This window comes from Pedobacter sp. GW460-11-11-14-TSB4 (genome assembly GCF_059423705.1).
Window position 1 is genome coordinate 1 of the sequence record NZ_JBWKYI010000007.1, and the last position, 57,671, is coordinate 57,671.

Annotated in this window: 37 protein-coding genes, 4 tRNA genes and 1 riboswitch; of the genes, 20 read left to right on the forward strand and 21 right to left on the reverse strand. The window is 40.1% G+C overall.

Annotated elements, in window-relative coordinates; all coding sequences use genetic code 11:
* From AC07YT_RS08900 to thrC, 4 genes are all read left to right on the forward strand, one after another.
* A partial coding sequence (locus AC07YT_RS08900) for a hypothetical protein (RefSeq protein ID WP_494945284.1) occupies positions 1-271 on the forward strand: 271 nt, incomplete at its 5' end.
* A 926-nt stretch (positions 272-1,197) separates the two neighbouring features.
* A complete protein-coding gene (gene thrA / locus AC07YT_RS08905; RefSeq protein WP_086548861.1) occupies positions 1,198-3,651 on the forward strand; it encodes a bifunctional aspartate kinase/homoserine dehydrogenase I in 2,454 nt (817 codons plus the stop codon).
* 15 nt (positions 3,652-3,666) lie between these two features.
* A complete protein-coding gene (locus tag AC07YT_RS08910) occupies positions 3,667-4,599 on the forward strand; it encodes a homoserine kinase (protein WP_086548860.1) in 933 nt (310 codons plus the stop codon).
* Between the two features lie 92 nt (positions 4,600-4,691).
* The gene (thrC, locus tag AC07YT_RS08915; RefSeq protein WP_086548859.1) at positions 4,692-5,999 is read left to right on the forward strand and encodes a threonine synthase; all 1,308 of its coding nucleotides are present in this window, start codon (positions 4,692-4,694) and stop codon (positions 5,997-5,999) included.
* Positions 6,000-6,348: 349 nt separating this feature from the next.
* Here thrC and AC07YT_RS08920 read toward each other — a convergent pair whose 3' ends face one another.
* From AC07YT_RS08920 to murQ, 8 genes are all read right to left on the reverse strand, one after another.
* Positions 6,349-6,762: a tail fiber domain-containing protein gene (locus AC07YT_RS08920; protein ID WP_086548858.1), complete on the reverse strand. Its 414-nt coding sequence runs from the start codon at positions 6,760-6,762 to the stop codon at positions 6,349-6,351.
* Positions 6,763-6,840: 78 nt separating this feature from the next.
* Positions 6,841-7,143 (reverse strand): hypothetical protein, encoded by a 303-nt coding sequence (locus AC07YT_RS08925; protein ID WP_086548857.1) that lies wholly within the window; start codon positions 7,141-7,143, stop codon positions 6,841-6,843.
* A 45-nt stretch (positions 7,144-7,188) separates the two neighbouring features.
* A complete protein-coding gene (locus AC07YT_RS08930) occupies positions 7,189-8,580 on the reverse strand; it encodes a pyridoxal phosphate-dependent decarboxylase family protein (RefSeq protein ID WP_086548856.1) in 1,392 nt (463 codons plus the stop codon).
* Between the two features lie 126 nt (positions 8,581-8,706).
* The gene (gene metF, locus AC07YT_RS08935; protein WP_025146299.1) at positions 8,707-9,660 is read right to left on the reverse strand and encodes a methylenetetrahydrofolate reductase [NAD(P)H]; all 954 of its coding nucleotides are present in this window, start codon (positions 9,658-9,660) and stop codon (positions 8,707-8,709) included.
* A gap of 73 nt (positions 9,661-9,733) precedes the next feature.
* A complete protein-coding gene (gene metH, locus AC07YT_RS08940) occupies positions 9,734-13,435 on the reverse strand; it encodes a methionine synthase (protein ID WP_086548855.1) in 3,702 nt (1,233 codons plus the stop codon).
* 121 nt (positions 13,436-13,556) lie between these two features.
* Positions 13,557-13,661: riboswitch (SAM riboswitch) on the reverse strand.
* 116 nt (positions 13,662-13,777) lie between these two features.
* Complete coding sequence (locus AC07YT_RS08945; protein WP_086548854.1) at positions 13,778-14,533, reverse strand: Bax inhibitor-1/YccA family protein; 756 nt, start codon at positions 14,531-14,533, stop codon at positions 13,778-13,780.
* A 38-nt stretch (positions 14,534-14,571) separates the two neighbouring features.
* Complete coding sequence (locus AC07YT_RS08950; protein WP_086548853.1) at positions 14,572-15,138, reverse strand: hypothetical protein; 567 nt, start codon at positions 15,136-15,138, stop codon at positions 14,572-14,574.
* 89 nt (positions 15,139-15,227) lie between these two features.
* Positions 15,228-16,031: an N-acetylmuramic acid 6-phosphate etherase gene (gene murQ, locus AC07YT_RS08955; RefSeq protein WP_086548852.1), complete on the reverse strand. Its 804-nt coding sequence runs from the start codon at positions 16,029-16,031 to the stop codon at positions 15,228-15,230.
* Positions 16,032-16,221: 190 nt separating this feature from the next.
* Between murQ and AC07YT_RS08960 the strand changes: the two genes are divergently transcribed.
* The 4 genes from AC07YT_RS08960 to AC07YT_RS08975 all read left to right on the forward strand — a co-directional run bounded on the left by AC07YT_RS08960 (position 16,222) and on the right by AC07YT_RS08975 (position 20,412).
* A complete protein-coding gene (locus tag AC07YT_RS08960; protein ID WP_086548851.1) occupies positions 16,222-17,829 on the forward strand; it encodes a S41 family peptidase in 1,608 nt (535 codons plus the stop codon).
* A 152-nt stretch (positions 17,830-17,981) separates the two neighbouring features.
* On the forward strand, positions 17,982-19,115 hold the full coding sequence (locus AC07YT_RS08965; RefSeq protein ID WP_086548850.1) for a histidine decarboxylase: 1,134 nt from the start codon (positions 17,982-17,984) through the stop codon (positions 19,113-19,115).
* 78 nt (positions 19,116-19,193) lie between these two features.
* Complete coding sequence (locus tag AC07YT_RS08970) at positions 19,194-19,790, forward strand: short chain dehydrogenase (protein WP_086548849.1); 597 nt, start codon at positions 19,194-19,196, stop codon at positions 19,788-19,790.
* A 115-nt stretch (positions 19,791-19,905) separates the two neighbouring features.
* Complete coding sequence (locus tag AC07YT_RS08975; RefSeq protein ID WP_086548848.1) at positions 19,906-20,412, forward strand: GNAT family N-acetyltransferase; 507 nt, start codon at positions 19,906-19,908, stop codon at positions 20,410-20,412.
* A 132-nt stretch (positions 20,413-20,544) separates the two neighbouring features.
* Here AC07YT_RS08975 and AC07YT_RS08980 read toward each other — a convergent pair whose 3' ends face one another.
* The 4 genes from AC07YT_RS08980 to era form a co-directional block, all read right to left on the reverse strand.
* Entirely contained in the window at positions 20,545-21,054 is a 510-nt protein-coding gene (locus AC07YT_RS08980; RefSeq protein ID WP_086548847.1) for a GNAT family N-acetyltransferase, read from the reverse strand.
* Positions 21,055-21,272: 218 nt separating this feature from the next.
* Positions 21,273-22,574, reverse strand: coding sequence for a ribosome biogenesis GTPase Der (der, locus tag AC07YT_RS08985; RefSeq protein WP_086548846.1), 1,302 nt, complete (start codon positions 22,572-22,574; stop codon positions 21,273-21,275).
* A gap of 155 nt (positions 22,575-22,729) precedes the next feature.
* The gene (locus AC07YT_RS08990) at positions 22,730-23,236 is read right to left on the reverse strand and encodes a TlpA family protein disulfide reductase (RefSeq protein WP_086548845.1); all 507 of its coding nucleotides are present in this window, start codon (positions 23,234-23,236) and stop codon (positions 22,730-22,732) included.
* Positions 23,237-23,252: 16 nt separating this feature from the next.
* Complete coding sequence (gene era / locus AC07YT_RS08995) at positions 23,253-24,149, reverse strand: GTPase Era (RefSeq protein WP_086548844.1); 897 nt, start codon at positions 24,147-24,149, stop codon at positions 23,253-23,255.
* Between the two features lie 114 nt (positions 24,150-24,263).
* On the opposite strand from era, the gene AC07YT_RS09000 reads away from it, so the two are divergent.
* The 8 genes from AC07YT_RS09000 (at position 24,264) to AC07YT_RS09035 (ending at position 30,335) form a co-directional block, all read left to right on the forward strand.
* A tRNA-Met gene (locus AC07YT_RS09000) sits at positions 24,264-24,339 on the forward strand.
* Positions 24,340-24,409: 70 nt separating this feature from the next.
* Positions 24,410-24,481, forward strand: a tRNA-Glu gene (locus AC07YT_RS09005).
* A 164-nt stretch (positions 24,482-24,645) separates the two neighbouring features.
* A tRNA-Met gene (locus AC07YT_RS09010) sits at positions 24,646-24,721 on the forward strand.
* 69 nt (positions 24,722-24,790) lie between these two features.
* Positions 24,791-24,862, forward strand: a tRNA-Glu gene (locus AC07YT_RS09015).
* A 152-nt stretch (positions 24,863-25,014) separates the two neighbouring features.
* Positions 25,015-25,515, forward strand: a complete 501-nt coding sequence (locus AC07YT_RS09020; protein WP_086548843.1) for an RNA polymerase sigma factor — start codon at positions 25,015-25,017, stop codon at positions 25,513-25,515.
* Positions 25,516-25,591: 76 nt separating this feature from the next.
* Positions 25,592-26,512 (forward strand): FecR family protein, encoded by a 921-nt coding sequence (locus tag AC07YT_RS09025; RefSeq protein WP_086548842.1) that lies wholly within the window; start codon positions 25,592-25,594, stop codon positions 26,510-26,512.
* 90 nt (positions 26,513-26,602) lie between these two features.
* Positions 26,603-29,266, forward strand: coding sequence for a TonB-dependent siderophore receptor (locus AC07YT_RS09030; RefSeq protein WP_494945285.1), 2,664 nt, complete (start codon positions 26,603-26,605; stop codon positions 29,264-29,266).
* Entirely contained in the window at positions 29,247-30,335 is a 1,089-nt protein-coding gene (locus tag AC07YT_RS09035; RefSeq protein WP_086548840.1) for a PepSY-associated TM helix domain-containing protein, read from the forward strand. The genes AC07YT_RS09030 and AC07YT_RS09035 overlap by 20 nt, the downstream gene beginning before the upstream one ends.
* An 18-nt stretch (positions 30,336-30,353) precedes the next feature.
* On the opposite strand, the gene AC07YT_RS09040 is transcribed toward AC07YT_RS09035, so the two are convergent.
* From AC07YT_RS09040 to AC07YT_RS09055, 4 genes are all read right to left on the reverse strand, one after another.
* Positions 30,354-33,143, reverse strand: a complete 2,790-nt coding sequence (locus AC07YT_RS09040; protein WP_086548839.1) for a DUF8487 domain-containing protein — start codon at positions 33,141-33,143, stop codon at positions 30,354-30,356.
* Between the two features lie 46 nt (positions 33,144-33,189).
* Positions 33,190-36,432 carry a DUF8487 domain-containing protein gene (locus AC07YT_RS09045; protein ID WP_086548838.1) on the reverse strand — a complete coding sequence of 1,081 codons (3,243 nt, stop codon included), beginning with the start codon at positions 36,430-36,432 and terminating at the stop codon, positions 33,190-33,192.
* Between the two features lie 101 nt (positions 36,433-36,533).
* Positions 36,534-39,851: a DUF5107 domain-containing protein gene (locus tag AC07YT_RS09050; protein WP_086548837.1), complete on the reverse strand. Its 3,318-nt coding sequence runs from the start codon at positions 39,849-39,851 to the stop codon at positions 36,534-36,536.
* 101 nt (positions 39,852-39,952) lie between these two features.
* Positions 39,953-41,284, reverse strand: coding sequence for a sugar porter family MFS transporter (locus AC07YT_RS09055; protein ID WP_086548836.1), 1,332 nt, complete (start codon positions 41,282-41,284; stop codon positions 39,953-39,955).
* A 125-nt stretch (positions 41,285-41,409) separates the two neighbouring features.
* On the opposite strand from AC07YT_RS09055, the gene AC07YT_RS09060 reads away from it, so the two are divergent.
* Positions 41,410-42,294: an AraC family transcriptional regulator gene (locus tag AC07YT_RS09060; RefSeq protein ID WP_086548835.1), complete on the forward strand. Its 885-nt coding sequence runs from the start codon at positions 41,410-41,412 to the stop codon at positions 42,292-42,294.
* Between the two features lie 882 nt (positions 42,295-43,176).
* Here AC07YT_RS09060 and AC07YT_RS09065 read toward each other — a convergent pair.
* A complete protein-coding gene (locus AC07YT_RS09065; RefSeq protein ID WP_086548834.1) occupies positions 43,177-46,905 on the reverse strand; it encodes a tetratricopeptide repeat protein in 3,729 nt (1,242 codons plus the stop codon).
* Between the two features lie 138 nt (positions 46,906-47,043).
* On the opposite strand from AC07YT_RS09065, the gene AC07YT_RS09070 reads away from it, so the two are divergent.
* Entirely contained in the window at positions 47,044-47,493 is a 450-nt protein-coding gene (locus AC07YT_RS09070; protein WP_086548833.1) for an SRPBCC domain-containing protein, read from the forward strand.
* Positions 47,494-47,832: 339 nt separating this feature from the next.
* Here the strand turns inward: AC07YT_RS09070 and AC07YT_RS09075 are convergent, their stop codons facing one another.
* The 4 genes from AC07YT_RS09075 to AC07YT_RS09090 form a co-directional block, all read right to left on the reverse strand.
* A complete protein-coding gene (locus AC07YT_RS09075) occupies positions 47,833-48,918 on the reverse strand; it encodes a Gfo/Idh/MocA family protein (RefSeq protein WP_086548831.1) in 1,086 nt (361 codons plus the stop codon).
* A gap of 63 nt (positions 48,919-48,981) precedes the next feature.
* Positions 48,982-50,436, reverse strand: a complete 1,455-nt coding sequence (locus AC07YT_RS09080) for a Gfo/Idh/MocA family protein (protein ID WP_086548830.1) — start codon at positions 50,434-50,436, stop codon at positions 48,982-48,984.
* Positions 50,437-50,464: 28 nt separating this feature from the next.
* The gene (locus AC07YT_RS09085) at positions 50,465-53,938 is read right to left on the reverse strand and encodes a DUF1080 domain-containing protein (protein WP_086548829.1); all 3,474 of its coding nucleotides are present in this window, start codon (positions 53,936-53,938) and stop codon (positions 50,465-50,467) included.
* A gap of 22 nt (positions 53,939-53,960) precedes the next feature.
* Entirely contained in the window at positions 53,961-55,247 is a 1,287-nt protein-coding gene (locus AC07YT_RS09090) for a Gfo/Idh/MocA family oxidoreductase (protein ID WP_086548828.1), read from the reverse strand.
* A gap of 228 nt (positions 55,248-55,475) precedes the next feature.
* Between AC07YT_RS09090 and AC07YT_RS09095 the strand changes: the two genes are divergently transcribed.
* Together AC07YT_RS09095 and AC07YT_RS09100 are read left to right on the forward strand one after the other, a co-directional pair.
* Positions 55,476-56,729 carry an ROK family protein gene (locus AC07YT_RS09095; RefSeq protein ID WP_086548827.1) on the forward strand — a complete coding sequence of 418 codons (1,254 nt, stop codon included), beginning with the start codon at positions 55,476-55,478 and terminating at the stop codon, positions 56,727-56,729.
* 101 nt (positions 56,730-56,830) lie between these two features.
* Positions 56,831-57,613, forward strand: a complete 783-nt coding sequence (locus AC07YT_RS09100) for an alpha/beta fold hydrolase (protein ID WP_086548826.1) — start codon at positions 56,831-56,833, stop codon at positions 57,611-57,613.
* Positions 57,614-57,671 lie beyond the last annotated feature (58 nt).

Genomic DNA, 57,671 nt, shown 5'->3' on the forward strand with positions numbered 1-57,671 from the left:
TGGAAATGAATTAAAGATTATATTTTTATGCAGTAACATGATCATAATGAACTGGGAACTACTTAGAAAAAAGATATATTATATTGATGGCTCCTTAAGGGATGTCTATATTAAAGATACAAGCATGGAAGATTGGGAAAAATGGATAGATCTCGTCAATACTAAATATGAAGTGAAATTTTATAATGTGCTTTCGGGTGAAATTGAAAGCCAGACAGATCATGCTATTGAAAGTAAAAATATCGAATATCAAAAAAATGACAGGCAATAATAGCTTAAAGAGCTTATCGATTATCTCATTAACAATCTTATTCCTGCTATTAGTCTGGAATATAGTCCCAATAATACAGATTAGAATGCAGTTGGTTAGTGATTTTATCCCTAACGACATTATTTATGAAGTAGCCAAACCTTATATCTACATCAGTTCGGTTTTGGTTTTTGCTAACATTATAGCATTTATATTATTCTTTCTCAAGAAATATTTACCAGTGGTTATTATGGGTAGTATTGCCTTTTGTATTCATGGAGTATATATTTTTTTGAATTAATTATACTTACTCATTTCCACCCCGCCCTGCAGGCACCCCTCCAAAGGAGGGGAATGAATATGCGCCAGAAAGCTAGCAAACCCAAATAACACCTCAACCCAAATTTAACTAAACCTGATAAAAGCGGCAGCTCCCGATTTCTCCATCGATGAAAAAGCATTGCCATCGGGACTATAGCGGTTAGCAGGGCTGCCATCACCGAAGCATTACCAAAGCACCTTTTCTAAAGATTTTAAAACTACTTATAAACTGCCTTGCTGATACCGCTCAAGAAGGGGAATGATTTGGTTTCGGGTTCAAAAAATACAGCTATTTCATCTGTTTAAACGTTTCAATAGAAATTTCGAAATAAAATTCAAAAAACATTTGCATTTTAAAAAAATAATCTTCTACTTTACGGTGTACAAAGTACACCAAGACGAGATGAATTTTAACACTTCAATTATTACAACAATTATTATTACCACCGGTATAAACCAGCGGGGCTAATTTGTTGTAAATTGAAAAAACATAAAACACAGAGAGCGTCCCGATGAAAATCGGGACGCTTTTTTTTTAACCCATGCTGAATGAAACCTGCACAAGCAACAATACAAACGATGAAATAATTTGCGCAGTACCAAACAGTTAAAACCAATATAAACTAATGAAAGTACTCAAATTCGGCGGCACATCCGTAGGTTCGGCCGAGAACATTAAAACCCTCTTACGCCTGGTTGGCGAAGAAAAACAGAAGAACAGCCCGGTAGTTGTATTATCGGCAATGAGTGGTGTAACCAATTTACTTACCGAAATGGCCGAAATGGCTGAGCGTGGTGAAGATTACGATACCCATTTAAAAGAAATCGAAGCAAAACACTTTGCTGTCATCCGCTCGCTTTTACCTGCGGCTGCACAAAACCCTGTGTTTACGCGATTAAAGATCTTTTTTAACGAACTGGAAGATCTGTTACAGGCAGTAGCCAATCTGCGCGAACTGAGCTTGCAGACCAAAGATCAGATTTTAAGCTATGGTGAGCGTTGTTCTACCTTTATGATCAGCCATATTGCCTCGAAAAACATCGGCGATTCAATTTATGTTAATGGATCTGACCTGATTAAAACCGACAGTAATTTTGGGCAAGCGAAAGTTGAAACTGAGCTGACCGAAATGCTGATCAACAATTTTTACCAGGAAAATAAAGACAAAGTACTTTTTGTTACTGGTTTTATAGCGAGCAATGCTGCCGGCAGGGTAACAACTTTAGGTCGTGGCGGCTCTGATTATACCGCAGCGGTTTGGGGTGCAGCCTTAAATGCAGAAGAGATTGAAATATGGACGGATGTAAATGGCATGATGACTGCTGATCCACGCATGGTGAAAAAGGCTTTCTCTTTACCTGAGCTGAGTTATACCGAAGCCATGGAGCTGAGTTATTTCGGTGCAAAGGTGATCTATCCGCCAACCATGATCCCTGCTTTTATGAAAAAGATTCCGATTGTGATCAAAAACACTTTCGAACCTGATTTCGCAGGAACTTATATCAAAAGCGATGTAAAAGCATCCAGTTTACCCATAAAAGGAATTTCTTCTATCGATCATATCAGCATCATTAACCTAACCGGAAGTGGCATGGTGGGTAAGGCAGGCTTTAGCGGGAGGTTATTCTCACTGCTTTCGCGCGAACAGATCAATGTCGTATTGATTACGCAATCCTCTTCAGAACACAGCATTACTTTCGCGGTTAAACCAACAGATGCTTCGCAGGCCATTTCTTTAATCAAAAAAGAATTTGAACTGGAGTTGGATGCTAAAAAACTAGAACTGCCGGAAGTTGAAAATAATTTGGCGGTATTGGCCATTGTGGGTGAAAACATGAAACGTACCCCAGGCATGAGCGGACGTTTGTTTAATGCGCTTGGCCGCAACGGTATCAACGTAAGGGCTATCGCTCAGGGTTCATCAGAATATAACATCTCGGTAATTATCAGCAAAGATGACCTATCGAAAGCAGTAAATGCAGTGCATGATGCCTTTTTTACCGACCTGAAAAGAACATTGAACGTTTTCTGTTTAGGAACCGGAAATATCGGCAAAACTTTGTTTAACCAGTTAAAGGAGCAGATGCCATTTCTGGCAGCCAATAACGATTTACAAGTTAAGGTAACTGGCATTAGCAATACACGCAAAATGATTTTCAGCGCCGATGGTCTTTCGTTAGAAAACTGGGAAACTGAGTTGAATACAAATGGTGAACCCGCAGATTTAGCAGGTTTTGTGGCAAAAATGAAAGCCCTAAACTTACCGAACTGTGTTTTTGTCGACAATACCGCTGCAGAATCGCCAATTGAATTTTATCAAGGCATATTCGAGAGCAGTATCTCTGTGGTAACCTGTAATAAAAAGGGAAACTCTGCCGATTATGCCCAGTATAAATCATTTAAAGATACGGCCCGAAAATTCGGTGTTGATTTTTATTACGAAACCAATGTAGGTGCAGGTTTGCCTATTATCCGTACGCTGCGCGAACTGATGATGAGTGGTGATAAAGTAGCGCGGATTGAAGCCATTTTATCCGGTACGATTTCTTACATCTTCAATAATTTCAAAGGCGAGGCCGGTTTTTACGAAACGGTAAAAGAAGCGCAGGAACTGGGTTATACCGAGCCAGATCCACGCGACGACTTAAATGGAAAAGACTTTATGCGTAAAATGCTGATCCTTGCCCGCGATGCCGGTTATCCATTAGAAGCCAGTGATGTGAAAATCGATAACATTTTGCCAGAAGCTTGTTTAAATGCATCTTCAGTAGAAGATTTCTATTCAGAATTACAGGCTAATGCCGCTTATTTTGAGAACCTGAAACAAACAGCTGCCAACGATGGAAAAGTTTTACGCTACATCGGCAAACTGGAAGATGGTAATGTAGAAATCAGTCTGCAAATGGTTGATGACAGTCATCCTTTTTATATGTTATCGGGAAGCGATAATATTATCTCTTTTACTACAGACCGGTATAAATCGCGTCCATTGGTGGTAAAAGGCCCGGGTGCAGGTGCAGAAGTGACCGCGGCAGGCGTTTTTGCAGATATCATCAATGTAGGTACATTAAATAAATAGTTAAGGCAATTAATAATGAAAGATAGTATAAAAGTTTTCGCCCCGGCAACCGTTGCCAACGTAGTTTGTGGTTTCGATGTATTGGGTTTCGCTGTAAATGAACCTGGTGATGAAGTTGAAATGCGATTTACCGATACACCTGGCGTGGTGATCAAAGGAATTACCGGCGATGATGGTCGATTGCCTTTAGATGCAGCGAAAAATACCGTAAGTGCGAGTGTACAACATTACTTAAAGCATATCAACCGTTTAGATGTAGGCGTAGAAATTGAACTGCATAAGAAAATGCCGATTGGCAGCGGCCTGGGCTCAAGTTCGGCCAGTACGGTTGCTGGCTTATTTGCCATTAACAAATTAATGGGCGATTTATTAAGCACTAAAGAGCTGGTTCCTTTCGCGATGAAAGGCGAGGAACTTGCCTGTGGGTATGGTCATGCCGACAATGTTGCCCCTGCTTTGTTAGGTGGTTTTGTACTGGTGAGAAGTTACGATCCACTTGATGTAATCTCTTTACCTACTCCTGCCGGCATGTATGCCGCAATTGTTTACCCTGAAGTAGATGTACCGACTAAAGATGCACGACAAATGATCCGCAGCAAAGTGGCCTTAAAAGATGCCGTTACCCAGTGGGGAAATGTTGCAGGTTTAGTGAGTGGACTATTTATGAATGATTTTGATCTGATTGGCAGAAGCATGAAAGACGTTCTGGTAGAGCCAACACGTTCGATTTTGATTCCTGGTTTTGAAGAAATGAGAAAACTCGCAATGGAAAACGGCGCAATCGGTTTCGGAATCTCAGGTTCTGGTCCATCTGTCTTCTCATTAACCAAAGACGAAGAAACGGCCAGAAAAATAACCAAATCGCAACAGCAACATTTACACAAAATAAATATTAACAGCAAAGCTTTTGTTTCTCCGGTTAACGCCGAAGGACCAAAAGTACTTTAAGTAAGGCTGGAAGGTAGAGGGTTTAAAGGTGGAGGGCTAAGCATCCAAAACCTTCCAACCTTCAACCTTTCAACCCTCCAACCTCATTAAAAATGAAACTATACTCAACCAACAATAAAGATTTACGTGTTTCTTTCAAAGAAGCCGTTTTTAATAGCATGCCGCAGGATAAAGGCTTATATATGCCTATTGAAATCCCACAGCTTGACCCCGAATTCATACAGAATATCGAAAAATATGCTTTACCTGAAATTGCTTACACAATAGCTTCAACCCTATTAAAGGATGAAATTCCAGCTGAAGATTTAAAAGCTTTAATTGATGATGCCATAAATTTTGAAGCACCAGCGGTTAAATTAGATGACAAAACCTATGTTCTCGAATTGTTCCATGGTCCATCTTTAGCGTTTAAAGATTTTGGTGCCCGCTTTATGAGCCGTGTGATGGCTTATTTCTTAAAAGATGGCGAACAACTTTTAGATGTGCTGGTTGCTACTTCCGGCGATACTGGTGGCGCAGTAGCCTTAGGTTTCCTGGGTGTACCCAATACCAGGGTAACCATACTTTACCCGGAAGGGAAAGTGAGTCCGATACAGGAACTGCAGTTAACCACCAACGGCGAAAATATCAGGGCTGTTGAAGTTAAAGGAACTTTTGATGATTGCCAGGCTTTGGTTAAACAGGCTTTTGCTGATGACGAGCTGAATGCTAAATTTAGATTGACTTCAGCCAATTCAATTAATATTTCGAGATTGATTCCACAAACATTTTACTATTTCAACACCTATGCGCAACTGAAAAAGCAAGGTTTTAAAGATGTGGTGTTTTCTGTACCAAGCGGAAATTTCGGGAATATTGGCGCAGGTTTACTGGCCTATAAATTAGGGTTACCTGTTAAACAATTTATCGCAGCTACCAATGTTAATGATACCGTTCCACGCTTTTTAGAAAGCGGTGTTTATGAAACCAAGCCATCGACCCAAACCTACTCGAATGCCATGGATGTTGGCGCGCCAAGCAATTGGGTGCGCATTATGGATCTGTTTCATAAGGATGTGGAAGCCATAAAAAAAGTGGTTACTGCTTACCGTTTTACTGATGATGAAACATTAGCAGGCATTAAAGAAATAAACAGCAAATTAAACTATGTGGCTTGTCCGCATACCGCGATTGCTTATTTGGCAGTTGAAAAATACAGAAGGGAAAACCCATCAGACGAAAGTGCAGCTGTTTTCTTATCTACGGCACACGCCTGTAAATTCCCTGATATTTTCCCTGCAGATATCGCCGCTAAAATAGAAATCCCTGAGCAGGTAAAAGCCTTAGAAAGCAAACCGAAACATGCTGATCAGTTAGGTGTGGATTTTGAAGGGTTTAAAAAGTATTTGCTTAAAGGGTAGTAAGTAAAATATAATCTATTTCGAAAGTTACTCATTCCCAACTTTGATTGGGAATCCTAATGCAGGTAACAGGCATTAAGATTCCCGCCTACGCGGGAATGACGTACTATAAGATTAGTATGCCTATTTCATACTCACTGCTAGGCGGGATTTGCAATCCCGTCTACAGAGCTAAGGATTTTTAATCCTTAATAAAAAACCAATGTTAAAGCTTAAATCGGATTATAAATCCGAAGGACAAAGGTCCGGATTACAAATCCGGACCAACTTCTGAACGAAATCTAAAGAGATAGATCTCTCTCCCAAACGTTCGGGACTGCGCTTCAGTCGAGATGACGACTCATTTCTATTATTTAGCGCCTTGCGATTTTAATGTTTTCAACTCGCGTTGCAATTCTTCAATCTGTAACTGTTGTTCCTTTATACTGGCCACCAAAAGCGGCACTAAACTTTCATAATCAACCTTGGTAATGGTGGCGCTTTTAAAAGCATTTTTTCCGGAACTGTAATCTTTTGACTGCACCGAAACGATCCCTGGAACGGCTGCCTTTGCATCGGCACCCACAAAACCATACTGTGGTTTAGCAGATAACTTCAACTTCTCAGCCCAGGCTTTATCATAGGTAAAACTTACCGGCTCGAGTTTAGTAACCTGGCCTAAGGCATTTTCTACCGGTTTAACATTGTTTTGCACCACTTCTTGTGCGCTGATTTTTAAAGAGGCAGCGATTAACAGCACTGCGAATGAAATTGCTCGTTTCATATATATTAGGTTGTAATTTTTGAAATAGAAAATTGGTTCCGCGTTTGCGAAACAGAAAATAAACTTAAAAAGATGAGTTTATACGGAAGGTGGCGGTGTTAAAACTTCCGGAAAGTAAGCCAGCTGAAACGAATGATCAGGAATAACTACCTTTTTTGAAGTTTGAAGGGTAAAATTCATATCGCCGTGAAACATGATCTGCTGAATGGCATATTCGGGTTCCACTTTCTTTTCTTCTTTCTCTGTTGCGTCGTCGTTTGTAGACAAATGTTCAACATTGTCGGCAGAATAACTTAAATACGAAACCACATGGCTCACTTTCAAGAAAAAAGCTAGTGCTATGCAGCTAATGAGGATGTATTTAAGGACATAAAACTTCATTCCTGCAAATATAAGCCCTAGGCCTTAAAAACAATAATTTTAAGGTTAAAGTTCTGTAAGAATTTCGAGCATTGTGGCAATGGCCAGCTCAACATCAGCAGCTGACGTTCTCCAGTTTACAAACGCAGCACGGATTCCTTTCCTCCCATTATAAAAGGTAGGAGTCATAAATACTTTTCCGCTTTCATTTAATTTATTCAGGAATGTTGCCACTAAACTTTCATCGGTTAGCGAAAAACAAACGGTATTTAAACGCACTGGTGCCAATAATCCGAAGTTTGGATTTTCATTAATGAAATCGCCAAACTGTAAAGCCACTTCAACATTACTTTCTACAATTTCCTGATAGCCTTGTTTTCCGTAGCTGGTCAGTGTAAACCATGCAGGTAAAGCTTTTAGGCGGCGGGAGTTTTCAGGCAGGAAATTTAAATAACTAAAATTTTCCATCGGATTGCCCAAATAGGCTGCATTTGAATTCTGAAAAGTTTCTACCTGCAGCAACTGGTGTTTTTCTTTCACCAAAAACACAGCGCTTTCGTAGGGTACATTTAACCACTTGTGGCAATCGACGGTAATGCTATCAGCATTTCCCCAGCCATTAAGCAGATGACTGTATTTAGGCGAACAAGCGGCAAAACCGCCAAAAGCGGCATCGATATGCCACCAGAAATTATATTTTTCTTTTAAGAGATTGATGGCTTCAAAATCATCAAAATCCACCGTATTTACCGTTCCGGCGCTAGAAATTAAGATAAAAGGTTCTCCTTTTAGTTCCTGTATTTTAAGTTCCAGATCGCTAACATCCAGGGCTTCGCGGTTGCCCTGCAGGACGTTTACTTGGATAAAATTGCCACTTCCCAAACCCAGCATCGATAAGGATTTAATGGCTGATGAATGTGGTGTGGCAGATAACACTTTTACATTGCCCGACACGCCTTCCCTGGCGAAATCTTTCCCAAATTGTTTGCCAATCCATTGTCTGGCAACAGCCAGACAGGTAAAATTAGAAAGTGTAGCACCTGTTACAAAACCACCGAAAAAATCTTTGGGTAGGTTAAATAACGAAAGTAATAACTGAATGGTTTCCAGTTCGATGATCGCTGAAACATCGCCATTACCTTTTGCACTTTGCGTATTCTGATCATATATCGTTGATAACCAATCGCCGGCGATAGCCGCAGGTGTTGTTCCACCGGTTACAAAGCCCCAATATCTGGGACCAGATGAGGCCACCATAATAGGTTCAAAACGTTGGTTAAACTGCTTCAGTGCTTCGATGGCACCAGAACCCTGATCGCTTAAATCGCGGATGATTTCAACTTCTGTATTACCGGCTGTTGGCCGTTCATGAATATGATTTAAATAATCTATGCCCTGCTGTTTAACCGTTGTTAAGATGGCATCAAGGTTTTGTTGGTCGGTATTTAAATTATTCATGATGATAATGTTTATGGAATAAAGAAAAATACGTCATTGCGAGGCACGAAGCAATCCTACAACGATCGCTAATTAACCCAGCGCTTTAAGATTGCTTCGTGCCTCGCAATGACGATGCTTTTTAGGCTAAAAAATAGCCTTCGCAATCTTTTTCGTCTGCTCAGGGCGACCCATCGTATAAAAATGTAATACCGGAGCGCCAAAATCAATCAGTTCTTTACATTGTTTAATCATCGCTTCCGTACCAATTTCTTTTGCCTCGTTATTGTTTTTAGCATGCGATAGCGCATCGGTCAACTCATCAGGTAAGTCGATGTGAAAAATCTTAGGCAACACATTCAACTGCGACAAGGTACTGATGGGCTTCAATCCTGGTATAATCGGTACATTGATATCGTTTTCCCTGCATTTCTTTACGAAATCGAAATATTTCTGATTATCGAAAAACATCTGCGTTACAATAAATTCAGCTCCTGCCTCTACCTTCTTTTTCAGGTATTTAAAATCGGTACTCATATTAGGTGCCTCGAAATGCTTTTCAGGATAACCGGCAACGCCAATACAGAAATCGCTTTTAAAGGTTTCAACATCTTCGTGCAAAAATTTACCTTCATTATGGTTTTTAATGTGCTCAATCAGATCTGTAGCATAACAGTGCCCGCCTGGTGTAGGAACAAAATTTCCATCTGCCTTACGTGCATCGCCTCGTAAGGCCAGCACATTATCAATACCCAAAAACTGTAAATCGATCAATGCATTTTCGGTTTCTTCTTTGGTAAACCCACCACAAATTAAATGCGGAACAGCATCAACTTTATATTTATGGATAATGGCCGCACAAATGGCAATGGTACCCGGACGCTTACGATAAGATACCTTTTGTAACAAACCGTTGGCTTGTTCTTTATAAATGTAATCTTCACGGAGTGAAGTCACATCAATAAAAGGTGGATTAAACTCCAATAGTGGTTCAATCGCATCATAAATCCATTGTATGCTTTGTCCTTTTACAGGCGGTAATAATTCAAAAGAGAATAAGGTTTTACCCTTTGCGTTTTTTATATGGTCTGTAATCTTCATAACCCTAATCCCGAATAATCGGGACTTTAAATTTTAATTTGTATACAATTCCCTGCCCTGTAGGGGCTGGGGGTTAATAAGCTAAATTCGGACTTAACCACCGCTCCACTTCTTCAACCGGCATATTCTTTCTGATGGCATAGTCTTCAATCTGATCTTTGGTGATTTTCCCTAAACCGAAATACCTCGAATCGGGATGCGCGAAATAAAATCCGCTTACCGCCGCTGTTGGATACATGGCGTAACTTTCGGTTAAGTGCAATCCGATTTTATTCTCCGCATCAAGTAACTGGAATAAAGTTCCTTTTTCAGTATGTTCCGGACAGGCAGGATAACCAGGTGCCGGACGGATACCTGCATATTCTTCTTTAATCAATTCCTGGTTGCTCAAATTTTCATCCTGTGCATAACCCCAATATTCTTTACGGACACGTTCGTGCATACGTTCTGCGAAAGCCTCTGCCAAACGATCGGCCAGCGCTTTGGCCATAATGCTGTTGTAATCATCGTAATTCGATTCAAACTCATTGACCAGTTCATCAATCCCGATACCTGCCGTTACTGCAAAACCACCAAAATAATCCTGAATGCCACTTTCCTTCGGCGCAATAAAATCAGATAAAGCATAATAAGGCTGACCATCTACTTTTTCGGCCTGCTGACGGAGGGTGTGAATAGTTACCAGTTGGGAGTTTTCAGTTTTCAGTTTGGAATCGTTTGATAACTGGGAACTATCAACTGTCAACTGAATATCGTCTCCTACTGTATTTGCTGGCCAGAAACCGATTACGGCTCTTGCTGTTAACAGTTTTTCGTCGAGGATGCGTTTTAATAAGGTCTGTGCATCATCAAAAAGTTTCTTCGCTTCGTCGCCTACATTTTTATCGTCGAAAATTTTCGGATAACTGCCACGAAGTTCCCAGGTATGGAAAAATGGTGTCCAATCGATGTAAGGAACCAGTTCTTCTAAAGGATAATTATCGAAAACCCTTGTTCCTGTAAATTCCGGAACAGGTAAGTTGGGTTGAAAATCGATCTTAAACCTATTTTCGCGGGCTTCTTCCAGTGTTTTAAAACGTTTATCCGATCGTTTATTTAAATGCGCTTCACGGGCTTTATCATATTCAGCCCTGATGCCTGCTACATATTCATCTTTTGTTTCCGGATTCATCAAGGTGCTGCAAACGGTAACACTTCTGGAAGCATCTAACACGTGGATAGCAGGTCCTGAATAATTTGGCGCTACTTTTACTGCAGCGTGGATTCTTGAGGTTGTGGCACCACCTATAATTAATGGAATGGTAAAACCTTCGCGCTCCATTTCTTTAGCAAAGTGAACCATTTCATCTAGTGATGGCGTAATCAATCCACTTAATCCAATAATATCGGCATTTATTTCTTTGGCTTTTTTAATGATTTCCTGTGCCGGAACCATTACGCCCATATCAACAATCTCGAAATTATTACAAGCCAGTACTACGCCCACAATATTTTTCCCAATATCGTGCACATCACCTTTTACAGTCGCCATCAATACTCTTCCTGCTGACGAATTCTGATCCTGATCCGGATTATCCAGTTTCTCCTGTTCGATAAACGGCAATAAATAAGCCACGGCTTTTTTCATTACCCTTGCCGATTTTACCACCTGAGGCAAGAACATTTTTCCCGCACCGAATAAATCACCTACAATGTTCATCCCGTCCATCAATGGCCCTTCGATCACCTGAATCGGGCGGGCATATTTTTGTCTGGCTTCTTCCACATCATCATCCAGATATTCAACAATTCCTTTAACCAAGGAATGAGATAATCTCTCTTCAACAGAACCTTTCCGCCACTCTTCATCTTTAACCACCTCTTTACCTTTCGATTTTACGGTATCGGCATATTCTACCAAACGCTCCGTGGCATCGTCTCTGCGGTTTAAGAGCACATCTTCTACCCTTTCTAACAATTCGGGTGGAATTTCCTGATAAACCTCCAACATTCCGGCGTTCACAATCCCCATATCTAAACCAGCCTGGATGGCGTGATAAAGAAATGCAGAGTGCATCGCTTCGCGAACGGTATTATTCCCCCTGAAAGAGAAAGAAATGTTAGAAACCCCTCCGCTCACTTTAGCATGAGGCAGGTTTTCTTTGATCCAACGGGTGGCATTTATAAAATCGACAGCATAATTGTTATGCTCTTCGAGTCCTGTTGCTACGGTTAAGATGTTCGGGTCGAAAATAATATCCTCTGCCGGAAAACCAATTTCGTTTACCAGGATATCGTAACTTCTTTTACAAATCTCTTTCCTGCGCTCGTAATTATCGGCCTGACCTTGCTCATCAAAAGCCATGACTACCACAGCAGCACCGTATTGCATAATTTTGCGGGCGCTTTCGCGGAATTTATCTTCACCTTCTTTTAATGAGATGGAGTTTACGATGCCTTTTCCTTGTAAACATTTTAAGCCATTTTCGATAACCGACCATTTAGATGAATCGACCATGATTGGCAATTTGGCAATATCCGGTTCAGAAGCAATGAGGTTCAAAAACTTAGTCATCGCGGCTTCTGAATCCAACATCCCTTCATCCATGTTCACATCAATTACCTGCGCACCACCTTCAACCTGTTGTAAGGCAACAGCCAGTGCAGCTTCGTAATCGCCACCCAAAATCAGCTTGGAGAACTTAGGAGATCCTGTAATATTGGTTCTTTCACCAATATTTACGAAAATGCTCTCCGGGGTAATGGTTACAGGCTCCAATCCGCTTAAACGCATGTAAGGCTCCAGTACCGGAATTTTGCGGGGTTCGGCTTTCCTTGCATTTTTAGCAATACAGCCAATATGTTCTGGTGTAGTACCACAACAGCCTCCCACGATGTTCACAAAACCTGATGCAATAAAGTCATCAACCAAATGTGCCGTTTCGTGCGGTTGTTCATCATAAGCACCAAATTCGTTTGGCAAGCCTGCATTCGGATAAGCCGAAACATAACAACCTGCTTTTGCAGCGAGTTCCTCAATATGCGGACGCATTTCTTTAGCACCCAAAGCACAGTTAAAACCAATACTTAATGGTTTTGCATGCATGACAGAGTTTAAGAAAGCTTCGGCAGTTTGACCTGAAAGTGTCCTTCCGGAAGCATCGGTAATGGTGCCGGAAATCATGATCTCCAGTTTACGGCCAATTACCTCTTCATATTTTTTAATGGCTACAATGGCCACTTTAGCATTTAAAGTATCGAAAATGGTTTCGATTAATAATACATCCGAACCACCATCAACCAAACCACGTACCTGCTCGTAATAAGCGGCTTCCAGCTCATCAAAATAAACCGCCCTAAAACCAGGGTCGTTTACATTAGGCGACATGGAAAGGGTACGGTTGGTTGGGCCAATAGCACCAGCCACAAAACATTTACGGTCTGGATTTGCAGCCATAAACTCGTTTACGGCTTCTTTTGCTACACGTGCACCTTCGAAACTCATTTCGTAAGAAAGGTCTTCCATCTGGTAATCGGCCATGGAAATGCGCTGTGTACTAAATGTGTTGGTTTCGATAATATCGGCACCAGACGCCAGGTACTCCAGGTGTATTGTTTTAATAATATCCGGACGTGTGATGTTGAGCAAATCGTTATTGCCTTTTACATCACAGGGATGGTTTTTAAATCGCTCCCCTCTAAAATCTTCTTCGGTTAAGGTATATCGCTGAATCATGGTACCCATTGCACCATCAATCACCAAAATACGTTTTTCTAATTCTTCTCTTATACCCATTTGTTGTGTAAAATGTGGGATGGAAAATGGAAAATGGCAAGACACATCATACATCTTCCATTATACATTATTACATCCTAAAAGGCTTATTTAAAAAGTTGGTACGTGAATCGTAATCCTAAACTTATCTGTTTCCGCTATTTGCAGAATAGAATTTAGCACCTTGTATGGTTACAGGTTGCTAAGACTTCGTTGGGTCTAATCCCTCCGTCTTTCTTAATAAGCATACAAAAATGCAACAAAGCAACATCAATTCCAAAAATTATCGCTTCGCTACCAAATAAAATTACAAAGGCCACGCAAAACTGCGCAGCCTTAAGAATATTGTTCTGTTATTTAGGTTTATCTTCTGTTACCGAAAATGCGTAACAGCGACAAAAACAAGTTGATAAAAGTGATATAAAGCGACAACGCACCCATAATTGCTAGCTTTTTGCTCTCATTTACACCTAAAGTGTTTCCATTTTCATCTAATCCTTCACCAATTCTTTTAAGCTCCTGAACTTTGTACGCAGTTAATGCAGTAAAAATCGCCACTCCGATAAAACCCATAATGTAACCCAATGTTGAGCTACCTAAAAACATATTGATTATGCTGATGATCACCAAACCGATTACACCTGCAAATAATATAGGGCCAAATTTACTTAAATCGGTATCTGTGGTATATCCCATTATTGCCATTACCGCAAATATCGCAGCAGCCGCAGCAAAACTAATTACAACTGATGGCAAGGAATAAGTTAACAAGATAAAGCTGAGCATTACTCCTGTTAATATAGAATAAAGCAAAAACACACCGATTAATGCCTGATAAGACATTCGCTGCATACCAGCACCCATTAAGAATACTAATCCTAGAGGAGCAAATATTGCGATGTATCCTAAAACGGTAAAGCCGCCCTTACCTGTTTGTGGGTTATAGGATAAAAGATAATCCAATACCGCCGGTGTACTGGCGATAAAATAAGCTGCAACTGTAGAAACAGCTAATGCGACGAACATCCATAAGAAAACATTTCCGAAGAAACGTTTAGATGCAGATTTTTCCTGTACAAAAACACTGTTGTCCTGATATTGATAATTTTGTTGTTCCATTTTAAATTTTATGTATTTAACTATATAAAAATAAATATTTAGTTTAATCTTTTTGTCAGTAGTTCTTCAACTTTTTTAAAGAACTGTAAAGGTTTTAAGGTGCGCCATGGCAGGTTGTCAAAAGCACCACCAAAGTTAATGTAATAATCGATGTTATTGTCGCGAAACTCGGTAATAACGTGTTGCTGAAAATTTACCCCAACAATCCAGCCGTCTTCTACTTCCTGAAACCACTCTTCGTAATAACTATCGTCAGAAGCATGGAAATTTAGCACATTTTCTCCGATCAGGATAAATTTATTAATACCTTCATCCATCATCAGCTCTAAAATATCGCGTTTCAGCAGCATAATATCGTTATTAATGGCATCATTCCACTCGCCTATAAACTCGATAATGGCATAACTGCGATCGTAATCGGCATATAACACCTTCATGTACAGGGTACTCGAACCAAATTCGTCCCACTGCGGGTGCAATAAAAAGTTATAAATCTGCTTATCGAAGTAAAGTTCTGAATATTCGGTATTGTAAAATGGCGATCGCTCATCTTCTGCCGAAATGTAATCATCTCTCCACTGATAATAAGGCTCAATTTCGTGCATACTTCTTTCTAATTATGAATGAGTGAATGTTTGGTATTGTGCTAAGCTCAATCATTCTTTAATTCTATCACTCAAACATGCTCTCCTTTTTAATGTCTTGCTGCAACAGCTTTACGTACACTTCCGTAACGGGTTAACAATTCGGCGGCTTCCTCATAACCAATATTTAACTCATCGGCAACCATTTGTGTACCGCGGTCTACCAGTTTATGATTGGTTAACTGCATATCAACCATTTTATTACCCACAACACGCCCCAGTTGAACCATAACAGTAGTGCTTAACATGTTTAACACCAGTTTCTGTGCAGTGCCCGATTTCATCCGTGTAGAACCGGTAACAAACTCAGGTCCAACCACCACTTCAACCGGAAAATCCGATTCTGCAGCAATAGGTCCGCCGGTATTACAAACAATGCAACCCGTTAAAATGCCATGCTTACGTGCCGTGTTTAAACCACCAATTACATACGGTGTAGTACCCGATGCGGCCAGGCCAACCAAACAATCTTTTTCATTAATTTCAAATTCCTGAAGATCTTTCCAGGCTTGTTCGGCATCATCTTCAGCAAATTCTACTGCTCTTCTAATTGCAGTATCGCCACCGGCAATTATCCCAACAACCCAATCAAAAGGAACACCATATGTAGGCGGGCATTCTGATGCATCTACTACACCCAAACGGCCGCTCGTACCTGCACCAATATAAAAAAGACGACCACCTTTTTTCATGCGCTCGGCAACTGCCGAAGTTAATTTTTCGATCTGAGGCAAAGATTTTTCAACTGCAAATGCTACAGTTTTATCTTCGTTATTAATGCCCTGCAAAACTTCTAACACCGACATCTGATCGATGTGGTCATAGTTAGATTCTTGCTCGGTAACTCTATTCATAAATTTAATTTTGATAAAATTCGGTAAATTCTTTCTAAAAACTGCGCTAAAAACCCAAAAATATCTGTCATAAATTTCAAGTGAAGCCTTCCCCCCGTTAATTAATGTTAAATATTATAAACAAAAGACATGAAAATGCAGTTAAAAAATATATCAACTCGCTAATTTTCATAAATTTGCAGTAACGCTGATGAAAAAAAATACCCGAAATAACATACTGATCGCTGTAAGCTATTCTGTAATTTTAATAGTGGGTATGTTTTTGGGCATAAAATTTATTAAAGATCAAGGCTTTGGCATTAAAAAGAGTCCTCAGCTAGCCAGCAATAGCGACGAAAAATTAAACGAAATCCTACACATCATCAACGGCAATTATGTTGATGACATCAATACCGATTCGCTTCAGAATTTACCTATCGATAGCGTTTTACACCAACTCGATCCGCATAGTGTTTACCTGCCACCAACTGATGCGCAAGATATGACCGATAACCTGGAAGGGAACTTTGAAGGTGTAGGCATAGAATATTACATGCTTAACGATACCATGATGGTGACCGGTGTGGTTAAAGACGGACCGGCTTACCAAGCGGGCATTAAATTGGGCGATAAAATCCTGAGTATTGATACGGCTGTAGTAAGCGGACGAAACCTGCCCAAAGATCAACTTACCGGTCGTTTTAAAGGTAGATCAGGTACTGGTGTGAGTGTAGTCCTTTTACACCCGGGCGCTCCGCAAAGTAACCGCATTATGGTTACCCGTGGAAAAGTAAACATCAGTAGCATTGATGCCGCCTACATGATCAATAACGAAACAGGTTATGTGCGGATTAGTAAATTTGGCGCCAATACCGATAACGATTTCTCTGCTGCAGCCAATAACCTGAAAGCAAGGGGCATGAAAAAACTGATTCTTGATTTACGTGATAATGGCGGTGGTTATTTTACCGCAGCTACAGGTTTGGCCGACCAGTTTTTAGCAGAGAATAAACTTATCGTGTATACACAGGGCAAACACGAACCACGTACCGATTATTTCTCTACCGGAACAGGTGCTTTTCAAAATGGTAAACTGGCGGTGTTGATTAATGAAAATACCGCATCTGCCAGCGAAATTGTAGCTGGGGCCATTCAGGATTTGGGGCGCGGGATTATAGTTGGCCGCCGCTCTTTTGGTAAAGGTTTGGTACAGGAACAATTTGCCTTTGGCGATGGCTCAGCGCTGAACTTAACCATCGCGAGATATTATACCCCATCCGGCCGTAGCATTCAAAAATCGTACAAGAAAGGTTATGATGCCTACAAACATGAATTAGACGAACGCATGATGGATGGAGAGCTTACCGGAGACCGTACCTCTTTTCAGGATTCTATTGAGAAAGCTGAAGGCGTAAATGTTCAGCCTGGCAGAAAAATTAAGCCCATTGGTGGTATCCAGCCAGATGTATTTGTGAAATTAGATACAACAGGCTACAATAAGTTTTACAGTAACCTGGTGAGCAAGAAAGTACTTTCTGATTATGTATTTAATGTCCTCACCAATAAGTACAGCGCCAGTTTTGTAGAGCAGAACATCAATATTTTTACCATGAACGATAACGACTTTAAAGACTTTATCGGGTTTCTACAACGCAAAAATGTAACAATAGATCGTTTCCAGTTATACAATTCGAAAAATGTGATCTTAAACGACCTTAAAGCTTTGCTTTGTCGCTATTACCTGGGCGATGTGGGCTACTACAAGGCAGCAAACCAGACCGACAATGCGGTAAGGCAAGCACTCCTTAACCTTCAGTAGCCATATTTTATATTTCATGGAGGATAAATGCATAGCTAGAATTAAATTTTAATTTCGACCAAACCAAATAATACAACATAATATTCTTAATTAAACACTAACCATAATACTATATTTTGTTTTGTTAATTTTGCCCGTAAATCATATTTTTTATGGAAGCGAGCAAATTACAGGAAAAGGATCAACAGGTATTAAATGATCTATTAGAAAAGGTTAAGGAACAGACCGATTTATTTTTAGGTTATCCTGTTTCAAAAGACTTCGACTATCAGGCATTATCCGATTTTTTAAAATATCCGATGAACAACCTGGGCGATCCTTTTGTTACTTCAACCTATGGCGTAGGCTCTCGTGAACTGGAAAAAGAAGTCGTGCAGTTTTTTGCCGAACTTTTCCGTGCCCCTGCTGATAATTGGTGGGGTTATGTAACCAATGGTGGCTCAGAAGGCAATCTATATGGCTTATACCTCGCCCGCGAATTACATCCTAAAGGAATGGTTTATTATTCTGAAGCTACACATTATAGCGTTCAAAAAAACCTGCATCTACTCAATATGTCGAACATCGTGATCCGCACACAGGAAAACGGAGAAATCGATTACGAAGACCTTGAACACACCATCAGGATGAACCGCCATATGCCTGTTATTATTATGGCCAATATTGGCACCACCATGACCGAAGCGCGTGATGATGTGGCCAAAATTAAAAGCATTTTAAAAAAACTGGCTATCCAACATTATTATATTCACGCCGATGCGGCACTGTCTGGCACGTACAGTGCCTTAATTGAGCCAAGACCAGCATTCGACTTTGAAGATGGTGCAGACAGCATTGCCATTAGTGGTCACAAGTTTTTCGGCTCGCCGATGCCTTGCGGAGTGGTGGTGGCCAAAAAATCGAACCGTGACCGCATTGCCCGTTCAGTAGCTTATATCGGAAGTGTTGATACCACCATTACCGGATCCAGAAATGGCCATAGTCCCTTATTTCTATGGCACAGCATTAAACGCTTGGGCTTAGCAGGATTAAAAAGCAGGGCGATGCACAGTTTGGCAACAGCAGCTTATACAGAAAACAAACTTAAAGCGATTGGTATTGCAGCCTGGCGGAATGTAAATGCCATCACCGTGAACTTCCCTACCCCATCTGCAAACATCTGTAAAAAATGGCAGCTGGCAGCAGAACAGGGACATTCGCATATCATCTGTATGCCAAACGTCATGCAATCACATATCGATCTTTTAATTGCTGATCTTAAAGCTGAAATGATGTTGCAGGATTAACCTGTTATACAAACATTTTAATAAAGCTGATGTTTAATAACGATGCTAAATTAGTATTCGCACATTAAACTGCTTTATATGAAAATAATAATTGTAGGCGCAACAGGTACACTGGGCAAAAAAGTAGCCGAAGCTTTTGCGCAAAAACATGAGATAATCCGCGTAGGAAATACCAAGGGCGATGTTCAGGTAGATATTACCAATGAAGCATCGATTAAAGCCATGTTTGAGCAGATAGGTCCTTTCGATGCACTGATTAGTACCAGCGGAAAAGGTCCTTTTGCACCTGTAAGTGAAATGACAGGGGAAGTATTTAAGCGTGGCCTGCTGGATAAACTATTGGGGCAGGTTAACCTGGTGCTTATCGGTCAGCACTACATTAATAAAGGTGGCTCATTTACGCTAACATCGGGCATATTGGCCGATCATCCGGTTGCAGCAGGCGCCGCACTAAGCGCAGTAAATGGAGGGTTAAATTCTTTTGTCCTCGCGGCTGCTCCGGAACTTAAAAACGGGGTTCGTTTAAACGCCATCAGCCCTAATGTGGTTGAAGATTCGCCCGCTTATTTCGATTCATTTCCCGGCGAAATTCCAGTTACCATGGATAAAGTAGTCAAAGCCTACGAGAAAAGCGTGCTGGGTATTGTAACAGGCCAGGTAATAAAGGTTTATTAATTTCGCCCCTCATTTTTAATAAATCCAGGACATCGTTTTTTAACAAAAGCTTGTTCTAAAATTTTGGTTATTCAAAACTCAAAGTATTATATTAGTCTGTCTAACAATCTCAATAATGATAGAAACACAACGCCTCATTTTAAAACCCTTAACACACAATCAGCTCTTAAAATATATTAAAGATGATCATTCCCTTGAACAGGAGTTAGGCCTTTTGCCAACAAAGAAAAACATTTCGCCTTCTCTTCACGATGCGCTGGAACAAACCATTTTACCTAACGTTTTCGATAAGGATAAAGATTACCTGTACCATACTTTATGGACGATTATATCCAAACCCGATCATAGAATGGTAGGCGATATCTGTTTTGTTGGTGAGCCCGATCCCAATGGCGAAATCGAAATTGGTTATGGTACCTACGAAGAATTTAGAGGAAAAGGATTTATGACTGAAGCCGTTGGCAGGATAATAGAATGGGCAAAGGAGCAGCCCAAGGTAAAATCTGTTTTTGCGGCCACCACGAAAGATAATGTAGCCTCTTATTCTATATTGGAAAAAAACAACTTTACCCATATTGGAGAAGTTGATGATATGTTAAGCTGGAAAATTGAATTGAGGTAAATTTTACCAACATCCTGAATTTATTTCAGGATCTACCCAAAGGTTATTTTTTTACATGAGAGATGCTGAAACAAGTTCAGCATGAGGATCGTTTATTTCAGCAAGACGATTGCTTTATAAAAATTCCAGTTTTTATAGCACAATCTCAAACAGACTTAAACTAATTCCTTCATAGTGTTTTGGTAATCCATCAGTTTTTTCCATGGTTACTACACCAACATAATCAAAACCGCAACCCGTATAATATTCGAGCAGTTTTTCATTGTCGGCCCAGGTATCCATTCTGATAAATTTAATGTTGTTTTTTGCTGCGTAATCTTTGGTCCATTTGATAATCTCTTTCACAAAAGAATAACCTCTAAATTCGGGATGGGTTACAATCCGATGGATATAAATTGCATCGTGGTCGCGATCACCCCAAATCAAGCTATCGTTAAAGGTAACAGCAAATACACAGGCCACTAAGCCATCTACCAGAATTTTATATTGACGGTTTTCATCAATTTCGGCCTGTACCATTTCCCTGCTAAAGCCTTGCCAGTGTTTGTTAAACACTTTCTTTTGATGAGCTATAGCCATATCATAAAATTGGAAAATGGTATCGATATCAGTTGTCTGGCTATTTAGAACTTGTAATTGCATGAGGCAAAGGTAAGGGTAAATTTTTATCTGTTAGCCGGGATGGACAAATCCTGGCTTTTGGTGGATTTCAAAATCCACAACACCCTGCGACGAGATTACAAATCTTGACAAGCAAACAAAAACAGGGCTATTTCTCAAAGAAACAGCCCTGTTTTAAATACGTTGATTTGTAGGTATATTGACCTTACGCCTTCCACCTTTAAACCTTCAACCTTACCTTATTTCTGTCTGAAATAAATCTGGATTGGTGCACCGGAAAAATCAAAGTTTTCCCTTAATTTATTCTCAATGAAACGTTTATACGGATCTTTAATGTACTGAGGCAAGTTGCAGAAAAAGGCAAACATTGGCGAAGTGGCATTAATTTGTGTGATGTATTTAATCTTAATGTGTTTTCCTTTTAATGCCGGTGGCGGGAATTTCTCGATCAATGGCAACATCACATCATTTAATTTAGATGTAGGAATTTTCTTGCTCCGGTTTTTATAAACTTCTAAAGCCGCTTCAATGGCTTTGAAAATACGTTGTTTGTTTAATACAGATGTGAAAATGATCGGCACATCGGTAAACGGGCGGATACGCTCATGAATCTGCTCCTCGAAAGCTTTCATGGTCTGGGTATTTTTTTCAATTAAATCCCATTTGTTAACCAGAATTACGATCCCTTTTTTGTTCTTCTCGGCCAGGTGGAAAATATTAATATCCTGACTTTCGATTCCTTCTACCGCATCAATCATTAATACTACCACATCAGCCTCTTCTAAAGCTTTAATGGTACGCATAACCGAATAAAACTCTAAGTTTTCTTTAACCTTTGTTTTTTTACGTAATCCGGCGGTATCGATCAACATAAATTCATGACCGAACTGGTTATAATGGATTTTAATCGAATCGCGGGTTGTACCTGCATTTGCGGTAACAATATTACGTTCTTTACCAATTAATGCATTAACCAAAGAAGACTTACCCACGTTAGGACGACCTGCAATGGTAATTTTAGGCAGCTGGTTTTCCTCTTCCGCAATATCTTCGAAATTTTTAACAATTTCATCCAATAACTCTCCTGTTCCAGAACCTGTCATGGATGACAATGGATATACTTCGCCTAGTCCAAAACCATAAAAAGTATGGATTTCATTGTATAAAGCGGTATTATCTACTTTATTTGCACAAACAAAAACCGGTTTGTTACTTCTGCGCAATACCTGCGCAATATCATCATCTAAATCGGTAATGCCTGTAGTTACATCGACCATAAAAACCAAAACACTGGCTTCTTCGATGGCGATCATTACCTGCTCGCGGATTGCGGCTTCGTAAACATCTTCTGAGTTGGCTACGTAACCACCCGTATCGATTACGGTAAATTGTTTATCTATCCATTCGCCCACACCATAGTGCCTATCGCGGGTTACGCCGCTCATATCATCTACAATGGCCTTACGGCTTTCTGTTAGTCTATTAAAAAGGGTGCTCTTGCCTACGTTTGGCCTGCCTACGATGGCTATAATATTACTCATGGGTGTTCTTTTGATAGTTAATGGCTTATAGTTAATGGTCGTGGTGTTTAGGCAAGCTGCTCAAACTATTTGGCTATCAGCCATTGACTATCAACTACTAACCGATTTATTTCGGGCTGCAAAGGTACGGTTATTTTTCGTAACCTCTATTAATATTAATTTTTATACTTCTCTAAAAGTCCTTTTATGACTTCTTCGGTTAATTGATTTCCCTGCAATAATGGGAAACCCTCCCACCTTACTATTCCTTTCGGATCAATTAAAATAGCATGCGGAATACCTTTAACCTGAAGTGAGTCTTTTACCGTTCCCTTCGTATCAATAGCTTCAAAATAGTTGATTTTAGGATTACTAAAAGCTTCTACTTTTTCTGCTGCTTCATCAGAAACACCAATAATTACCATTTTATCAGCATATTTCTTTTGAATATCGTTTAATGTAGGGATATATGCCCGGCATGGCCCGCACCAGGTTGCCCAAAAATCGATTAAGACAAACTTGCCTTTGGTATCGGGCTGTTTCGAAATCCACTTTTCCACAACCAAATCCGGTGCTTTTTCATTCAGGATAGATTTTGCCCACAATTTTTTACCATTGTTTGATTCCTGGGCAAAAACTGTTGTACCGATCAACAGCAAGAGAAACGTTAAACTTTTCTTCATCTCCTAAAATTCGAAATTAATTATCGTAACCGAAGCTTTTTAAATAATTCTTTTTGCTTCTCCAGTCAGGGATTACTTTAACAAACATTTCCAGGAAAACCTTGCTATCTAAAAACTTCTCGATTTCTAAACGTGCCTCGGTACCCACCTTTTTCAACATACTCCCGCCCGTACCGATTAAAATGTTCTTTTGCGAATCGCGTTCTACCACAATTTCTGCAGTAATCCTGATCATGGCACCTTTACCGTTTTTCATTTCTTCTTCTTTAAAACTCTTCACAATGACCTCGGTACTGTAAGGAATTTCTTTCTGATAATTAAGGAAGATTTTTTCACGAATAATCTCAGAAACGAAGAAACGTTCTGAGCGATCGGTTAAATCTTCTTTATCATAATATGGTGGATGTTCTGGCAACATTTCCAGTACGCGGTCCAATAATCCGTCGACATTGTGTTTATGTAAAGCCGAAATGGCATAAATAGCAACCGGATTTAGCTTCTCCTGCCAGTAGGCAATCTTCTCGTCAACCTGTTCCTGTAATGCTTTATCGATTTTATTGATGAGTACAATTGTTGGGATATTACGGTTCAGAATTTTTTCCAGAACGTCTTCCTCATCATGCTCTTCATTAATGTCGGTTACGAATAAAAGTACGTCCGCATCAGTCAAAGATCCGTTAACAAAGCTCATCATACTCTCTTGTAAACTGTATTTTGGCTTAATTATACCCGGAGTATCAGAGAAAACGATCTGATATTCTTCTTCATTTACGATCCCTAAAATGCGGTGTCTTGTGGTTTGTGCCTTAGGAGTTATAATGCTAAGTCGCTCGCCTACAAGCACATTCATGAGGGTAGATTTACCTACATTTGGTTTACCTATTATACTAACAAAACCTGCTTTATGCGCCATTAAAATATTTTTTAAAAAAAATTTGCAGCACAAAGAAACGAATTATATCTTTGCATTCCAATTCGGAAACAGAGTTAAGGATTTAATTCAAAGAAAAAAACGAGTTGTATAGAGTGCGGGGTGGAGCAGTTGGTAGCTCGTCGGGCTCATAACCCGAAGGTCGCACGTTCGAGTCGTGTCCCCGCTACCAATTCAGTTGGTGGTTTACAATTGGCAGTTTTAATTGCACATTGTAAACTGGAAATTAAAATGCTGAAAATGGCCCGTTCGTCTAGGGGTGAGGACGCCAGATTTTCATTCTGGAAACAGGGGTTCGATTCCCCTACGGGCTACGAAACCGCTACAAGAGCTGAGCAGTTTTTTTTATCAGTTTCAACACTGCAAAATTGAAGGTTGGTATTCCTTAAAAATACATGAGAGTGCGGGGTGGAGTCCCGAAACTTCGGGAGTACGCTCGCTGAGCTCATAACCCGAAGGTTAAAATGACAACATAGAGTGCGGGGTGGAGCAGTTGGTAGCTCGTCGGGCTCATAACCCGAAGGTCGCACGTTCGAGTCGTGTCCCCGCTACCAATTCAGTTGGTCGTTATCAATTGGCAGTTTTAATTGCAAATGATAACTGGAAATTAAAATACTGAAAATGGCCCGTTCGTCTAGGGGTGAGGACGCCAGATTTTCATTCTGGAAACAGGGGTTCGATTCCCCTACGGGCTACGAAAAGCATCAATCTGATAAAGATTGGTGCTTTTTTTTGCTCCATGAAATAGCAATGGGTATAATCTTTGCCAACATTCAAATAAAAACACAGCCACTATTTGTAACAAGTCTAAATAAGCTTATATTTGCCGCATATCCTCCAAACAGATATGAACAACCAGCAATTTATCGATTTCTTTAATCTACATTGGGGCAATGTTTATGGGTTAGCGCTATCAAAATGTGGCGACGAGGTAATCGCCAAAGATATCTGTCAGGATATATTCTTATCCATCTGGAAAAGGGAAATCACATTTGAAAATGAGGTGGAAGCATCCAAATATCTTGCCCGGTGTACCAAATATCAGATTCTTAATTTTTTCAGGAACAAGAAACAACAGGAAGAAATTACGGATGTAAACTTTGGCAGCGAGATTGAAGCTTTACGATACAATCCGGAGGCGATGCTGCTTGATAAAGAACTTTCAGGAGAACTTGAAGTGTTTATATCAAACCTCACAGAACCAACTAAAAGCATCTTTCTACTGAGCAGAGAACAGCAGCTGAGTTATAAAGAAATTGCATCAGAATTGGGAATAGCTGTAAAAACGGTTGAAAAACATATTTCGCGTGTACTTAAGGAGTTTAGGGCAGTTCTCAACCCTGCTTAAAGTATCCAATCATCCTCAAATAAAATATTTTTCAGATTTCGCGTAGGGTAATCCCATCTTAAGGGTAGATATAGGTATGGAAGATATCGATGCCGACTTACTGGAAAGGTATGCTAAAGGCAAATGCAGTCCTTCGGAGCAAAAACAGGTTGAGTTATGGCTTGCCGACGAGCAATTCCCTGAAGGATCAAAAATTGAGGATGAGCGTATTCAGGCGGAGATTTATTCAGCCATTCAGCCTCACCTAAAGCCGATTCAAAGAAAAATCAATTTCAAATGGCTGATCTATGGATCGATAGCCGCTAGTATTGCGCTGGCATCTGGATTTTTCTTCTTTAACCAGCAGAAACACCAGACGCAAAATATAGTATTTAATGCCCCGTTTGGGCAACCCAGTACCATTACCCTGCCCGACAGCAGCAAAGTAGAACTTCAACCAGGAAGTAAAATTTCTTACCCCAGTAAATTCGACAAAACCACAAGAAATGTAACGCTATTTTCTGGTGAAGCCTTCTTTATTATCCGACATAATTCCGCACAAGCCTTTATCTTAAATAGCGCCAACAGTGAAATTAAGGTCCTTGGAACGAGGTTTAATGTGCGCAATCTAAAATCAGCACCTGTTCTTGAGGTTACCCTTACCCAGGGCAAGATTAGTTTCCAACCGAAAAATGGTGCGCTGAGTATCCTAAAACCAGGAGAAAGTTTAACTTTCAATAAACACAATCAACATCTTTTAAGCATTACTCAGGTAGATACCAGTGGGGTAACAGCATGGAAAACCGGTACGATCCGTTTTAATGATACACCTATGCCCGAGGTACTGGAGACGCTCGAGAACCGATATGGATTTAAATTCAAAATCAGCTGCCAACTTGATAAACCCATTAGCGGAAAGTTTGGAGAACAGTCTATAAGCAGAGTGCTACAACTTATGGAGCGGGCTTCTGATTATCGCTTTAAAAATTCAGGAAAATATATTGAAGTCTATAAATAAAAATTAAACAAGAAACTACCGGAAGTGCGTCAACACCCCGGTAGTTAAAATTACCATCAATTCTCACAATCAATGATCAATTACAAATTTATGAATTTAAAGTCTGTTCTCTCAGCCTTTTGTATTTTGCTATGCCTCCTGCTCTCGAGCAACAGTTTTGCTCAGCAGGCAACTGTAAACATTTCTCCACGAACACTAAAATTACGTGCCGCACTCGAACAACTTGAAAAAAAGGCAGGCCTGAATTTTATCTACAGTGATCTCAATACTGAGCTGGACAAAACCATTACCTTATCACCATCAGCTTTATCGGTTAACGAAATCCTGATCGAATTAGCTAAAAAAACCGGACTGACCTTTACGGCTAGCGGGAAAGACATTACCATTAAACAACAGGCTAAGGGCGAAGTTCGTGGTAAGGTAATTACTGCAGAAGGAAAACCTGCCCAATTTGTAAGTGTTAGTCTCGATCGCTTACGCACTACGATTGTTGACGCTGATGGGAATTACCGGTTTCGTGATATACCAGAAGGCGCACATACACTTTTTGTTAGCTATATTGGCTTAGAAAGTCAGAGCAGAGAAATCAACATCAAAGCCGGCACGAAAGTTAGCGCAGATTTTACTTTACGCGAAAGCCATTCAGAATTGGATGAGGTAGTGATTAATGGCGGTGAAACCAATAGATTTTCGGTAAAAAAAACCACTACGGCAGCAAAAATGCCTTTGGCAAATTTAGATAACCCTCAGGTTTATACCACCATCCCAAAAACCTTGTTAAACGAACAAATGATTACGGATTTCAGCTATGCGCTTAAAAATTCTCCCGGGGTTTATAAAATTCAGGGATCGAGGGGCATTAATACTGATGGTGCATCGTATTATAGTATGAGAGGTTTTAGAACCGAAGCTGCATTGGTTGATGGGTTACCATCGCAAACCAATGGTGAAATCGATCCATCCAATATCGAACGGGTTGAGCTGATTAAGGGTCCGTCAGGAACACTTTTTGGCGGCGCAGTGGTATCGTTTGGTGGCCTCATCAATATTGTAACCAAAAAGCCCATTGATACGGCAGGTGGAGAGATATCTTATCTTACCGGAAGCTTCGGACTGAACAGAATAACAGCCGACGTTTACGGACCAGCTAAAAAGAATTCGAAGTTATTATTTAGGATGAACGCAGCTTACCAATACCAGGGCAGCTTTCAGGATGCTGGTTTTAGAAGGACAACATTTTTTGCCCCTGCGGTAGAATACCGTGCATCGAACCGTTTAACACTCAGCCTTAACGCTGGTTTCTATCAAACAGAGGCAACCAGTTCATCAACAATCTTTTTAAACAGGGTAAGAAAGTTTATTGCCACCACACCGGAAGAATTAAATTTTGATTGGAAAAGATCTTACAACTCGAACGATCTGACCATGAAAAACCCAACCGTAAACATTAAGGCACAAATAAACTACCAGATCTCAGATCAATGGCGCTCACAAACCATTTATTCTAGCAATTCCAGAAAATCGGATGGCTTTTACCAATATGAATTTATCAGAGGTGCTACCAGCGATGAAATGTTAGAACGGAATATCAGTCTTCAAAACTCGACAAATACCGCGAGTGATATCCAGCAGAATTTTATCGGAGATTTTAAGATACTGGGGCTTCGAAATAGATTAATTGTTGGTCTCGATTACCTTAACCAAACGATAAACAATAACAATTCGCCATACCTGGTATTTGATAACGTAAGTGGATTAAATCCATCAGATCCGAATTATGTAAAACTTTCGAGAGCGGCTGTTGAGGCCAGATTAGCAGCAAGTACGGCAGCACCAACTAAGAACATTGGAAAGAGCAATATCTATAGCGCTTATGCTTCGGATGTACTGAATATTACCAACCGTTTACTGGCCATGTTAAGCTTACGTGTTGATCGTTTCCAGAACAGAGGTACATTGAACCAGGCCACCAATACCATTGTTACCAATAGCAAATACATGCAAACGGCTGTATCGCCAAAGTTAGGTTTAGTTTATCATGTAATCAAAGATCAGGTATCTGTTTTTGGAAATTATATGAACGGTTTTGCAAACGTAGCACCCGTTACACAGCCTGAAGGCGCTGGTGTATCGGGTACATTTAAACCGCAGCATGCTAATCAGTTTGAGGCAGGAGTAAAAACCGATCTGTTTAATGGTTTGTTAAGCTTCACTGCCAGCGTATATGATATTAAAGTGGATAACCTAACCCGCAACGAGGACCTGATTGTAGGTGGAACAACTTATAATATTACGGTTCAAAATGGCACGCAGCGGAGTAAAGGTGTCGAATTAGAACTGATCGCCAATCCGTTAAAGGGATTAAATATTATTGCCGGATATAGTTACAACGACAGTAAACTGACCAAAGCTACTGTCGCGCTCGAAGGCAGAAGACCAGCTTCTGCTGGTCCTGCCACCTTAATTAATAGCTGGATCAGTTATGTTCTTCCTTCAGGAGAGCTTAAAGGATTGGGGCTTGGATTGGGCACAAATTATGTAGGCAAACATTTAACCTCTAATTCTGCTGTAACCGGGATATTCACGCTTCCATCGTATGTGATGATGAATGCAACCGCATTTTATGACACCGGAAAATATCGTCTGGGATTTAAGGTGGATAATCTTACTAATCAATTGTACTTTACCGGCCAGGGTGTATTGAGTGCCCAGATGCCAAGAGCTTTTGTTGCCAATGTTTCGTACAGGTTTTAAAAAAATCATCTACCTATTACACCTCTGGCTCGGACTTTCATCCGGGCTAGTGGTGTTTGTAATCGGTTTAACAGGCGCTATTTATTCGTTTTCTGATGAATTAAAAGCTGTTCTGTATCATGACAGATTATATGTAGATATTCCCCATGGCGCAAAAAAACAATCATTCGATCAGCTTTTGTTTGTTGCACAAAAAAAGTTCGGTGGGCTTAAAAAAATATCCAGGGTAGAAATACAGCAATCGCCGGATAGAACCTACATGTTCAGGGCATACAAAGCAGAGAAATATTTTGAAAAAGTATACCTAAATCCCTACACCGCACAAATTGTATTTCATGAAGACGCCAACAAGGAGTTTTTCAATGTGGTGCTTTCCATTCATCGTACTTTGCTGCTTGGAGATGTTGTTGGTCATTTTATCATCCGTTGGTCGGTAGTTTGTTTTGTGATATTGCTCCTTTCGGGCATTGTACTCTGGTGGCCAAAGAAATGGAAAATAAATTTCTGGAAACAAAAGCTTCAGGTAAAATGGGATGCGAAAGCAAAGCGCCTGAATTACGATCTGCACCAGGTTTTCGGGTTTTATGCTTTTTTAATATTGTTAATCATTTCGCTTACCGGCCTGATGTGGTCGTTTGATCTGGTATCCGACAAAAAAGTAAAGATTTTTTCAGATACCACATCATTGGCCGGACCAACGCCAAATCACCTTATTCTTTCAAATACCAAATCGCTGAGTAAGGAGGCCTCCTACCTCCTTTATAATCTTCCGGTTACCAAAGGAGGAACAGTTAACGTTTCAGCTTATCTTGATCCTCAGCGAATCCATCAGAAAGTTCAATATAGATTTGATCGCTACAGCGGTAAATTATTATTAAAGGGGAAATCATTTTCTTCCCTACCTGCATTAGATAAAGTAAAAGCACTTAATTACGATCTGCACACCGGAAGTATTTTTGGATTCTGGGGCAAACTTCTTGTGTTTTTCGCTGGATTAATTACGGCTTCACTCCCCATTACAGGCTTCTTAATTTGGCTCTGGCGGAAAAAGGCAGCGAATAACCGTTAAACACGTTTCTTCTTAATACTATTTTTGCTTTGGCAATTTTTCTATTCTTTTAAAACGCTCTTTTTCTAATACGGTCACTGGATTAAATTTATCACTTTCCATATACCTCAACAGGCTGTATTTTAACTGCCTGGCGACTGGCCTATTGGCGATATTGGTATTGATATCCATTGTACAGAGCAATAACTTACCATTGCCAACCTTGGCTTCAACTATGCTGGCCATATTTCTATTTTTAAAAAAATTATCAATATTTCGCAGCACAATGGCCGAAGGCGCTAAACCTATACTATCGAGCTCCAACGTTGTTGATTTTTTGCAAAGGTCCCACCATTGCCAGTCTGTATGATTATCAGTAGGGAAGTTTTCAAAAGCAGGATGTTGAGGGTTGATCAACAAACCCATCGTACCCGGCTGATTAGGAAAGTGAACCGGGCTCCAAAAAACCTGTACAAATTTACCTTCAACACCATTTATTTTTTCTTTAGCTGGATTTAACAACACCTTTTTCCCTTGTGCTAAAGCATCTGCAGCCTCCTGGTAATCGGTAGTAAAAATAACATCTCTAACTACTGTTTCCACTTTTTGAGGGTACACCCAGATATTCCAATTGTTGCTATATCGCGTATTTTCAATGCTTACATGTACCGTTAATTTTTGTGCCCGATCTACTTTAGTTAAAACAGCATTAATCTCTCCTACAACGGAACTATTTCCCAGATTAATATTTGTACCGCTTATTTTACCCGATGCAACCAGCATGTTATGATCGCCTTTAATCTGCCAGATTATGTTTGCATTTTTTAAGGGAGCCGCGCCAAAATTAGCCACCTCGATTTTAGCTTTAAAGGTTTCATCATTGGTGTAAGTTGCCTTTTCAAATCTGATCAGTGGCACAACTGGCGCACAGAATTTCCTAAAATCTTCTGGTTTAATTAAACCTTTACTTTCCCAAAATGCATCAAGGATACCCACCAGTGCAGTTCCTTGTCCCGGAAAATCGTGTAGGTCTAACAATTGAAATCCACTTACTCCTTTGGTTTTAAGCGCCCGTTCAATTTCTTCTTTGTAAAGGAGTACGGCAAGCTTCCCACTGGCATTTGTAAAATCACCAGCTAGCGAAACCATTTTTTTCTTTTCCAGATCATCTTTAATGGCCATAAAGTTTAATGGAGCAAGTACACCGGTATATTTAGAAATTTCATTGATATTGGGATACACAGCATATTGTCCAATCTCATGGGTGATGAGTGGAACGGGCAAACTATCTACCGATTTAGCATAATCTTTGTTAAAAGAAGGTGCTTCAACGTCAAAAATTCCTTGTCCCCGTACCCATCCTTTTTTGGTTCGTTGTGTAATAAAATAATCATCAGCTGTTACCGGCCAATCGCCAAATCCCCGCTCAAAGGTGTAGGAAGTAGTGGTATACATCCTCCGCTGGTCTTGCGCTTTTAATTTAACAACCTCATCACTTAACCATTTCATGTTGCCTTGCATTTCGTTGCCCATACTCCAAAAACAGAACGATGGGTGGTTACCATAATACCTGATGATCCTACTGGCTTCCCTATCGAAAAAATCGTCAGCCAATTTATCGGTTCCTATTTTAAGCGACCATGCGGGTAATTCGATCTGCAGGTAAAAACCCATTTCATCAGCCGCACTAAAAGCTGCTTCAGGTGGGCACCAGCTATGAAAACGGAGATGGTTTAAGCCATATGCCTTTGCACTTTCGAAAACTTTTTTCCACCCTGCTTTTTCCATTGGCGGATACCCGGTTAATGGAAAAATATTGCATTCTAAGGTTCCCCTTAAAAACAAAGGCCGATCATTGATGAGCAGTTGTGAGCCCTTACTGCTCAATGTTCTAAAAGCAAAACTGGTACTTGTGCTATGTATTGTAGTGCCATATTTTACCGTTGCATTTAGCTTATATAATGATGGATTAAATTCATCCCATTTTTTAATGGCCGATTGAATGGCCACATAATTCACCACCGTATTTATACCGGGTTTCAGCAATACCGGAACAGGTGCATTGTTAAATTTAACCTGATTGCTTATGGTTGTTAAATGGAGGGTTGAAGTAATTTTTTTACCAGACTTATTCTCAATCTCGCTGACAACTTTTATCCTTTTTAATTTTTCTTCAGTAAAAACCTGTACATTTTTAATATAAATGCTTGGTCTGGAAATCAGCTGTAGCTGCCCGATTACACCATTCCAAATAATCTGTGTTTCGGCTGAATAAGCATGTCCATCGCCAATATCGAATTTCTTACTGTTATCGATCCTAATGGTAATGGTATGTTTTCCTGGTTTTAAAAAAGCTGATAAATCAAACTCATGTGGTGCACTAAGACTTTCACCCTGTACATTCACGCTTTTTCCATCAACCCATACATCCGTTTGCCAGATTACTCTTTCTAACAGCAGGGATATTTGTTTATTATTCCAGGATACAGGAATATTTACTTCTTTTTGGTACCAGGCTGCCCCAACATATGAAAATTTACGCCACAAATGCAACATTACAGCGCGCTTAAGCTCAGGTTTCAATTGTAGGGGATTTCCTAAACCGGCATCATCAGTAGTACCGGGCAATTGTATTTTTTGTTGAAAAAATGGAGCAGGCTTGCTGTACCATTTTTCCTGTTCCCCAACTTTAAGAGAATCCATTCGGAACAACCAGGTTCCGGCAAGATCTATTTGCGCTTCATCAATTGCAGTTTTGTTTTTGCCTTGTCCAACCACGCCTGAGATGAGGAGAAGTTGAAAAAAACAGGCAAACCATAATTTCTTCATCTAAAAATATATTTAGTAATCGGTTCTTTAGTTATATCAAGGGCAACTAATCTTCTGGTACCACGACCAGTTGATCTATTTCAATACTGGCGCCACCTTCGGCAGTTACGTTTATATTTAACTTTCCATCGTTAGTATCTTCCCTCATCATAAATACTTTTATCCATTTGCCCGTAGCTGGTATTTCACCAATGGCCAATTCCCTGCCTTCTAAAGAAACGATGCCGGATGTTTTTGAAGCATTTGGGTTGGTGAAATGCAGGTAGATGTAACCTTTTATTCCATTTGGCGGAGCAATATTAATATTCATCCGTCTTGACGACCAGCTGCCCTTTTCATTCTCTTTCGAAACCTTAGCACCACTTACTTCATACGTAAAGCCTTTGTTTACCACAACTTCATCCAGCGTATTATTCCAGTCGCTTTTAGCTGTACTTGCTTTTTTTCCGGCGTTTAAATAAAGAATGGCATTTTTAAACTGATCGGGCAATAAACTCTGATTTTCTGCTGTCGGCACTTTTGCCAGTATGACCTTAAGTTTTTCAACTGGAAGTGCCTGGCCTGGATTAAACGCATTGCTCTGCATATAATTCGTTAAACTATACCTGAGTTGCTGTAAATAGGCATTTTCTTTTTTGGTGAAATCGTAACCACAAACCAGCAGTTTACCTGTGCCTACTTTGGTTTCGAATATACTGCCCAGCTTTTTATTGTAATGAAAATCGGAAATGGGCTGTACCAATGGCTTAAAGGTTTCGGGCATTGCCGATAGATCGAAGTATTTTGCGCCACTGCCCGCTTTATACCATTGCCAACTGGCAAAACCATCAGTTGGGAAATTTTTAAAGGCTTCACTTTGGGTATTAATCAGTGAACCTAAAGTTTCATTTCCCTGTCCAGGGAAAAAACTACTCGACCAAAAAAGTGGTGTAAAAGAAACTGGTTTAGCTGTATTCTTGGTGCCCAGTTTGCTGGCCAGAAGTAATACTTTACCACCATTATTTAAAACACTATCAACTTTATTATCCCATTCGGAAGCTACATAAACAGTATTATGACCTATGATTTCAGGCGTTTTTGGAAATACATACAAAGGCCATGAATTGCGGTATTCTGTGCCCGCCAGCTGCAGGCTGAACATATATTTTTTTGCTTGCGCAGGAAAGCTGTTACAGGCGATGGTCAACTGTCCGGCCGCAGTTAATGTGCCCTGTGGAAAACGATCTGTTGAAGCTGTACCACTTTTAATTACATTTCCACCATCATCCGTTAATTGCCAGTTCAGTTTTGCACCAATATCTTGTTTGAAATAATTGGCCACCTCCATTGATAATTTGATGGTATCGCTTTGCGTAAATGTAAAACTGTTAATGCGGATTAATGGTACAACGGCGTTTGAATGTTGCCTGAATACTTTAGGATCGGCTATCCCCTTATCCTCCCAGAAAGCATCTAACCAACCGATTAAAGCCTCACCCTGTCCCTGGTAATCCTGCATGCTCAGCAGCTGAAAACCAGCACTCGATGGTGCAAGCAGTACATTCTCTATTAAATTTTTATATAACAATTGTTGCAAAGCGCCACTGGCTTGATGAAAATCGGCATCCTGACTTGCAATGCCATTTTTTTGCGCCATTTCTTTAAAACCTTCGAGGTTACGTGCTTTTAAAACGCCTTTGTATTTATCAATTTCTTTCCATTCCGGATAAACAGGATACTGCCCCACCTCGTGTGCAATGATGGGAATAGTTGCCTTGCTGTAATTCTTTTCTAAATCGGCATCGGTTTTATTGATGCTGTTACCATAGGTTCCACCTACGCCGGGGATATTGTGGGTAACCATATAATCGTCAACCGGAGTGATTTTTCTGGCCGTAGAAACAGCATATAAGCGACGTGGATCTTCTTGTTTTACTTTTTTAATCCATTCCTGCATTACTGTAAAATCAGAATTTCCGAGTTCATTACCAATACAGAAGAAAAGGAAAGATGGATGATTGCCATAAGTATCTACTATACGCTTCATTTCTTCCTGTACAAATTTATCGGCACTTGGGTTTTTCCCTAAACCCTGTGGAAAACCTTTCGTGTCCATTTCCGGGCGGTCTGGATTGGGTTTAGACATCCACCAATCGATCCACAGGACTTCCGCCTGTATGTAAATACCCATTCTATCGGCAACCCTGAAGGCAGCTTCAGGCGGGCACCAGGAGTGAAAACGCACGGTATTCAGGCCATAGTCTTTGTACTTTTGAAAAATCTTTTCCCAATCTTTATCATTGGTAGAGGGATAACCGGTTAGCGGAAAGTGTACACAATCCAAATTCCCCCTGATGTATGAAACTTTGTCGTTTACTAAAATTTTATGTGCCGTGGTGCTTAATTTTCTAAATCCGATTACATCAGTCCAGGGTGCAGCCGAAATGCCATTTTTAATTTGCAGGGCAACCTGATATAAAGCAGGGTCAAATTCATCCCAGGCATTAACTCCTTTTAATTGATCAAGAACCATATCGTATTTCGCTTGGCCAGGTTTTGCCACTACCTGCTGTTGCTGCGTACGGATTACCTTCCCTGTTTTTTGATCTTTTAGGGTAGCTGTAAGGATGAGTGGCATTTTCTTTTGCAGCGAGTTGTTGATCAAGGCCTCTAACCGCAGGCTTTTTGCCGAAAGATCGGGATAAGTTTTAACCGTATGAATGGCAACATCTTCCTGTTTTTGCAGCTCGATACGGCCTACCACCCCATTCCAGATACTTTGCGTATATTCTGAATAGCCGTGGCCTTTATCGCCAATATTATGAACCATATCATTATTGACACAGATGGTAATGGTATGTACACCTTTGCTTAGCCTACCCAAAGCATGTTGGTGTGCAATATATAATGGTGATAGGGCTGAAACCTCCCTGCCATCAACATATACTTTACTTTCCCATAAAACACGTTCTAAAAAAAGGTTAACCTTTTTATTGTTCCATGCCGCAGGAATGGTTATTTTTTTTTGATACCAGGCTGGTCCGACATATTTATGTGCACGGGTAAGTATTCCATAATCAGAACCTTTGGTAACTGTTCCATATCCAGCCTCATCGGTAGTGCCGGGTAGTTGTATCGACTTTTGGAGTACTTTTTTTGACCAGTTTTGTTTGTAACCTAAGCTATCGGGATCTAACTCAAAAGACCATTTACCGGCTAATGAAATGATATGCTGGGCGCTACTATTTAAGTGGAGAAAGATGAAAATTATAAAAATCAAAAACCCTTTTATATGAAAATATCTTTTCATTTTTTATCTGTTGTTTTTTATGGTTTTAAGCCATCATGAACATTTACCATTCCTTTTTGTGGAAAGTATGCTCATGATGCTTTGGTTTGTAATATATAAGATCAGTTTTTAACTGAATTGGTGTGATTGGTTATTGCCCTTACACCCAGATGTCCGTTATCCAGCATCAATATTTCATTTATACTTTGTTCTGCAAGGTTGTTTTCTTCCAGGCCAGTATATCCTAATGCGGCCATGTACAGGCAATGCACTTTGTTGCGTTTGTTCAGGTCATCATCAAAAATCATCAGATCGGGTAAGGATACGGCAAAATAATCCAGCTTAATGTTGTCATCCATATGGCGTTTTCCATAATCGATTAAGCTGTTAAACTTTTCATTTGCAGCAAGATTATTCTTCAGCTCACGGTAGGCCAATCCCTGGTAAAATATGGCATCGGGTTGTGCATCATTGTAAAATATAGCCGCAGTTGGCTCCATATCGCCTGCACTTGCACTGGTAAAATATGCTTCTGCATTTTTTTGATCACCTAAATGACGGTATGCTACGCCCAGCCAATAATCAATATCGTTTTCTCTGGTACCGTACAGCTTGCCTTCGCCTAAATTCTCAGGATATACAGTCGCATCATTCAGTAATTTTATCGCCCCAGTGTAATCGTCTTGTGTAATGGCCATTTTTGCTAAACCTACTTTTGCAAAAACATACTGCTGACTTACTTTACCTTCTCCACCTTCCCATGGATGAAATTTACGGCTGGTTAATAAGGCTAAGGCTTCATCTAAATCTCCGTTAAGATTTTTTAACGTAAGGTATTCCAGGTACAGGTCATCCCTGTTTAATAGGAGTGCTTTATATTTTTCCAGAAAAGTCAATCTGTAAGAAATGGAATAATTTAATCTTTTATGCAGCTGATCCAATTCCAACAATACCCTGGCGTCTGTGGGGTCGTTAAAAAATGCTTTCTCCATGAAAGACAATGCTTTCTCTTCATTGTTATCCCGATTATAATAAGCGATACTTAAATTACGGTTTACTGAGGCAAAATCGGGATTTATACTTACCGACGCATTCCAGCAGTTTATGGCTTCTTCGTATTGCCTTTTATCGTACCATAAATTGCCGAGATAATAAAATGCCTTATCATCCTGCGGATTTTCTTTGGTCACAAATTTTAAGATTTCAATATCCTCTAAGCGATTGGGGAATACTTTATCCGGCCCCAGTTCAAAGCCTTTCGACAGATACTGATGAGCTTTTTCTCTATTACCCAATCGGGCGTTATAGTTAGCCAGGTAATAAAAGTATAAAGGTTGCTGCTCTTTATTTTCGCATAACAGCAATAAAGCAATTGCTTCTTCATACCTGCCACAGGCCGCATAATCGATGGCGATTTCAATATAGCTATGTGCATTATCTCTTAATCTTTCTTTTAAAATCTCTACCCATTTCTGGCTTTCAGCAGGGTTTTGCTGATGGATTAAAGATAATTCATAGATAGAACCGAAATCAAAATGGTCAATCGACAACGTTTCGGCGGCTAGTTTCGCCGCGTCGTCGAATCTTTGCAATTTGCGTAACAGCAATGTTTTTAAGTGCCTTGCTTTAAAACCATGTGCATTACGGATCAGGGCCCGATCTACCAATTGCAGGGCCTCATTCCAATTATTTCTAATGGTTTCTATTTTGGCTAACTGCAGATAAGCGTTGTCTTGCTGTGCTACATTCCAGGCTGCTTTGTAAAACTTATCATAAGCATCGTTAAGCTTATCCTGATATAACAGGCTCAATCCTAAATGATATAAGGGTTCACCATCGTAAGGATTTGGATTATGCCTGGTTAAGGTGTTAACTGCACTTTGAAAATACTTTTCAGAAACGGCAAATTGCCCTCTTCTAAAATAATATAAGCCTAATGCATTGTTATTTCTGATATCGGTATCATCCCGTTTCAGCGCTTCTTCATAATAGTCCTTGGCCGAATAGGTGGCGTGTCTGTACTGCTCTAAATGAAGTCCGGCCATGTAAAGTTCTTCATTCGTTTTCATCGCCTTAGGCGCCACTAAGGGTTTGGCTGCTTCTGGCGAAACATCTACATCCTTTACCGCTATTGGCGAATAAACCACTAATTTTTCCCCTGCCGAATTACTGACCATCAATTCTATATCTTGTTCAACATAGTTTTCGGGCAGTTTAATGGTGGTTTCGAAAGCTTTAAGTGGTGATAGGTTCTCCTGGCTGCTAAAAAGGATTTGTCCTTTTAACTTCAAGGTAATATTGGCCTGATCCTGAATGGCTGTAGCATAAACTTTAACATTTGCGGTGTCGCCGTTAAATGTTAAGTTAACTAAGGCATCTTTTGTAGCATTTTTAACGTAACCGATTTCTTTGTAAGGCAGAAAATATTGGGTAAAAGTTATTTCCTGATTGGGCATAATCCACGAAAAATCTGGCTGATTATCGGTATAAACGCCTGTCATTATTTCGATATAGGGTCCATCTTCATCCGTTAAATGTTTATCCCACATTTGTCCAAAGTTACCAGATCCCCAGGTCCACTGTTTTTTACCCGGCGAAATATGGTGATTGGCAATGTGTAAAATTCCTGCTTGTTTTTGATGGTGATAGCCGCCAACAAAATCGAAATCAGAACCTACGGCCATAAATGAGGTAGGCACAGGTATATTTTTGTACCATGAAATATCGGTACCTGGTGCGTAATCTTTTTTATAGTAAGTCCCCTTAGCTATCGGAAAAAGTGAGACATCTCTTTTTCCATGATCGTAAACGGCTGTTACATCTGGCGGAAAAACAGATTGATAATGTTCATCAACTGCAACCGCCGGATTTGCCCACCACAAAAAAGTTTGCGGTAATGTCGTTCTGTTATAAAGTTTACCGGTAATTTCGAGGTAAGCACTTTCGGGATACAATTTGAAACCAGCCATCCCTTTGGTATGGAACATTTTTTCAATTTCACTTACCCAAACGGTTTTGCTCCCGTCGGCGTGTGCTTCAATCGTAAAATCTATAGGATCGAAAGTGCTGGGACGGTGATGCTGGGGCCAGTTAAACTCTATTCCTCCCGATATCCAGGGACCAGTTAAACCCACAAGCGCTGGTTTTATAACCTGGTTGTAATAAACAAAATGATAATCATTTGTTTTATCGTAGGCCATCTGAATGCGTCCACCCAGTTCTGGCAAAATCATGATTTTAATAAAATCGTTTTCCAGAAAAACAGCAAGATATTCCTGATCTACCTTTTCATCATATACCTGGTCTATTACAGCGTGCGGATAAACCGTGCCGCTACTTCCCTGATAAATTCTCTTTTCAAGAAACATTGGATTCTTGTCTGGCCCGCTCGTTTTATAGGTAGGGATAATTACTTTTTCTTCCCAGGCTTTTACTTCCATATTGTATATAAAGTGTTAATCGTAAATAGTAATATTATTGCATTGCAGGTTTAATCTGCATGGTTTGTTGAGTGCGGTAATTATTTTATTGTAAACCAGGTTTAATGTACTATCTGTATATCTTCGATTTCTTCGAGGGTTTTTCCTTTGGTTTCTTTAACAAATTTCCAGATCCCAATACAGCCTAAAGTGCAGATCGCTGCATAGATGTAAAAAATACTTTCTTTGAGCCAATCGAATAAAATTGGAAAGGTAAATACAAGCACAAAATATGCACCCCATAAACATAGTATAGCCCAGGTAGTGGCTTTTACACGGACTTTGTTTGGAAATATCTCCGAAATGAGCACCCAGGTAACCGGTGCAAGCGAAACGGCATAAACGCCAATGGCACTCAATAAAAACCAGGAAACCATGGTAGAGCCAGATGCCAACAACTGAGAGATGAGCACATACAAAACGGCCAAACCACCTGCCCCGATCAGCATTAATGGTTTTCTTCCTATTTTATCGACTAAAAACATGGCCGAAATCGTGAATATCACATTTACCGCTCCAATAAACACTGTTTGTAGAAGCTGGTCATCCTGCGAGGTACCTATGCTTTCAAACAATTTAGGTGCGTAATTAAAAACGGTATTAATGCCACAGAACTGCTGAAAAATAGCCAGACCGATACCGATCATCACTGCAGGGAAATACATTTTATTGAATATACTCTCATGCTCCACATTGGATTTGCGTTGCAAGGTTTGCTCTATATTTTTTAAAGCATCGGCAGCAAATTCATGATTTCCGATCTTATTTAAAACTTTAAGTGCTTTTTCGTTTTTACCTTTTTGTACCAGCCACCTCGGACTTTCAGGGAGTATTGAAATGCCTATAAGAAAGATACCTGAAGGGATTGCCCCAAGCCCAAACATCCAGCGCCAGGCATCTTCGCCAGTATTTCTTAACGTATAATTGATCAGATTCGTAATCAATATCCCCAAAACAATCGTTAACTGATTAATGGCAACCAGACGGCCTCTAAATTTTGGAGGCGCCAATTCGGCGATATACATCGGCGATAACATCGACGCCATGCCAACCCCTATGCCGGAAAAAAACCTGGAAACAATAAAAAAATCACGGTTTGGCGCCATAGCCATCGCTAAGGACGAAGCTAAAAACACAAATGCTGCAATCATTAACCCCGGCTTACGTCCATACGCATCAGACACATAACCGGCAATCAAACAGCCTACCATGGCGCCTAAAGCTAAACTGCCGGTTGCAAAACCTTCCCAGTAAGGGGTAAGCTGAAATTGTTTCTCTAAAAAGGGTAAACTGCCTGATATTACGGCGAAATCGAAGCCAAATAAATAGCCCCCGCCTGCCGCAAGTAAGGAGATGAAAGTGATGTAAGCCGTATTAAATTTGCTTTGAGACATTGTGTGCATATATTTGGTTATTGATAAATACAAAACATACACAAACATCAGTATACCGCGGTAACATTTCAATGCACGGATTGAGGATAATAATGGATTTTCTTACTTTCTTGTAAAAAAATAGAATGATAAAAAAAAATGATGGTTTTGAGGGGCAAAAGGCCGTAATAGTGCCAAAAAAAATACTATCCAAAACTTGCGCAAGCAACAGTGTAATCAACAGCATGTGTGTAAGCAGTATAGGTTATTACCCTAAAGCACGTTTTCATTACCGAAAAAGGGCAAATGGCACAAATGAACATATCCTTATTTACTGTACAGAAGGGCGGGGAACGGTTAAAATAGACAAAAAAGTTTATGAGATAGAACCCAATAATTTTTTCATCATCCCTAAAGGCACCGAACATGTTTATGGTACCGTTGGAAATAATCCATGGACTATTTATTGGGCACACTTTACCGGCCAAAATGCCGATTCTATCGTAAATGACATCAGTTTAAGACTAAATAACGGCAAAGAATTTATCCATTATTCTGAAAAAAGAATAGCACTATTCGACACGATATACCATCAGCTTGAGCGTGGTTACAGTGTCGAAAACATGGAGTATTCCAGCCTTTGCTTCTATCACTTTTTAGGAAGCTTTGCCTACCAAAATAAGTTCGATATCGACAAAACTAACCAGGACCTGGGTATTGTAAACAGAGCGATTGATTATATGACGAATAATATTCAGCAAACATTATCATTAACGCAGATGGCCACTGATTTAAATATTTCTGCTTCTCATTTATCTTTTTTGTTCAAGCAAAAAACAGGGTACCCGCCTATGGAATATGTAAATCACCTTAAACTACAAAAAGCCTGTCAGTATTTGATGTTTACTCCTATGCGCATAAAAGAGATCACAACAGAAATTGGCATGAGTGATCCGTTTTATTTTTCCCGCTTTTTTAAACGTCAAATGGGGATGTCGCCTAAAGCATATAGAAATAAGAGAAAAAAATAAAGAGGTATAATTTTTTTGCAGTGATAGACTGTGAGGAATCGTCATTGCGGGAAGGACTTTTCAGCCGACTGTCTGTCCCGAACTTTTGTTATCGTGTGGGCAGATCTTCTGATTTGGTTTTTTTAGGCATTTTTGCTAACCAACATTAATAAAGTTCAGGCTTTGCCGAAGAACTTCTTCAATCCAAAGTGGCAGAAAAATCAAAAAAAACATTTGCGGAATAGAACAAATAGCACTACCAAACCTTAAACGCAGTGGTTTGTGTTCAATAATCATGATTCTCAGCTTTTAAAAGGTATTGAACACAAAACCCGAAGGGCTCAATCAGGCTAAAGAAATAAAAACAATTCCTGATTAAACGAAGTGCCGCTGTTTTTTTGATGAGCCTAGGGCAGTGAGAAGCCACCTTGCCGGATTGACAAAGCGCTTTGGGTACTTTGGCGCTCCAACCCCGATGAAAATCGGGACTTGAGCACAAATAAAAACAGCATGATCTGCGAAAAACTACCATGCCCCGCGGCAGAGAGCGGAAAAAATTAATACTTGTGCGTAAACGATAGTTCTTTTTGGGCTATAATGTTTTTAATAGCAAAAAAGATGCTGAAACAAGTTCAGCATGACGATCGCCTTTAGAATATGTCAAAAAATACACGCTAACAAAGATGTGTGCACACGATGATGACTTTCGGGGAAGCAATCTTTATGGCAAGGAACATGGGCTTGAAAGATTGCTTTCCCGAACATTCGGGATTCCTCCTCGCAATGACGACCTTTTTTGTGATCTGTCACAATAGCTTGCCGAAGGACCTGTTTTAAACATCTTAAAGAGCATTTCGGCAAGCTTAACGTGACAAATTCGAAGTGAATTACAAATAGCTCATTTTATTTCATGGCCAGTTGCTGATCATCGGCGTCGGCCATTTCTTTATAAAAAGCTTTAAACTGATCGATCTTATCTAAAGGAACATAATCTTTCTTTAGTGCAAAAGTCCGTTTTAAAACAAGTTTATTCCCCTGCTGTACACTTTCGAGTTTAAAATCGACAAAATCATTACTCAGTTGAACAGCTTTAAAAGGCTGAACCATTGCTTTTCCGGTCGGAAGTTCTAATGATAGTTCCTGATTAGACTCATCTACACCAAAAAGCTGGGTAAGATCGATACCAAATTTCCGCGGTGCAACCACCTGCAAGGCTGTTGCATAAGACTTGTTTGACCATGGAATAGAGAATATCGACATGCCCGCTACACTTTTACTTACGTTGAGCAATTTATATGAACAGGCTGTTCCAACAGTATCTGAACTCGATTTTGAGGTATTGAGGTTGGTAAAACTAAGGTTATAAATCTCGTTTTCAGGATAAATACTGGTTAGGTCCTCTTTCATTTTCTTGATTTGATCTGCACTGCTCAAATCGTTAAAAACACTTCTGATATAGCTAGACATTGATCCCGTATTCCAATTGGTCTCTTTAACCGTCATGTCGGCATTTTCCAGTTTAACCTCGGTTTTGTAGCCCATCATATTTCTTCCTCTTATACCCGGATTAAACTTGGCCAACGCTGTGCTTGTTTTATTAATTTCGAGGATATTAGAACCCAAAAATGTATTGCTGAAAGTATTAAAAGGCAAGGTACCGGAAGTGAGCTCAACCCAGTAATCTTTCCCTCCGATGGTAGATTTGGCGATACAGTGGTTAAATTCGATACTAGGCAACAATAGCGTATTTTGTCCGCGATCTCTGGTATTAGCCAAAGCCAGCGTTGCTGTAATTCCAGCCTCCTTACACATACTCACAAAAAGCGTAGATACATCTTTACAATCGCCAATTCTGGTGTTAATAACCGTTGATGGATTTTGAGGAATAATACCACTTTGCCTGAACGATACTGAACTGTATGCGATGTTGGTAATGATGTAATTATAAATCATCTTGATTTTGGTTAAATCATCCAAATTACTTTTACCGGCAAACAAGTCGTTTACTACTGTTTTTATTTCATAACTGCTCCGCGCTTTAGCCGATGCAATATTGTCGTACCAATCTGCAATAAATTTCCAGTCGGGTATAGATGATAAATAAAGCATATTGGTTACATCATCCATTGGAGGCATTTTATCCTCATACCTCAAAGCTTCCTGTTTATTCTTTTCCCATACATACAGGTCAAACTCATCTTTCGCTGTTTTAACCGGCGCAATATCCTGTTGTGAAAAAACATATTTAAAGGCTTTATCACGGTGGATTAACAGTGAGTATTTAATGTTAAGGTTATCTAAACCATCGCTAAAATAGAAAGAGTCCCAGAAGTGAGTAGACATTGCCCCAACATGGAAATTTTCGATTTTGTAACGGATATTAATCACATCGCCAATTTCGAGGTTTGTAAACACCAATTCGTTGTTATTGGTTTCGGCAGGAACTTTTGTTCCGTTTGCTTTTATCACCTCCGCTATTTCTACAGCATAATTCTGATCGTTGTTGTATGAAATCGAATATTCTTTAAAGCTTTCCAGTCCTTTTTGGGTTAATATTTTTGCTGTAAAAAAGTGCTTCTCTTCCGATCCGCCATTTTCGTATACAACTTTCTGCACTTCATTATTTAAAACCACAACCTGCCCATCAGGATATTCGGTTTTAGACGGCGCCTTGCTCACCAGGGTTTTAACATCGGGTTTGTCGAAATAATCGAATACGGCTTTTTTATCCTGAAGTGTTCTTAACAACTGGATAACCGTGTAATTATTAGGGTTAATCTGTAAGCTCTTTTCGTACGCTTTAACACTTTTCTCCTTCTGTTTATTTGCATTGTAGAGCGTACCTAACTGAGAATATACAAATGCATTGTTAGGATCAATTTCGAGTACTTTTAAATATAATTTTTCTGCCTCATCGTATTGTTGCAACTGATAATAAATACTTGCAAGGTCAGTGTAGATTGCAAATCCTACCGGATCGTTCGCTAATTCCTTTTTGTAAATATCAATACCGGCGTCGGTTTCCCCTTTATCTAAATGTAACTTTGCTACATATTTAGCTGCTTTGTAATCGTTATTCTCATCAATATATTTCTGCAAAATATCAATCGCTTTAGGGTTCTTCCTGATCTGTACTTCAATCAGGTATTTTAAATTGACAATATCAGCTGAACTTAAATATTGAGGATAAATTTTCTCCACTAAAGCTATAATTTCAGGTTGCTTTTTCTCCTGACCGAGTATATTGAGTTTTTTCAGCAGCACAGCTTCATCCTCTCCGTAAATTTTCTCCAGTTTAGCAAGAACTTCCTTTGCACGCACATAATCATTCTGTTGAAAGTGCTCCGTGTATACAAGTTCCAAAGCTAAAGAACATTCCGGATCGTGTGTTTTAATTTCTTCCCTGAGTGTTTCAATACCGGTTCTGTTATCGGCTTTAACAAACAGTTCTATCATCATCAGGTTGAGATAGGTGCTTTCAGGAAAACGTTTTTTAAGTTTCTCCAGGATCAATCTTGCATCGAACACATTTCCCAAACGCAAATAAAGCTTAGCCATCATTAACTGATTTAGATAGCTTTGTGGTTTTGCTTTTAGGGCATCTTCGAAATATTTAAAGCCAACTGGTTTTAGCTGCGCAGGAACCGGACTTGTTTCTTTTGAATATGTCTGCGGCGTGCTCGTAGTAGAAAGATTGTTTAATGGCGTTCCGTTGGCATCAGTTAACCGCAGCATAAAATTCGATCGGCCAGCATAACTCTCGCCTATCTGCACCAAAACGCGGTTGTAGCCCTGGTTTAATTTAACCGGTACGATGTAGGCATCAAGGTCGTTATTTCTTTCTTCAGACTCACTGATTAAAAGCTGATCGTTTACCCAAACCTTTACCGATCCGGATACGCCAATTCTTAATTGTGCGGTGGTACTTGCGGGTGCATTAACAAAAGTTTGGGCAAACTGTAATGCATTTTCGTAAGTGTTATAATAGGTAAAATCGAACCATTTATCATGTCTTACATAAGGCACCGTTCTCCAGCTAAATTTGCGGTTCTTTTTACCGGTAAAAACATAATTAAGTTCCGGGTGGGCTATAATATCATCATAAGGTTTATCGAAACCACTGGTCGAAATATTTTCATATTCGCCCGTGATTAACCAATTTTCGATTTCACCTATTTTATTGAAATACTTATCGGCTTCGGTATATTGTTTTTTTTCTTCGAAATGCGAACCTAATGATGCGTAAGCCAATGCATTAATGGTACCATCAACATCTTTTCGTGTTGCCAGTTTTTTATAAAACTCCAATTGCTCCGCCGTTTTTATCCTCGAAGCATTATTAGGTAAATCGCTCCAAAGTGCAACTAGGTATGACTGTGGGTTTTTAGAAGTATTGGATAATTTATTTAGGTAGTTAAAACCTTCATTGGCCGGCCGATCCATTTCTGTCATCATAGATAGCGCAACATTCGCTTCATCAGAAAATGTGGGTTTAAGTGCTGCCTTAGTGAAAAAATCGCGTGCTGCTGTCCGGTTGTTTTTAAAAAAATATTCCCAACCTGGGTTCAAATTTGTTTGTGCCTGAATAGACGAAGAAACAAGAATTGAGAGAATTAATAGTTTAAATTTCATTTTGTAATTATATAAAAAAAACAAATCTGAATCAAAGCAATTTAGATTAAAAATAAGTGAGAAATACCCACGCACATACTGCGTTAATGTCTGTGCAATATTTTTTAACTTAGATGATCAGAGTAAAAAATTGCTGTAATGGAAAAAACAGAAAACAGATCGATGCAGATTAAGGGAGCTTTCAAAGCAAATATTCAATTGCTTTGGGAGGTTTGGACTAAACCCGATCACCTTAAAAACTGGTGGGGGCCAAAAGGCTTTAGTGCGACCATCCATAAAATGGATTTGCAGGCGGGCGGTGAATGGAAACTGACTTTACATGGACCTGATGGTAAAGACTATGCTAACCGCAGTATTTTTAAAGAGATTATTCCACTTAAAAAAATTGTGTTCGAACATTTTAACCCACATTTCTTTACAACAGTTCTTTTTGAAGCACAGGTTGAAGATAGCCGGATAAACTGGACAATGTTATTCGATACCGCAGAGATGCGCGAAACGATAGTTAAAGTGCATAAAGCGGAGGAGGGGTTAAAGGAAAATATGGATAGACTTGGGGAATACCTTTTGAAGATACACACGCAATAATTTCGTTATTTCGAAGGGAATTTTATTGGGTAAAACTCAATAAGAGTGGAGTATTTAATTGATTTTTGCCCATGGCTCATCCTTGCCTCGGCTCTCCGCCGCCGATGGGCTCTTTCTTTTTGGTGTCAAAAAGAAACAAAAAACACCGGCTGAAAATTTTTCTTTCGAAGCTAGTGGTACGGCTAGTCCAGTGGAGCCCGAAAAATTTGTTAGGCCGGCCTTGAGTGAAACGAGGATAAGGTGCTATGGCCTAGCTGGACGGAAATACATAAATAAAATGATAATTAACAGCAGATTACACAATAACACAAAGTAGCGCAGCCAAGAATATTTTAAGTATTATTCCAGTCGGATCATTTCTCCAGTTTTCACCGATTCATCACAGGCAAAAGCAATCTTCAGGCTGTTTACAGCGTCGTCAGTGGCATTGGTTAAATCGATATCTTCTGTAATTGCTTTTAAGAAATACCTTTGTTCACGGTTGCATAATTCCTGATGATCGGGTTCATCAGTAAGGTCTACCCACTCATCGGCTTTGCTGAATTCGTCATGTTCGTCTAAATCGGCATGATGTATTTTAATCGATTCGGTTTTGGTATGTGCATCAATGTTATCAGAGTTCCCTGCAGCACCTGCTTTTTTAGCCGTGATGGAAACGGATCCCTTCGGGCCAAAAACATCTTTAATAAAAAAAGCATTATCGCTTACCATTGGGCCCCAGCCAGCTTCGTACCATCCGACAGAACCATCTTCAAAACGGATCTGCAATTGGCCATAATTATAATTCCACTCGGGAATATCGTCAGTCAGTCTTGCTCCAATGGCACTCACCTGTACAGGTTTCGATCGGGTCATCTGGCACATGATATCGATGTAATGTACGGCACAATCTACAATAGGACTTAAACTTTTCATCAGGTTACGGTGTACCGTCCATTTAGGCCCATGGCTCTGTTGGTTCAGATTCATGCGCATGACTAAAGGTTTTCCCATTTCCTGAGCCAGCTCAGTAAATTTTTCCCAGGATGGATGGTAGCGGAGAATATATCCTACGAGCAACTTTTTGTTTGCTTTTTTTGCGGCTTCTGCTACCTTTATTGCACCTGCTACACTATCAGCCAATGGTTTTTCGATAAACACATGACAACCGCTTTCGAAAGATTTGATAGCATAAGCTTCGTGTGTATCGGGATAGGTAGAGATGCAAACGGCATCGGGCTTGGTTATTTCGAGCGCCTCGTAAAAATCAGTATACAAATCATATTGTCCACCTAATTTTTCATTAAGTTTTTCTTTGCTTTTACCCGTCGAAACCAAGCCGCATATTTCAAAACCTGGTAAGGTATGATAAGCTGTGGCATGGGAAGCACCCATATTGCCACAGCCTACCACTAATACTTTTAAATTCTTATTTCCTGTCGACATACAGTTAAAGTTGTACCGTTTTAAGGTTGAAAGTTTCAAAGTTGAAAGTAATGGCTTTCAAAATTAAACGCCTAAAGTCCAACCTTTGCGGTATTCGCGTTTCACAAACTGGTTTACCTCATCAAAATTGGTCACCTTCATTTTTACTTTATCCCAAAGCATTTTGATATCTCTGCCCGGGTAACTGATTTTACCCGCTGCATCTCTGCGCTGTACATCTGTTCCTCTAATGGCCAGATTGGCAATCAATAAAGTTTCAGTAAGTGGCCCGGCGATTTCAAATGGCGAACTCAGTTCCATTTTCCCGTAACCGGCAATGGCAGCTTCGGCAAATTGAGTATAGTGGCCTTCTTCCTGATTAGCGATACGTGGAATAGTGATTTTCGTTTTATCTGATTCATTACGCGACAGTGGCAGTAACTTTGGATTTTTGCCATAGGTTTCGCAGATCATTTTACCTTTGGTACCAATAAAAAGCACCCCGTTATCGCCAAAACTTTCATTAGGACCTAATTCTTCCGGACGCTCGGGCTTGATTCCACCGTCCATCCAATGCACCTGAACCTCATGTTTGGTTTTTGGCGTTTTGGCAAAAGTTAAAATAACATGGCTTGATGGCGGACAACTTTCCGGTAAATAGGCACGTTTAAATTCATCTACGTACACGCTGCCCACGCTGCATTCTACACTGATGGGTGTATCTAAACCCAATACCCTAAAAGGAGGCTCTACTAAGTGGCAGCCCATATCGCCAATGGCACCGGTACCGTAATCCCACCATCCCCTCCAGTTGAAGGGAACCAGTTTATTTACATATTCTTTGTATGGTGCACTACCTAACCACAAATCCCAATCGAGTTCTTTTGGTATTTCGGCCTTACCCGTTGGCCACGAAATACCCTGCGGCCATACAGGCCGGTTAGTCCAGCAGTAAACGGTATGTACTTTACCTATCCTGCCTGCATCGTACCATTCCTGAAGTCTTCTTACCCCATCTCCCGAAGCACCTTGATTACCCATCTGCGTAACCACTTTATAGCGGTTTGCCGCTTCGGTTAACATCCTGGCTTCATAAATATCGTGCGTTAAAGGTTTTTGAACATACACGTGTTTGCCTAACTGCATAGCAGCCATGGCAATTTGCGCATGGGTATGATCGGGCGTGGATACCGTTACGGCATCAATGTTTTTACCTTCTTTATCCAATAACTCACGGTAATCTTTATAATATTTTGCCTTTGGGAAGTTTTTTAAAGAATTTGCCGCCCTTCTATCATCTACATCGCATAAAAAAGCAACATCAGTTTTCCCTCCCCTAACAATACTGGCAATATCGCTCTCTCCTTTGCCACCTGCGCCTATACCAGCCAATTGCAAACGATCGCTTGGTGCCAGAAAACCCGGCCCACCCAATACATGGCGGGGTACGATCATAAATCCAGCGGCGGCAAGTGCTGTTGTTTTAATAAAGTTTCTTCTCGAATTTTCGGTTTTCGAATTTGCCTTATCTTCTATCATTATTAACTTGTTATGATGCTAATTTAACTTATTTCTTTTTACCCGCAGCTTTTACATCTGTTTCTTTCTGATCTGTCGCTTTCTTGCTCAGGTCTTTAATCCTGATGTTACGGAACTGCACAGGAGAACCATGGCCCAGGAAGCCGATATGTCCGCTTTCACGTGATAAACCCGGATGTTCTTTATGGTCTGGCGTTCCGTTTTTCTTAAAGGGTTCGATATCGCCATCTAAAATTACGGTGCCGTTTAAGATCACTTTAATCTTCGATCCTTTTGCAATTACCTCTTCGTAGTTCCACTCGCCTGTAGGTTTTAAAAATCCTCTTTTGGCCGGGATAGTACCATAAACCGAACCATGGTACTGGTACACTTTCAGGTCTTTATAAATTGGCGCATCATTATCCAGTATCTGCAATTCCATACCCACATAAGCTGCATCGCCTTCTAAAGGTGCTCTGATTCCTAAACCGTTATTTGCACCCGGGGTTAACTGAAATTCGAAACGGTAAACGAAATCGCTGAATTCTTCTTTAGTGAATAAATTACCACCTGATCCTTTTCCTGGTTTAGGTCGAATGGCGATATTTCCATCTTCAATTACATAATCGGTGGTATTACCTGTCCAGCTATGCATGTTGGTTCCATCGAATAATACTTTGTATCCTTCTTTTTTCTCTTGTGCACTCAGCTCAAAAGGTTTTGGACGGGGAATTTCTTTGATGTAGATATCGCGGTAAGCTACAGGCGATCCATGTGCCTGTAATTCAATCTGCTCTTCAGCAAAGATTGGCAAATTTCTGTTCCAGTAATTTTCTAAAATTACATTGTCGGTAACCAATTGTCCGTTCAGATAAACGGTAACGCGGTCGCCTTTCATTAAGATTCTGAAGGTATTCCACTCGTCTAACTTATTATCGGCTACTTTAAGTGGCTTACTTTCGTTCGTCTGGTTATTATACAAACCACCAGAACCTACCTGAGCACCCACTTTTGTACGGGCCAGATCCCAAATTTGTACCTGTGGTGTACCGCGCAGGTAAATGCCTGCATCGCCTTCTCCTTTTTTATCGTCGATGATTTTCCAATCTACCAGCATTTCAAAATCGCCATACTTTTTAACAGTAGCCAGGTTATTGCCATGACTCTGAAACTGCAGTTCGCCGTTAATTACTTTCCAGCTTTCTTTTGCTTCGGCATCAGCTTTTGTTTGTGCTTCGGCCAAAGTTTTTTCATCCATTTTAGATCTTTTGATCGGATCGGCCACAAGTCCTTTCCAGCCCGATAAATCTTTGCCATTAAAAACCTGAACAAAGCCTTCGCCGGCTTTCATTTCAGAAATATACTTACGCATACCCTCTTTCTGATAACCTGCATCGCCTCCGGTAATTACAGCAATGGTTTTATTTAACAGGCCTTTTACAATGTCGCCGTTGTAGGTTCCGGCCATGGTAATGTTCATCACCGCATTGGCCGCAGCCTGTTGTAAAGTAGCATTATCTAAATACTGACCTGCAAATACGATGGCATTAAAACATTTGGCCTGTTCGGTATCTTTAAGGATCTGCTGTTGTTGTGCAGGGGTTTTGGCCACTGCCATTGCGTTGCGTAAGAGTAGTAAACGCTGCTCGGCAGGATACTTTGTATTCCTTACCAAAGTTAAGTAACCCACAATCGCCTGGTTCAAAAAGTCTGGATTGGTCGTCGTACGGGCAATGTTAATCAATGCATCCGTTGAGCCTGCATCCGACCATGAAGAAAGCGCTTCGATTGCAGCTTTTTTGGTCGCATCGTCACCTGTGGCATAAGCTTCTGATACCGACTTTAACGACGTCTGCCCGCCCAAACTACCCAGCACCTTATAAAACAGCACTTTTTTATCAGCAGGTGTATTACCCATTTGCTGAAGGATAGCATTGGTTTGCGCCTCTTTATCTGCTGATCCTTTTACCGAAGCAATAATGGCATCTTGTACAGCAGTTAGTTCTGTGGCATCGGTGGTTTTATTTAAAAGATCAAATAATTGTACTTTATTTTCCGCTGCTGCAACATCTTTTAAAGAAAGAAATGCTGCCTTTCTCACTTCAGGTTTTTTACTGTTTAATGCAGCATAAATTACTTCAGTTTGGCTTGTTGCGGCACGGGCAGCTAAAATATTAATCAAAGCAACCTGAACTTCTGGTTTAGCTTTCGGAAGATAAGCGCCAACTTTAGTGGCTACGCTTTCGCCTTTTATTCTTAAAATACCATTAGCAATGCCAGCAATATCTGCAGCATCTCCTTTGCTCATTAACTTCAACAGGTCGTCTATAACCTCTTCCTGGCCTAGTTTTACGGCTGTATTAATTGCAGCCAGTTTTACCTGCTGATCGTCACTTTTAATTAATTTGAGTACGGCCGGCAATGCAGATTTTGCTTTACTATTCGCCAGCATATCTAAAATAGAAACCTGAGTTGGGGCATCCACCTTTTTTAACTGGTTTACCCAGGCTGCACTATTGGTATCATTTACACCATCAGCGGCAAATTTAACCGCCGCTGCACGATATTCGAATTGTTTGTCAGCCATGGCAGCTAACAAAACCTGTTGATCGATTTGTGCTGCAGAAAGTAATTTTAAGACCGCAATGCGTTCATTTACCTGATCATCAGCTGTTGCTTTTTCTAATATTGTTTTAGCTATCGTTTCTGCTCCGCTTTTATCTGTTGCCAGGGTCTTTTGTGCATACACCAATAATGCTGCAACCGCATTGGTTTGGTCGTATTTATAACCTGCTTGTTCAGCAGCTTTTACCAAAATTTCTTTAGCAGATGCATCGCCAATATTGGCCAAAGCATACAAACTTACTTTGGTTAATGCTTTATCTGTTCCGGTAGCCAATGGCGCAATAGCGGTTGATGCTGTTTTAGCATTAGTATGCCCCAATGCTTCTACAATAGCAATTTTGGCCTGACCGTTGGCTTTACTCAAGCCACTAATTAATGCATTTGTAGCAGAAGCCGTACCAATTTTGGCTAGTGCTCTCGATGATTCATCTGCCAATTGCTCGTCAGTTAAGTAATCTGTTAAACAAGATACCGCAGCATCATTTCCTACTAAATCGAACTGACTGATGATAAATGCTTTATTCTGTTTATCGGATAGTTTAGCCAGCGATTTGCAATAGGCACTAACAGCCATAGTCCTTAAGTTCTGTTGGCCATTTTTTGTAGCGTAGGCCGTAAAACCGCCTACGGCGTACTCAATAAGCGCGTTATTTCCTTTTGCTGAAGCGGTTAAACCACTAATTAAGGTTACGTATCCTTCCTCACCTAAATCGGCCACTTCTTTCATGTTACGTTCCAGTTGGGCAGCATCTCTGGCTGGTAATTGAGCCAGTAAATCGGCAATACGTGTGGTGGTCGTTCTTTCGTCTTTTTTATCCTGAGCCAGGGCCGTTACCGTAAATAATGCATTGGAAAGCATTACAATGGTTAACAGCACCAATAATATTTTTTTATTCATGATCGTCGTATTTTGGGATGTTTTAAATAGAAAATGGTGCACGCATTACGGGATTAATCAATCTGTTAGCCGCCTCATCATCTACGAATTCTTGCTTAACCGGGTCGAATTTTAGCGATCTTCCCAATCTTAATGCAGCCAAACCAATATTTACAATGTTGCATGAACGGTGTCCGTTCTCTTCATTTAAAGCGAATTTTTTCCTCGTTCTTACCGATTCTGAAAATTCTACAATCTCCGGATCAGGATCAGGGAATTGCGCCAGTTTACGTTCGAGATCAGGGATGTCGGATTTAAAACCCGGATATAATTTACCTTTTGGTCCTTCTATATAAGGTACATTGGCATCTTTACCTTCACCATCCAGAATAATCTGGCAGCCATCGGCATAGGTATAGGTAATTCTGCGCCAAATGCCTACCGCATCGGTATGTTGTTGTGGCGCATCAACCTCAACAGAAATCGGGTTGGTATCATCCTTACCCAGAAAATATTGTATCGGGTCGATATAATGTTGTCCCATATCACTTAATCCACCACCATCATAATCCCAGTAACCTCTAAAAGTCTGGTGAACCCGGTGGGCATTGTAAGGTTTATAGGGTGCAGGACCTAACCATGCATTATAATCTAATTCCGGTGGTACGGGCTGAGGCTCTAAATGATCTTTGCCCACCCAATAAAACTTCCAGTCGTAGCCGGTATGTTTACTTACGGTTACTTTTAATGGCCAGCCCAACATGCCGCTATCAACCAGTTTTTTAATCGGTTTTACAGTTGTACCCATTCCGTAAAAAGTATCTTTAAACCTAAACCAGGTATTTAACCTAAACATTCTACCATGTTGTTTTACCGCTTCTACCACTCGTTTTCCTTCGCCTATGGTATGGGTCATTGGTTTTTCGCACCAGATATCTTTTCCTGCATTTGCCGCATCTACTGCCATTATACCATGCCAGTGAGGCGGGGTAGCAATGTGTACAATATCGACTTCAGGTAATTGTATAAGTTCTCTATAATCGCTAAATGTTTTTACGCCTTTATCTAACATTGATGCCGCTAGCTTAAGGTGGTTCTGATCTACATCACATATGGCTACAACCTGGGTACCCTCGTAGCCAAAATGGCCTCTACCCATTCCGCCGACACCGATTACGGCTTTGGTTAATTTATCGCTTGGGGCAAGATAGCCTTGCCCACCCAATACATACCTAGGGACAATGGTAAATGCTGCCAGGCCAATTGCAGTTTTTTTGATAAAATCGCGTCTGGTGTTCTGGTCTTTTTGTGGTTCTTCTTTAGTTTTCATTTGTTTATTGGTGTTGTAAAAAAAACTTATACGATAGTTTGGTTCCAAAAGCATTAGGGTGCCGGAACATCTGGTTTATCGATTTGGTTAGATTAAAATTACAAGGTTAATGTTAATAAGAAATTATTATAAAGACAAAACATCGTTGATTTCTTTACGAATTAAAAAAACTTTAATAAAATTTTAATAGAAGTTATCTATATTTATCAAAATAGTGCAATTAACGACATGAATCTTAATCTATTAAATAACCTAACATCAAACACCAGCGATAAACAGTTTATTCAAAAACACAAGCTCATCAAATATCTTTTCAATTTAGGGGCCTCATCAGTTTCTACTTTATGCGAAATCATGGAAATGAGTACCCCGAGTATATTGAAACTTCTGATTGGTTTAATTGACGAAGGCTGGGTAGAAAAAAAGGGTTATGGTTTATCCATTGGCGGACGAAAGCCCGATCTATACCGTTTAAAGGATAAAAAGATTCTGATTCTCTGTATCGATATTGAATTATTTCATACTAAAATAGCCATCATCGATAACAACTATAATTTTGTGCTCGATGTTAAAACGGTTTTGGTACCCATTTCAAAAAGCAGGACCGATTTCTTCAATATTTTACACAGCCACCTTCAGGATATTCTAAAATCTGCAGGCATTCAGCGTGAACAGTTTATTGGCTGTAGTGTTGGTATGCCGGGCTTAATCGATGCGGAAAAAGGAGAAAACTACAGTTATTTCTTAAGCGATGGCGAAAACATACCTTTAACTGCTGCATTTGAAAAAATGCTAAATATGCCTGTAGTAATCCAAAATGATGTGAATGGCTCATCAATGGCTGAGTTTACGCACGGAATGGCGAAGGGCAAAAAAAATGTACTCGTATTGTTAATGGATTGGGGCGTGGGTTTAGGCATTATAATGGATGGGAAGCTGAGGCAAGGTACCTGTGGCTTTTCAGGCGAATTGGGCCACATGCCTTTTGTAGAGAATGGCGCTCTTTGTTACTGCGGGAAACATGGCTGCCTCGAAACCATTGCATCGGGAAACGCCTTATCAGAAATGGCAAAAGAAGGGATATTATCGGGTAAAAACTCGATGCTAAATAAACTTTCTAACGAAGAACTCGAAAGAATTGAACCCGCTTTGATTATTAAGGCCGCGAATAAAGGTGACCAATACGCTATTCAGCTGCTCTCCAATGTTGGCACGCACATGGGCAAAGGAATAGCTGTGCTAATCCAGTTATTCAATCCCGAACTGATTATTTTAAGCGGCAAAATTGCCGGGGCCAAACAATATATCACCTTACCCATGCAACAGGCCATAAACACTTATTGCATGACGCAAATTAGAGAAAAAACAACCATAGTTTCTTCTGAGCTGGGCGAAAACTCCCGGTTATTGGGATATGCGGCAACTGGTATTGACCAATTTTTAGGTGCCTACATCAAAAAAGCAAAAAAGCTCAGAAAGTAAGATTCCACCTGGCTCAAATCCCCCTAAATTTGTCTGTTATCAGCACCTTATTTTCAGATAGCTTATTTAGATTTGTATAGCAAAAATTTAAACCGAGACCGATGGAAACATATAAAAAAGCAGGACATGAAAAGGTAAATGGCATTAACATGTATTATGAAATTTACGGCGAGGGAGAAATCCCGCTTGTACTAATACATGGCGGTGGTTCTACCATTCAATCTACCTTTGGCAGACTTATTCCGCATTTGGCAAAATCCGGTCAGGTTTTAGCAGTTGAACTTCAGGCCCATGGGCGCACCAGCGACCGTGACCAGGCTGAATCTTTTGAACAGGATGCAAAGGATGTGGCCACTTTATTAAATCAGTTAAAAATAGCAAAAGCCAATTTTCTGGGTTTTAGTAACGGCGGAACAACCACTTTGCATATCGCAGCACATCATCCCGCAGTGGTGAATAAAATCATTGTTATTTCGGCCAATTACCAACGGGAAGGTTTAATTGAAGGCTTTTATAATGGCTTTGGAGATGCCACCATCGATCATATGCCGGAGCCGCTTAAAACAGCTTTTTTAGCCGTAAACCCAGATCAAAATGCACTGCAAACGATGTTCGAGAAGGATAAACAGCGCATGCTCGATTTTACCGACCTGAGCGATGATGATCTGAGGGGAATTACTTCCGATGCGCTTTTAATGGTGGCCGATCGGGATGTGATCAGGCCAGAACATGTGGTAAAAATGTCGAGATTAATTGCAAATGCGCAACTGGTTATTTTACCTGGTGTGCATGGCGCTATGATTGGCGAAAACCTTAATCCGGATGTAAGCGACAAAACGATTGAGATGACGGCACATTTGGTGGAAACTTTTTTAAACCAATAGTTGCGCGACCAGGCGTATTTTGGATGAATCGTTCCAAAAATTACCCTCGTCTGATTTA

Excerpts from the sequence above, each read along its gene's own strand:
- thrA (WP_086548861.1), top strand. The coding sequence starts at position 1,198 with ATGAAAGTACTCAAATTCGGCGGCACATCCGTAGGTTCGGCCGAGAAC.
- AC07YT_RS08910 (WP_086548860.1), top strand. The coding sequence starts at position 3,667 with ATGAAAGATAGTATAAAAGTTTTCGCCCCGGCAACCGTTGCCAACGTA.
- thrC (WP_086548859.1), top strand. The coding sequence starts at position 4,692 with ATGAAACTATACTCAACCAACAATAAAGATTTACGTGTTTCTTTCAAA.
- AC07YT_RS08920 (WP_086548858.1), bottom strand. The coding sequence starts at position 6,762 with ATGAAACGAGCAATTTCATTCGCAGTGCTGTTAATCGCTGCCTCTTTA.
- AC07YT_RS08925 (WP_086548857.1), bottom strand. The coding sequence starts at position 7,143 with ATGAAGTTTTATGTCCTTAAATACATCCTCATTAGCTGCATAGCACTA.
- AC07YT_RS08930 (WP_086548856.1), bottom strand. The coding sequence starts at position 8,580 with ATGAATAATTTAAATACCGACCAACAAAACCTTGATGCCATCTTAACA.
- metF (WP_025146299.1), bottom strand. The coding sequence starts at position 9,660 with ATGAAGATTACAGACCATATAAAAAACGCAAAGGGTAAAACCTTATTC.
- metH (WP_086548855.1), bottom strand. The coding sequence starts at position 13,435 with ATGGGTATAAGAGAAGAATTAGAAAAACGTATTTTGGTGATTGATGGT.
- AC07YT_RS08945 (WP_086548854.1), bottom strand. The coding sequence starts at position 14,533 with ATGGAACAACAAAATTATCAATATCAGGACAACAGTGTTTTTGTACAG.
- AC07YT_RS08950 (WP_086548853.1), bottom strand. The coding sequence starts at position 15,138 with ATGCACGAAATTGAGCCTTATTATCAGTGGAGAGATGATTACATTTCG.
- murQ (WP_086548852.1), bottom strand. The coding sequence starts at position 16,031 with ATGAATAGAGTTACCGAGCAAGAATCTAACTATGACCACATCGATCAG.
- AC07YT_RS08960 (WP_086548851.1), top strand. The coding sequence starts at position 16,222 with ATGAAAAAAAATACCCGAAATAACATACTGATCGCTGTAAGCTATTCT.
- AC07YT_RS08965 (WP_086548850.1), top strand. The coding sequence starts at position 17,982 with ATGGAAGCGAGCAAATTACAGGAAAAGGATCAACAGGTATTAAATGAT.
- AC07YT_RS08970 (WP_086548849.1), top strand. The coding sequence starts at position 19,194 with ATGAAAATAATAATTGTAGGCGCAACAGGTACACTGGGCAAAAAAGTA.
- AC07YT_RS08975 (WP_086548848.1), top strand. The coding sequence starts at position 19,906 with ATGATAGAAACACAACGCCTCATTTTAAAACCCTTAACACACAATCAG.
- AC07YT_RS08980 (WP_086548847.1), bottom strand. The coding sequence starts at position 21,054 with ATGCAATTACAAGTTCTAAATAGCCAGACAACTGATATCGATACCATT.
- der (WP_086548846.1), bottom strand. The coding sequence starts at position 22,574 with ATGAGTAATATTATAGCCATCGTAGGCAGGCCAAACGTAGGCAAGAGC.
- AC07YT_RS08990 (WP_086548845.1), bottom strand. The coding sequence starts at position 23,236 with ATGAAGAAAAGTTTAACGTTTCTCTTGCTGTTGATCGGTACAACAGTT.
- era (WP_086548844.1), bottom strand. The coding sequence starts at position 24,149 with ATGGCGCATAAAGCAGGTTTTGTTAGTATAATAGGTAAACCAAATGTA.
- AC07YT_RS09020 (WP_086548843.1), top strand. The coding sequence starts at position 25,015 with ATGAACAACCAGCAATTTATCGATTTCTTTAATCTACATTGGGGCAAT.
- AC07YT_RS09025 (WP_086548842.1), top strand. The coding sequence starts at position 25,592 with ATGGAAGATATCGATGCCGACTTACTGGAAAGGTATGCTAAAGGCAAA.
- AC07YT_RS09030 (WP_494945285.1), top strand. The coding sequence starts at position 26,603 with ATGAATTTAAAGTCTGTTCTCTCAGCCTTTTGTATTTTGCTATGCCTC.
- AC07YT_RS09035 (WP_086548840.1), top strand. The coding sequence starts at position 29,247 with ATGTTTCGTACAGGTTTTAAAAAAATCATCTACCTATTACACCTCTGG.
- AC07YT_RS09040 (WP_086548839.1), bottom strand. The coding sequence starts at position 33,143 with ATGAAGAAATTATGGTTTGCCTGTTTTTTTCAACTTCTCCTCATCTCA.
- AC07YT_RS09045 (WP_086548838.1), bottom strand. The coding sequence starts at position 36,432 with ATGAAAAGATATTTTCATATAAAAGGGTTTTTGATTTTTATAATTTTC.
- AC07YT_RS09050 (WP_086548837.1), bottom strand. The coding sequence starts at position 39,851 with ATGGAAGTAAAAGCCTGGGAAGAAAAAGTAATTATCCCTACCTATAAA.
- AC07YT_RS09055 (WP_086548836.1), bottom strand. The coding sequence starts at position 41,284 with ATGTCTCAAAGCAAATTTAATACGGCTTACATCACTTTCATCTCCTTA.
- AC07YT_RS09060 (WP_086548835.1), top strand. The coding sequence starts at position 41,410 with ATGATAAAAAAAAATGATGGTTTTGAGGGGCAAAAGGCCGTAATAGTG.
- AC07YT_RS09065 (WP_086548834.1), bottom strand. The coding sequence starts at position 46,905 with ATGAAATTTAAACTATTAATTCTCTCAATTCTTGTTTCTTCGTCTATT.
- AC07YT_RS09070 (WP_086548833.1), top strand. The coding sequence starts at position 47,044 with ATGGAAAAAACAGAAAACAGATCGATGCAGATTAAGGGAGCTTTCAAA.
- AC07YT_RS09075 (WP_086548831.1), bottom strand. The coding sequence starts at position 48,918 with ATGTCGACAGGAAATAAGAATTTAAAAGTATTAGTGGTAGGCTGTGGC.
- AC07YT_RS09080 (WP_086548830.1), bottom strand. The coding sequence starts at position 50,436 with ATGATAGAAGATAAGGCAAATTCGAAAACCGAAAATTCGAGAAGAAAC.
- AC07YT_RS09085 (WP_086548829.1), bottom strand. The coding sequence starts at position 53,938 with ATGAATAAAAAAATATTATTGGTGCTGTTAACCATTGTAATGCTTTCC.
- AC07YT_RS09090 (WP_086548828.1), bottom strand. The coding sequence starts at position 55,247 with ATGAAAACTAAAGAAGAACCACAAAAAGACCAGAACACCAGACGCGAT.
- AC07YT_RS09095 (WP_086548827.1), top strand. The coding sequence starts at position 55,476 with ATGAATCTTAATCTATTAAATAACCTAACATCAAACACCAGCGATAAA.
- AC07YT_RS09100 (WP_086548826.1), top strand. The coding sequence starts at position 56,831 with ATGGAAACATATAAAAAAGCAGGACATGAAAAGGTAAATGGCATTAAC.